Source organism: Cupriavidus sp. UME77, assembly GCF_014170355.1.
In the GTDB taxonomy this organism is placed as follows: domain Bacteria; phylum Pseudomonadota; class Gammaproteobacteria; order Burkholderiales; family Burkholderiaceae; genus Cupriavidus; species Cupriavidus basilensis.
Genome location: NZ_LZZU01000097.1, coordinates 1 through 51,423, shown reverse-complemented (window position 1 = coordinate 51,423; position 51,423 = coordinate 1). Strand labels below are relative to the sequence as shown.

Annotated in this window: 39 protein-coding genes, 2 tRNA genes and 1 rRNA gene; 26 read left to right on the top strand and 16 right to left on the bottom strand. The window is 66.0% G+C overall.

Annotation, left to right across the window (positions count from 1 at the left end; genetic code table 11):
• A partial coding sequence (locus A9975_RS37320; RefSeq protein WP_183037096.1) for a hypothetical protein occupies positions 1–504 on the bottom strand: 504 nt, incomplete at its 3' end.
• Positions 505–660: 156 nt separating this feature from the next.
• Here A9975_RS37320 and A9975_RS37315 point away from each other — a divergent pair.
• Together A9975_RS37315 and A9975_RS37310 are read left to right on the top strand one after the other, a co-directional pair.
• On the top strand, positions 661–1,335 hold the full coding sequence (locus A9975_RS37315) for a heavy metal response regulator transcription factor (RefSeq protein WP_183037095.1): 675 nt from the start codon (positions 661–663) through the stop codon (positions 1,333–1,335).
• Between the two features lie 25 nt (positions 1,336–1,360).
• Positions 1,361–2,806 carry a heavy metal sensor histidine kinase gene (locus A9975_RS37310; protein ID WP_220811019.1) on the top strand — a complete coding sequence of 482 codons (1,446 nt, stop codon included), beginning with the start codon at positions 1,361–1,363 and terminating at the stop codon, positions 2,804–2,806.
• A gap of 98 nt (positions 2,807–2,904) precedes the next feature.
• Here A9975_RS37310 and A9975_RS37305 read toward each other — a convergent pair whose 3' ends face one another.
• The 4 genes from A9975_RS37305 to czcI form a co-directional block, all read right to left on the bottom strand.
• Complete coding sequence (locus A9975_RS37305) at positions 2,905–6,111, bottom strand: CusA/CzcA family heavy metal efflux RND transporter (RefSeq protein WP_255504291.1); 3,207 nt, start codon at positions 6,109–6,111, stop codon at positions 2,905–2,907.
• A 14-nt stretch (positions 6,112–6,125) separates the two neighbouring features.
• Positions 6,126–7,412 carry an efflux RND transporter periplasmic adaptor subunit gene (locus tag A9975_RS37300; RefSeq protein WP_183037094.1) on the bottom strand — a complete coding sequence of 429 codons (1,287 nt, stop codon included), beginning with the start codon at positions 7,410–7,412 and terminating at the stop codon, positions 6,126–6,128.
• Positions 7,413–7,430: 18 nt separating this feature from the next.
• Complete coding sequence (locus A9975_RS37295) at positions 7,431–8,699, bottom strand: TolC family protein (protein WP_183037093.1); 1,269 nt, start codon at positions 8,697–8,699, stop codon at positions 7,431–7,433.
• Between the two features lie 74 nt (positions 8,700–8,773).
• Complete coding sequence (gene czcI, locus A9975_RS37290) at positions 8,774–9,205, bottom strand: cation efflux protein, CzcI family (protein ID WP_183037092.1); 432 nt, start codon at positions 9,203–9,205, stop codon at positions 8,774–8,776.
• A 144-nt stretch (positions 9,206–9,349) separates the two neighbouring features.
• On the opposite strand from czcI, the gene A9975_RS37285 reads away from it, so the two are divergent.
• Positions 9,350–11,764, top strand: a complete 2,415-nt coding sequence (locus A9975_RS37285; RefSeq protein WP_255504290.1) for a heavy metal translocating P-type ATPase — start codon at positions 9,350–9,352, stop codon at positions 11,762–11,764.
• 200 nt (positions 11,765–11,964) lie between these two features.
• On the opposite strand, the gene A9975_RS37280 is transcribed toward A9975_RS37285, so the two are convergent.
• The 8 genes from A9975_RS37280 to A9975_RS37245 all read right to left on the bottom strand — a co-directional run bounded on the left by A9975_RS37280 (position 11,965) and on the right by A9975_RS37245 (position 20,243).
• Positions 11,965–12,855 carry a polysaccharide deacetylase family protein gene (locus A9975_RS37280; RefSeq protein WP_183037091.1) on the bottom strand — a complete coding sequence of 297 codons (891 nt, stop codon included), beginning with the start codon at positions 12,853–12,855 and terminating at the stop codon, positions 11,965–11,967.
• 13 nt (positions 12,856–12,868) lie between these two features.
• Entirely contained in the window at positions 12,869–13,921 is a 1,053-nt protein-coding gene (locus A9975_RS37275) for a bifunctional UDP-4-keto-pentose/UDP-xylose synthase (protein WP_052495092.1), read from the bottom strand.
• Positions 13,918–14,877, bottom strand: a complete 960-nt coding sequence (locus A9975_RS37270; RefSeq protein WP_183037090.1) for a formyltransferase — start codon at positions 14,875–14,877, stop codon at positions 13,918–13,920. Before A9975_RS37270 ends, A9975_RS37275 begins: the two co-directional genes overlap by 4 nt.
• Positions 14,865–15,857, bottom strand: coding sequence for a glycosyltransferase (locus A9975_RS37265; RefSeq protein WP_043355630.1), 993 nt, complete (start codon positions 15,855–15,857; stop codon positions 14,865–14,867). The genes A9975_RS37270 and A9975_RS37265 overlap by 13 nt, the downstream gene beginning before the upstream one ends.
• Complete coding sequence (locus A9975_RS37260; protein WP_183037089.1) at positions 15,836–16,999, bottom strand: DegT/DnrJ/EryC1/StrS aminotransferase family protein; 1,164 nt, start codon at positions 16,997–16,999, stop codon at positions 15,836–15,838. Before A9975_RS37260 ends, A9975_RS37265 begins: the two co-directional genes overlap by 22 nt.
• Positions 17,000–17,040: 41 nt before the next feature.
• Entirely contained in the window at positions 17,041–17,412 is a 372-nt protein-coding gene (locus A9975_RS37255; protein WP_043355625.1) for a multidrug efflux SMR transporter, read from the bottom strand.
• Positions 17,409–19,181 carry a glycosyltransferase family 39 protein gene (locus A9975_RS37250; RefSeq protein ID WP_255504289.1) on the bottom strand — a complete coding sequence of 591 codons (1,773 nt, stop codon included), beginning with the start codon at positions 19,179–19,181 and terminating at the stop codon, positions 17,409–17,411. The genes A9975_RS37255 and A9975_RS37250 overlap by 4 nt, the downstream gene beginning before the upstream one ends.
• Before the next feature lie 498 nt (positions 19,182–19,679).
• Positions 19,680–20,243, bottom strand: coding sequence for an HdeD family acid-resistance protein (locus tag A9975_RS37245; protein ID WP_183037106.1), 564 nt, complete (start codon positions 20,241–20,243; stop codon positions 19,680–19,682).
• Between the two features lie 185 nt (positions 20,244–20,428).
• On the opposite strand from A9975_RS37245, the gene A9975_RS37240 reads away from it, so the two are divergent.
• Positions 20,429–21,298 (top strand): hypothetical protein, encoded by an 870-nt coding sequence (locus A9975_RS37240; protein ID WP_370565988.1) that lies wholly within the window; start codon positions 20,429–20,431, stop codon positions 21,296–21,298.
• Between the two features lie 118 nt (positions 21,299–21,416).
• Here A9975_RS37240 and A9975_RS37235 read toward each other — a convergent pair whose 3' ends face one another.
• A complete protein-coding gene (locus A9975_RS37235) occupies positions 21,417–21,725 on the bottom strand; it encodes a hypothetical protein (protein WP_043355619.1) in 309 nt (102 codons plus the stop codon).
• Between the two features lie 346 nt (positions 21,726–22,071).
• Positions 22,072–23,010 (bottom strand): amino acid ABC transporter substrate-binding protein, encoded by a 939-nt coding sequence (locus A9975_RS37230; protein ID WP_183037088.1) that lies wholly within the window; start codon positions 23,008–23,010, stop codon positions 22,072–22,074.
• 272 nt (positions 23,011–23,282) lie between these two features.
• Between A9975_RS37230 and A9975_RS37225 the strand changes: the two genes are divergently transcribed.
• The 19 genes from A9975_RS37225 to A9975_RS37135 all read left to right on the top strand — a co-directional run bounded on the left by A9975_RS37225 (position 23,283) and on the right by A9975_RS37135 (position 47,714).
• Positions 23,283–25,118: a DUF2138 domain-containing protein gene (locus A9975_RS37225; protein WP_183037087.1), complete on the top strand. Its 1,836-nt coding sequence runs from the start codon at positions 23,283–23,285 to the stop codon at positions 25,116–25,118.
• 26 nt (positions 25,119–25,144) lie between these two features.
• Positions 25,145–25,813, top strand: coding sequence for a DUF1175 domain-containing protein (locus tag A9975_RS37220; protein WP_183037103.1), 669 nt, complete (start codon positions 25,145–25,147; stop codon positions 25,811–25,813).
• 59 nt (positions 25,814–25,872) lie between these two features.
• Positions 25,873–30,570, top strand: coding sequence for an alpha-2-macroglobulin (locus A9975_RS37215; protein ID WP_255504293.1), 4,698 nt, complete (start codon positions 25,873–25,875; stop codon positions 30,568–30,570).
• A 7-nt stretch (positions 30,571–30,577) separates the two neighbouring features.
• Positions 30,578–32,317: a DUF2300 domain-containing protein gene (locus A9975_RS37210; RefSeq protein ID WP_370565987.1), complete on the top strand. Its 1,740-nt coding sequence runs from the start codon at positions 30,578–30,580 to the stop codon at positions 32,315–32,317.
• A complete protein-coding gene (locus A9975_RS37205; protein WP_255504288.1) occupies positions 32,314–33,138 on the top strand; it encodes a YfaP family protein in 825 nt (274 codons plus the stop codon). Before A9975_RS37210 ends, A9975_RS37205 begins: the two co-directional genes overlap by 4 nt.
• Before the next feature lie 86 nt (positions 33,139–33,224).
• A complete protein-coding gene (locus A9975_RS37200; protein ID WP_183037100.1) occupies positions 33,225–34,070 on the top strand; it encodes a YfaP family protein in 846 nt (281 codons plus the stop codon).
• Between the two features lie 97 nt (positions 34,071–34,167).
• Positions 34,168–35,349, top strand: a complete 1,182-nt coding sequence (locus A9975_RS37195; protein ID WP_183037086.1) for a glycosyltransferase — start codon at positions 34,168–34,170, stop codon at positions 35,347–35,349.
• A 67-nt stretch (positions 35,350–35,416) separates the two neighbouring features.
• The gene (locus tag A9975_RS37190; RefSeq protein WP_183037099.1) at positions 35,417–35,893 is read left to right on the top strand and encodes a hypothetical protein; all 477 of its coding nucleotides are present in this window, start codon (positions 35,417–35,419) and stop codon (positions 35,891–35,893) included.
• Positions 35,894–36,060: 167 nt separating this feature from the next.
• Positions 36,061–37,179 (top strand): acyltransferase, encoded by a 1,119-nt coding sequence (locus A9975_RS37185; RefSeq protein ID WP_183037085.1) that lies wholly within the window; start codon positions 36,061–36,063, stop codon positions 37,177–37,179.
• A 267-nt stretch (positions 37,180–37,446) separates the two neighbouring features.
• Positions 37,447–38,685 (top strand): GTP cyclohydrolase II, encoded by a 1,239-nt coding sequence (locus tag A9975_RS37180; RefSeq protein WP_043355607.1) that lies wholly within the window; start codon positions 37,447–37,449, stop codon positions 38,683–38,685.
• Positions 38,682–40,004, top strand: coding sequence for a URC4/urg3 family protein (locus A9975_RS37175; RefSeq protein WP_183037084.1), 1,323 nt, complete (start codon positions 38,682–38,684; stop codon positions 40,002–40,004). The genes A9975_RS37180 and A9975_RS37175 overlap by 4 nt, the downstream gene beginning before the upstream one ends.
• Positions 40,005–40,098: 94 nt before the next feature.
• Positions 40,099–40,758 carry a uracil phosphoribosyltransferase gene (gene upp / locus A9975_RS37170; RefSeq protein ID WP_183037098.1) on the top strand — a complete coding sequence of 220 codons (660 nt, stop codon included), beginning with the start codon at positions 40,099–40,101 and terminating at the stop codon, positions 40,756–40,758.
• The gene (locus A9975_RS37165) at positions 40,758–41,474 is read left to right on the top strand and encodes a TetR/AcrR family transcriptional regulator (RefSeq protein WP_183037083.1); all 717 of its coding nucleotides are present in this window, start codon (positions 40,758–40,760) and stop codon (positions 41,472–41,474) included. The genes upp and A9975_RS37165 overlap by 1 nt, the downstream gene beginning before the upstream one ends.
• A complete protein-coding gene (locus A9975_RS37160) occupies positions 41,464–42,477 on the top strand; it encodes a BMP family protein (protein ID WP_183037082.1) in 1,014 nt (337 codons plus the stop codon). The genes A9975_RS37165 and A9975_RS37160 overlap by 11 nt, the downstream gene beginning before the upstream one ends.
• A gap of 106 nt (positions 42,478–42,583) precedes the next feature.
• A complete protein-coding gene (locus A9975_RS37155; protein WP_183037081.1) occupies positions 42,584–44,176 on the top strand; it encodes an ABC transporter ATP-binding protein in 1,593 nt (530 codons plus the stop codon).
• Positions 44,166–45,257 carry an ABC transporter permease gene (locus A9975_RS37150; protein ID WP_183037080.1) on the top strand — a complete coding sequence of 364 codons (1,092 nt, stop codon included), beginning with the start codon at positions 44,166–44,168 and terminating at the stop codon, positions 45,255–45,257. Before A9975_RS37155 ends, A9975_RS37150 begins: the two co-directional genes overlap by 11 nt.
• A complete protein-coding gene (locus A9975_RS37145; RefSeq protein ID WP_370565990.1) occupies positions 45,254–46,219 on the top strand; it encodes an ABC transporter permease in 966 nt (321 codons plus the stop codon). The genes A9975_RS37150 and A9975_RS37145 overlap by 4 nt, the downstream gene beginning before the upstream one ends.
• A 36-nt stretch (positions 46,220–46,255) precedes the next feature.
• Positions 46,256–47,527 carry an amidohydrolase family protein gene (locus tag A9975_RS37140; protein WP_183037078.1) on the top strand — a complete coding sequence of 424 codons (1,272 nt, stop codon included), beginning with the start codon at positions 46,256–46,258 and terminating at the stop codon, positions 47,525–47,527.
• A gap of 100 nt (positions 47,528–47,627) precedes the next feature.
• Positions 47,628–47,714: transfer RNA gene (locus A9975_RS37135), tRNA-Leu, on the top strand.
• 271 nt (positions 47,715–47,985) lie between these two features.
• Here the strand turns inward: A9975_RS37135 and A9975_RS37130 are convergent.
• Positions 47,986–49,185, bottom strand: coding sequence for a sterol desaturase family protein (locus tag A9975_RS37130; protein ID WP_183037077.1), 1,200 nt, complete (start codon positions 49,183–49,185; stop codon positions 47,986–47,988).
• Between the two features lie 461 nt (positions 49,186–49,646).
• On the opposite strand from A9975_RS37130, the gene A9975_RS37125 reads away from it, so the two are divergent.
• From A9975_RS37125 to A9975_RS37115, 3 genes are all read left to right on the top strand, one after another.
• On the top strand, positions 49,647–50,420 hold the full coding sequence (locus tag A9975_RS37125; RefSeq protein ID WP_370565989.1) for a hypothetical protein: 774 nt from the start codon (positions 49,647–49,649) through the stop codon (positions 50,418–50,420).
• 66 nt (positions 50,421–50,486) lie between these two features.
• Positions 50,487–50,563: transfer RNA gene (locus tag A9975_RS37120), tRNA-Arg, on the top strand.
• A 695-nt stretch (positions 50,564–51,258) separates the two neighbouring features.
• Positions 51,259–51,423: ribosomal RNA gene (locus A9975_RS37115) — 16S ribosomal RNA — on the top strand; the annotation flags it as partial.

The window sequence follows — 51,423 nt, the reverse complement described above, 5'->3', positions numbered from 1 at the left end:
GTCGGAGGGGGCGGGGAGGAAGCCGGCGTAGGCGGCCAGGGCGGCTACCGGTGCGGCATGGCCGTGGCTGGCCAGGGCGAGTTCAGGCAGGATCGTGGGCATGATGGCCCCGAGCGCGCAGGCCGAGCAGGCGCTGCAGGTGCCACCGGCGCCATGGCTGGCGTGGTGATCCTGACGGTCTTGATGCTCTTGATGGGCTGGCTGGTGAGTCATGCCAGATAGGCTGGCCGTCCCGTCCGTCTGCCGGGCCGGGTCCGCCGCGTCATGGCAATGCGCGCCGGCATGGCTGCCAAGCGCGGCCTCCGCCTGCGACTTCATGGCCGCATGGCGTAACATCATCGATTCCACAGCCGGCGAATCGGCCGGCAGCACGACGGATGGCACCTGCCCCGAATGCACGGATTGCGCCGCGCTGCAGACCATCATGACCGCCGCCGCGACACCCTGTGCGGGCAGCGCGATCATGGCAAGGCACAACAGGAAGTAGCTAAGGACGCGTTTCATCGGTGCAGGGGAATCAGGAGCCGATATTGTACCTGCATCGAAAGGTGCGGTAGCGTGACGCCAACATGACAATGCTGACATCTTCCGCCGCGGCGGGGCTTGCTCGTATAGCGTGTCGGTCTTGCAGGGCCGGTGGATGGCCCGGAGTGAATAATTATGCGCATACTGATTGTCGAAGACGAACCCAAGGCAGGTGACTACCTGCGCAAGGGCCTGAGCGAATCCGGTTTCGTGGTGGACCTGGCGCGTGACGGCGTGGACGGCCTGGCCCACGCACGCGGGCAGGAGTACGACCTCATCGTGCTGGATGTCATGCTGCCGGGCATGGATGGCTGGCAGCTGCTCCAGGAACTGCGGCGCGAGCGCGATACGCCGGTCCTGTTCCTCACCGCGCGCGATGAACTGTCCGACCGGCTCAAGGGCCTGGAGCTGGGCGCCGATGACTACATGGTCAAGCCCTTCGCCTTCGCCGAGCTGGTCATGCGCATCCGCACCATCCTGCGGCGTGGCCCGCTGCGTGAAAGCGAGCTGATCGAAGTGGCGGACCTGCAGATCGATACCGTCAAGCGCCGCGTCACGCGCAACGGCCAGAAGCTGGAACTGACCTCCAAGGAGTTCGCGCTGCTGCAACTGCTGGCGCGCCGCAGCGGCGAAGTGCTGTCGCGTTCGCTGATTGCCTCCCACGTCTGGGACATGAATTTCGACAGCAACACCAATGTGGTTGATGTCTCCATCCGCCGGCTGCGTGCCAAGGTCGATGACCCCTTTCCCGCCAAGCTGATCCACACGCGCCGCGGCATGGGCTACGTGCTGGAAGAGCAAGCCCGGTGAGCCGGTCCATGTCAGGGGCCGCCGCTTGATCCGCGCCGTACTCCGCCTGCCGGCATCGCTCACGGCACGGCTGGCGCTGGCCTACGGCGCCGCCACCGTGGCCATCCTGGTGGCCGTTGGCACCTACCTGGCAAGCGCGCTTGCCGCCCAGTTGCAGGATCGCGACGAGAGCGAACTGGTCAGCGAAGTGCTGCTGGTGCGCCATCTGCTGCGCGAGGTGGGCTCGGAGGCCGAGATCCGTGCCGACACGCATCGCTTCGCCGATCTCGCATTGGGCCATGAAGGATTGATCCTGCTGGTGCGCGGCACCGGCGGCGAGCCGCTGGTCACCCTGAACCCGCGCCATGAGCCGGTGCCGGCATTGCCAGTCCTGCCCGCGGCCACACCGCCCGACAAGTCCCAGCTGCATACCTGGTATCCCCGCAATGGCGTCGCCTCGCGCGGCATCTCCGCGCTGGGGCAGTTGGGGGATTCCGAGCGCGCGGTCGAGATCGTGGTGCTGCGTGATGCCGGGTACCGCGTGGCGCTGATGAAGGCCTACCAGACGCAGATGCTGTGGGCAACGCTATGCGGCGCGGCAGTCGCGGCGGGGCTGGGATACCTGCTGGCCAGGCGTGGCCTGCGCCCGCTCAGGCGCATGGCGCAGGATGCTTCCGCCGTCACCATGAGCCGGCTCGCCACGCGGCTCGATGCCGGCCAGGCGCCCACCGAGCTGCGCGCGCTTGTCGCCGCGCTGAACGACATGCTGGCACGGTTGGAAGACGGCTTCCATCGGCTCTCCGAATTCTCTGCCGACCTGGCGCACGATTTTCGTACGCCCATCAGCAACCTGATCGGCCAGACCCAGGTCACGCTGGGCCATAGCCGCCCGGTGCAGGAGTACGAGAACCTGCTGGAATCCAACCTGGAAGAATACGAGCGGCTGGCCCGCATGATCGAGAACATGCTGTTCCTTGCGCGCGCGGACCATGCCCAGGTGGCCATGAAGATGCGAGAACTGGACGCGCGCGCGGAGCTGGACAAGGTTGCCGAGTACTACGAAGCCGTGGCGGCGGACCGCGACATCAAGGTGCAACTTGCCGGCCAGGGCGCCGTGCGCGCTGACCAGACGCTGCTGCGGCGCGCGGTGACCAACCTCGTCGACAATGCCTTGCGGCATGCGCCCGCGGGCAGCGCCGTGGACATCCGGGTAGTGGCGGACACCGCCGCTACCCGGATCCAGGTGAGCAACGGTGGCGCTGGCATTGCCGCCGAGGCGCTGCCGCATGTGTTCGGGCGTTTTTACCGAGGCGACCCCGCGCGCAGCAATTCGGCGGGTTCGACCGGGCTTGGGCTGGCCATCGTGGATACGATCATGCGGCTGCATGGGGGCAGCGTGAGCATGCGCAGCCGGCCCGGCGAGACGGTGGCGGAGCTGAAGTTTCCCACGCAACATGCCCGGTCCGCGGTAGATCCGCCGGGTAGACGTTAAGACCTCCTGTTGCTGCCACGCATGTGAACGCGTCGCCATGCCATGGCGCAGCGGTGCTTGACAGCAGGAGCGGCGCACCGCTCCTGCCGCCGCCAGCGTTAGCCGTTGGGCAATGCCGGTGGCACCGTCGAGCCGCCAACCAAGCATTCGCTGCCTGCGTCATCTTCAACGCCAGCCTCCTCCTTGTCGCGCCGATGCGCCAGCCGGTACAGCACCGGCAGCACCAGCAAGGTCAGCGCGGTGGAAGACAGGATGCCGCCTATCACCACCGTGGCCAGCGGACGCTGTACCTCGGCCCCGGTCCCGGTGGCAATCGCCATTGGGATAAAGCCCAGCGATGCCACCAGCGCGGTCATCAGCACCGGGCGCAGCCGGGTCAGCGCACCGGTGTGGATGGCTTCATCGAGCGGCTTGCCTTCTTCGCGCAGGCTGCGGATGAAGGACAGCATCACCAGCCCGTTGAGCACCGCCACGCCGGACAAAGCGATAAAGCCCACCGCCGCCGAGATCGACAGCGGAATGCCCCGCAGCCACAGCGCCAGGATGCCGCCAGTGAGCGCAAAGGGGATGCCGGTAAAGACCAGCAGGCCATCGCGCACATTGCCGAACATGGCAAACAGCAGCACAAACACCATCAGCAGCGCCACAGGCACCACGATCTGCAGCCGCGTGGCGGCCGATTGCAACTGCTCGAAGGTGCCACCCCAGGTGACCCAATAGCCCGCCGGGACCTTGACCTGACGATCCAGCGACGCCATTGCCTCGGGCACGAAGGTACCCACGTCGCGCCCGCGCACATTGGCGCTGACCACGATGCGGCGCTTGCCGTTCTCGCGCGAGACCTGATTGGGCCCCGGGGCCAGCGTGAGCGTTGCTACTTCGCCCAGCGGGATATAGCTGGCGGCTGCCGTACTTCCCTTGGGCAAGGGGATCGGCAGCCGGCGCAGCGCCTCCACATCGCCACGGATGCCTTCCGGCAGGCGTACGCCGATATTGAAGCGGCGGTCGCCCTGGAAGAAGATGCCAGCGTCCCTGCCGCCCACGGCAATGGCCACGGTGTCCTGCACATCGATCATGTTGAGGCCATAGCGGGCCGCGCGGGCGCGGTCCACGTCCACCGTCAGCATTGGCAGGCCGCTGGTCTGCTCGACCTTGACCTCGGTTGCGCCGGGGACGGCCCGCAGCACGGTGGCGACCTTTTGCGCAGTGTCCTCCAGCACGGCGTTGTCGTCACCGAAGATCTTCACGGCCACGTCGCTGCGCACCCCGGAGATCAGCTCGTTGAAGCGCAGCTGGATCGGCTGCGAGAACTCGTACTTGTTGCCGGGGATGGTTGCCAGTTCGGCCTCCATCTCCGCCAGCAGTTGTTCGCGCGTCTTGGACGGATCGGGCCACTTTGCCCGCGGGCTGAGCATGATGTAGCCATCCGAGGCGTTGGGCGGCATCGGGTCCGAGGCGATCTCGGCAGTGCCGGTGCGGGCGAAGACGCGCTCGATTTCGGGGAATTTCTCCTTGAGGCGCGTCTCGATCTGCTGCTGCATGGCGAGCGACTGGGTGAGGCTGGTGCCGGGAATGCGCAGCGCCTGCACGGCGAAATCCCCTTCGTTCAGGTTGGGGATGAACTCGCTGCCCAGCCGCGTCGCCACCAGGCCGCTCAACAGCACCGCCACTGCGGCAAGGGTCAGCACCACCGGTGTGTTGGCGATGGTCTTGCCGAGCATCGGCGCGTAGGCGCGCTTGGCCCACAGCATCAGGCGGTTTTCCTTCTCGGCTACCTTGTCGCCGATATACAGCGCCACGGCCGCCGGCACGAAGGTCACCGACAGGATCATCGCGCCGATCAGCGCCAGCACCACCGTCATCGCCATGGGGTGGAACATCTTGCCCTCGACGCCGGTCAGCGCAAAGATGGGGATGTACACGATCATGATGATGAGCTGGCCGAAGATCAGCGGGCGGCGTGCTTCCCGCGAGGCCGCAAAGACCTCGTGGAAGCGTTCGCCGCGGGTGAGCGGGCGGCCGTGCTGTTGCTGGGCATGGGCGAGGCGCCGCACGCAGTTCTCCACGATCACTACCGCGCCGTCGATGATGATGCCGAAGTCCAGCGCGCCCAGGCTCATCAGGTTGGCGCTGATCTTGTAGGTCACCATGCCGGTGAAGGTAAACAGCATGGATAGCGGGATGACCAGCGCGGTGATGATGGCGGCGCGCAGGTTGCCGAGGAACAGGAAGAGGATCACGATCACCAGGATCGCGCCCTCGACCAGGTTCTTCTTGACGGTAGCGATGGCGCGGTCCACCAGCACGGTGCGGTCGTACACGGTGACGGCCTTGACGCCAGCCGGCAGCGAGCGGTTGATGGCGGCCATGCGCTGGTCCACCGCTTGCGACACGGCACGGCTGTTCTCGCCGATCAGCATGAAGACGGTGCCCAGCACCACTTCGCGCCCGTTGTCGGTGGCCGCGCCGGTGCGCAGTTCGCGGCCGATGCCCACGTCCGCCAGGTCGCGGATGCGGATGGGCTGGCCCTGCGCGCTGCCCACGATGATCTCGCGGATATCGTCGACGGACCTGACCTGCCCTGGCGCGCGCACCAGGTATTGCTCACCGCGCCGCTCGATATAGCCGGCACCCACGTTGGCGTTGTTCTTCTCCAGCGCCACCACCACGTCCTGCAGGCTCAGGCCGTAGGAGGCCATCCGTTCCGGGCTGGGCGCCACCAGGTACTCCTTGGCGAAGCCGCCGATGGAGTTGATCTCGGTGACGCCGGGCACCGTGCGCAGCTGCGGCTTGATGACCCAGTCCTGGATCTCGCGCAGGTCGGTGGGCGTGTAGGGCGTGCCATCGGCCTTCTTGGCGCCGTCCTCGGCTTCCACCGTCCACAGGTAGATCTCGCCGAGTCCGGTGGAGATCGGGCCCATCTGTGGCGCAACGCCCGCGGGCAGGTTCTGCGCGGCTTCCTGGATGCGCTGGTTGACCAGCTGGCGCGCGAAGTAGATATCGGTTCCGTCCTTGAAGATCACCGTCACCTGCGACAAGCCATAGCGCGATAGCGAGCGGGTTTGCTCCAGGCCCGGCAGGCCGGACATCGCGGTCTCGATCGGGTAGGTGACGCGCTGCTCGGTTTCCAGCGGCGAATAGCCCGGTGCGGAGGTGTTGACCTGCACCTGCACGTTGGTGATGTCGGGCACGGCGTCGATGGGCAGCCGGCTGTAGTTGTAGATGCCGAGCGCCGCCATGGCGACCACCGCCAGCAGCACCAGCCACCGCTGCTCGATGGCAAAGCGGATCAGTCTTTCAAACATGTGGGATTCTCCGCTTAGTGGCTATGTTCGGCGCCGGCCTTGCCGAGCTCGGCCTTGATCACGAAGCTGTTGCCCGCCACGTATTGCGTGCCGGCTTTCAGGCCTTCGGTGATCTCCACCAGCTTGCCGTCGCTGCGGCCGGTCTTGACCGGCTGCGCCTGGAAGCCGCCTGGAACGACAGCGAACACCACCTGCTGATCGCCGTTGCTCTGCAGGGCTTCGGCCTCGATCGCCACTGGCACCTCGGCGCTGGAGTCGGTCACGCCCACGGTGACGAACAGGCCGGGACGCCAGGCCGCCTTGGGGTTGGGCAGCGTGACGCGGGCGGTGGCGGTGCGCGTTTGCTGGCCCAGCAGCGAGCCGACATACGAGACCGTGCCTTCGGCCTTGCCGTCAAAGGCGGTGGAGGCGATCTTCACCTTCTCGCCAACCCGCACGCGATCCAGGTCCTTGGGCGCAATCACGAACTCGGCCCATACCGTGCTGAGGTCGGAGATGACGAACACGTTGGCGTCAGCAGCCACGGCTTCGCCCAATGCCAGGTGCTTTTCGACCACGGTGCCGTCAAAGGGCGCGCGCAACTCGAAGCGGTTGAGCGACCTGGCGCTGCCTGCGTTGCCGCTGGCGCCGATGGCGGTCAGCTTCTGCGTGGCGTTTTGCGTGGCGATGCGGGCTTCCTGCAGCGCGGTGCGCGCGGCCAGGTAGTCCTGCTCGGCGGAGATCTTGTCCTCCCACAGCTTCTTCTCGCGCTGGAAGGTGGATTCGGCCAGCTCCAGGCGCTTTTGCGCGGCCAGCAGTTCGCTGCGCTGGTCGGACAGCGCGGTGCTGGCCAGCACCGCCAGCAAATCGCCTTTCTTCACCTGTTGCCCCAGGTTGGCGGACACGCCTTCCACCACGCCGGCTACGCGCGGCACCACGTGGGCCGTGCGGTCCTCGTTGAAGCGGATCTCGCCGGGGAAGGATGCCGTGCCCTCGATGTGCGCTGGTCCTGCCGTGCGCAGCGTGAGCCCGGCTGCCTGGATCTGTGCCGGGGTCATCTCGATGTGGCCTTCGTTCTCTTGCGTTTCGTGGTGCTCCCCGTCGGTGTGCCGGGCGGCGTCACCGTGCGCCGCGCTGGCCGGGCTGCCGTGATGTTCGCCGTCGCCGTGGGCCGCGTCTTCGCTATGCGCGCCTGCTGCGTGGCCGGCCTCGGTCGTGGCGTCGGCGCTGCCGCGCCCGGCGAAGATCAGTCCCGCGGCTGCGATGGCGCCGCCTGCCAGGATGATGGCGATGCTCGTTTTCTGCTTGTTGCTGATTGCCATGATGGAATTCCTTTAGTGCTAGCGGCCAAGAATGCGGTCGATGGTGGTGGCTGCCTGATAGGCATTGGCGACCACGCCGAGATAGCGGATGCGCGCCTGGAACCAGGTGCGCTGCGCATCGAGCACGTCGAGGAAGTTGAATTTGCCGGCTTCGAAGCCGCGCGTAGCGGCCTCATAGGCCTGCTGGGCGGCGGGTATCACGGTGCCCTTGAGCGAGTCGGCCGAGGTCCGCGATACGCTCAGTTGCCGCGTGGCTTGCTGCAGTTCATTGGCGAGCCGCACCTGCGTGGCGCGATACTCGTCGGCCGCTTTGTCGGCCTGGCGCAGTGCCGTGTAGAGATTGCCCTGGTTGCGGTCGAACAGTGGCAGCGGCAGCGACACGCCCAGCACGGGCATGGTGCCGCGGTCCGAGCCGTTGTCGCGCTTGCTGCCCAGGCTGACGGTCAGGTCGGGGTACTGGCGGCTGCGCTCCACGCCGATGATGGCCTGCCTGCGTTCCAGTTCCAGCCGCTGGCTTGCCAGTTCCGGCGCGCTGTCCAGCGCTTGGGCGAGGCTGGCGCCGTCGGGCCGCGCGGGCAGGGTGTCCAGGTTGCCGGCGGCTACCTGGAAGCGGGCTTCGCTGCTGCCCCAAAGGCCGGCCAGCGACTGGCGTGCCATCGCGAGTGCCGCCTCGGCGTCGGCGACCTCGAGTTCCGCATTGGCCTGCTCCACGCGCGCCTTGCTCTCCTCAAGCGGCGCGATCTTGCCGGCGGCTACGCGGCGGATTGCCGCCTGCGCGCCCTTGGCGGCGATCTCGGCCGAGCCTCGCGCCAGCTTGACGCGCTCCTGCGCGATGACCACCGCGAAGAAGCCGCCAACCACGGCCGCGCGCAGGTCAGTGCGCGTTGCGCCCAGTTGCGATTGGGCCAGCTCGCGCGCCTTCTGCGCGGCGCCGATGCGCGCCGCGCGCTTGCCGCCGAGCTCGATCGGCAGGTTGACCTGGGCCGTGGTGGTGCGGGTGTCGCGGCGGTTGTCCTCGAAGAGCACCGCGACTTCCGGGTTGGGGATGGTGCGGGCCTGCATGATGCCGCCCTCGGCGGCATCGAGCTCATGGCCGGCGGCCGAGAGCGTGAAGTTGCGCCCGGCCGCGAGGGCGAGCGCATCGTCCAGCGTGAGCGTGCCGGCGGGCTCGGGGATCTGTTGCGCCGCTTGCGCGGCGGGCAATGGGGTCGTCGCCGCGTTCTGGGCGAACGCGGCAGGGCTGAGCAAAGCTGCCGCCAGCCCGAGCGGCATCACAAGTGTTCTCATCGAATTTCACCGGGAAAAAGCCAGGGAAGTTCGGCGAGACGAGAGTCTGGAGGTAAAGGGAGTCGTCTCGCCGTTTAGGCGGCGAGCGGCCACTGCGGGCGGTCGGGGGTGGCGCCGGGCGCCGACAGGTAGGACGCGGCTAGCGCCCGGTAGCTGATGGCCACGCCGTGGTGCGAGGCGCTCGTGGCCATGTCCGGCAAGACCAGCTGGGCGCTGGCAAAGTGGCACACGGCGCAGTCCAGGTCGGGCAGCTTGATGTTGTCCTTGCTGCTCTTGCTGTCGTTGCTGTCGTTGCTGCCGTGCTGGCTGAGCTTGCCCTGATGGGCGTGGCTATGGTGGCCGAAATGCCAGCTGGTGCTGGCTGTGGCGCTGCCGTTGCCCTGCTGCGTGCTTTCGTGATTGCAATACGCCGCAGCCCCGGCCCAGGCGAACTGGACGGGCAGCATGATGGCGAAAAGCAGGATCAGGAAACGGCGCATGCGGCGGATTATATAGGCAGCAAGCATGACCCTTGTGCGACTGTGGCTTAAACCGTGGCGCAAAGGTGACCTCGTGCGCTCGCATCGACCGATGTGCAGACAGCACTTGACCCTGTAGTCGCTTCAGGGTCTTAAATGGGCGGTAAGCAAAAACAAGCAGGGAAAACCGCCATGCCTAGCGCAACGCCAGACCAAGCTTCGCTCCGTGCCCCATCTCGCTGCGGTCATGGGCATTCTGATGCACACGAACACGCGCATAAGCACGATCAAGCACACCAGCACGACCATGGCCACGCTCACGATCATGGCCACCAGCACGACCACGGCCACGATCATGGCCATCAGCACGCTCAGGCGGCCGCCGCCTGCTGCGGCAGCGCCAGCGCGGCGCCGCCGATTGCCATAGCCGTTCCTGCCGGTGCCGCCGCGGCCAGCTATCGCATCGACGCGATGGACTGCCCCACGGAAGAGACCCTGATCCGCAACAAGCTGGGCAGCATGGCCGGAGTGGCCGCGCTGCAGTTCAACCTGATGCAGCGGGTGCTGACGGTGCACCATACGCTGGACTCCCTGGAGCCCGTGGTGCGGGCTATCGAGAGCCTCGGCATGAGGGCCGAGCCGCTGTCGGAGCAGGCCGCGGCGCTGCCGCCGCAAGCCGCCAAGCCGTGGTGGCCGCTGGCGCTAGCCGGCGTGGCCGCACTCGGCGCGGAGGCTGTGCAGTGGCTGCAAGTGCCCGGCCAGGAATGGCTTGCGCCCCTGCTGGCGTTGGCGGCTGTGGCAATAGCCGGGCTGGGCGTCTACAAGAAGGGCTGGATTGCACTGTCCAATGGCAACCTGAATATCAACGCATTGATGAGCATCGCTGTCACCGGCGCCATGCTGATCCGGCAGTGGCCGGAAGCGGCCATGGTGATGGTGCTGTTCGCGCTGGCCGAGCGCATCGAGGCGGCGTCGCTGGACCGTGCCCGCAACGCCGTGCGCGGCTTGATGGCAATGGCGCCGGAGCAGGCCACGGTGCGGCAGGCGGACGGCAGCTGGCTGCCCGTGGAGGCAAGCGCGGTGGCCATCGGTGCCTTGGTGCGCCTGCGCCCTGGCGAACGCGTAGCGCTCGACGGGCGGGTGTTGCGTGGCCAGTCCACGCTGGACCAGGCACCGATCACCGGCGAAAGTGTCCCGGTCGACAAGACCGTCGGCGATGCGCTTTTCGCCGGCACCATCAACCAGGCTGGCGAGCTGGAGTACGAAGTCACCGCGCCGGCCAGCGGCTCCACGCTGGCGCGCATCATCCACGCGGTAGAGGCGGCACAGGGCAGCCGCGCGCCGACGCAGCGCTTTGTCGACCGCTTTGCCCGCATCTACACGCCGCTGGTCTTCCTTGGCGCGGTGCTGGTGGCCGTGGTGCCGCCGCTGGCGATGGACGGCGACTGGAGCGCATGGATCTACAAGGCGCTGGTGCTGCTGGTGATTGCCTGCCCGTGCGCGCTGGTGATCTCCACACCGGTAACGATCGTGAGCGGCCTTGCGGCCGCGGCGCGGCGCGGCATCCTGATCAAGGGGGGCGTCTACCTGGAGCAGGGCAAGGATCTGAAATGGCTGGCGCTGGACAAGACCGGCACCATCACCCACGGCAAGCCGGCGCAGACCGATTTCCAGCCCCTGGGCGCAACCGCCGCGGCAGGTGCGGCGGCGAGCGATGCGGCGCGCCTGATCGCGGCCAGCCTGGCTGCCCGGTCCGACCATCCGGTGTCGATGGCCGTGGCCAACGCCGCGCGTGCGCATGGCATCGTGCCGCTGGAAGTGCAGGACTTTGCGGCGCTGCCCGGGTACGGTGTCAGCGGCAGCGTGAACGGGCGTAGCTATTATCTGGGGAACCATCGCCTGATCCACGATCGCGGGCTGTGCTCGCCGGAACTGGAGGCCACGCTGGAAGCGCTGGAGCGGCAGGGAAAGACGGTTGTGCTGCTGGGCGCGGATCATGGCGTCGAGGCGCTGTTCGGTGTGGCCGACACAGTCAAGGACAGCAGCCGCGAGGCGGTGGCTGAGCTGCATGCGCTGGGCGTCAAGACGCTGATGCTGTCGGGCGACAACCCACATACCGCGCAAGCCATCGCAGCGCAGGTGCAGATCGACGAGGCACGCGGCAATCAATTGCCGCAGGACAAGGCAGACGCCATCGCCGCGCTGAGCGTGAAGGGGGCAGAAGGGGCGCCGGGTGATGGTAGCAATGGTAGCAAGCGCGTCGTGGTGGGCATGGTGGGTGACGGCGTCAATGATGCGCCGGCGCTGGCCCGTGCCGATATCGGCTTCGCCATGGGCGCGGCCGGGACCGATACGGCGATCGAGACCGCCGACGTGGCGCTGATGGATGACGACTTGCGCAAGATCCCTGCCTTTATCCGGCTGTCGCGGCGGACTTCGACGATCCTGAAGCAGAACATTGCCCTGGCGCTTGGCATCAAGGCGATTTTCCTGGCACTCACGGTCATGGGCCTGGGCACCATGTGGATGGCGGTGTTCGCCGATATGGGGGCGAGCTTGCTGGTGGTCTTCAACGGCCTGAGGCTGGCGGGGAGGGACCGTAGCTGAGCGTTGTCGAGGGTCCGCCGGGGCCTTCGACAACGGGCCGAAGCGAGGCCGTGAGGCGCGCGGGCACGCAAGCGGTGCGCGCATGAACGCATCGTCAATGGCCGGTTGCCGGCCATTGACGATCCATTGACGATCCTTGATGGTACTGACTGTGTTTTGATGCGGGCGGGCGCGGGCGACAATCCATCCCCGCCAGATGCCTACGGCTGCAGGATCAGCTCGCCGCTTCTTCCCTCGATCGCGCCCCATGTCACCGGCAGTTGCGGCAGGGCACGACGATCGATATGCCGGTAGAGCGTGGCCATCGACACCAGTTCATGCCCCTGCGCGCGCCAGCCATCCAGCAGGCGGTTGAACACCGGCGCAAGCTTGCCGCCCTCGAGTTCGGTGTGCAGGGTGAACACGTGGTCGCGCCCGTCTTCGCTCAGGCGCAGCACGGCCTGGTGGACGTTGTCTTCCGTCAGGTCGCCCACGCCGATCAGTTCGTCCAGCGTCGGCAGCGTGGTTGGCATCTGCACGTGGCGGCATGCCACACCATCGACTGTGGGGATATACGGACCGGTGCCGCGGCCATCGGACGCGTACACCATGCCCCAGTCGTCGATCTGGCGGAAGGCCTCATCGTTCATTTGCCAACCGGCCGCGCCATGGGTGGGCGGTGCTTCGCCGAATATCTCGACGTAGCGGTCGAACGCACTCTGCATCTGGCGACGGGTCCAGGCCGCATCGCGCTCGCGCACGTTGTCCTGCCAGTAGACGTGGTCCCAGGTGTGGATGCCGCACTCATGCCCCGCCGCACGCGCCGCGCGCATCTCGGCCGCGCCCTTGCGGCCGATATCGGGACCAGGCAGCAGCACGCCGTACATCAACGTGCGCAAGCCATAGTTCGACACCACCGAGGTACGCGACACCTTCTTCAGGAAGCCGGGACGGAACACGCGCCGCAGCGCCCAGCCGGTATGGTCGGGGCCAAGGCTGAACAGAAAGGTGGCTTCGGCCCGCACGCGGGCCAGCATGGCGAGCAGCGCCGGCACGCCTTCGCGGGTGCCGCGCAGCGTGTCGACGTCGACCTTCAGGGCGATACGGGCCATCGGGTGCGTGCGCTCAGTTGGCCGAATCGACCAGGGTGCGCGCCTCGATCACCTTGCTGCGGTAAGCCTCGAAGATGGCGCGTAGCGCGTCTTCCATGCTGACCTCGGGCTTCCAGCCGAGCTCTTCCACGGTGTTGTCGATCTTCGGCACGCGGTTCTGCACGTCCTGGTAGCCCTTGCCGTAGAAGTCGCCCGAGGAGGTTTCCACGATCTGGGTCTTCTTGGCTTCTTCCGCGTACTCGGCGTAGTCGCCGGCCATCTTCAGCATCATCTCGGCCAGCTCGCGCACGGAGTGGATGTTGCGCGGGTTGCCGATGTTGTAGATCTTGCCGGTGGCGATGCCGTTCGGGTTTTCGATGATGCGCATCAGTGCGCTGATGCCGTCGGTGACGTCGGCAAAGGCACGCTTTTGCGCGCCCCCATCCACCAGCTTGATCGGCTCGCCGCGCACGATGTGGCCGAGGAACTGGGTGACCACGCGCGAGGAGCCTTCCTTCGATTCGAAGATCGAGTCCAGGCCAGCGCCGATCCAGTTGAACGGGCGGAACAGCGTGTAGTTCAGGCCTTGCTCCATGCCGTAGGCGTGGATCACGCGATCCATCAGCTGCTTGGAGCAGGCATAGATCCAGCGCGGCTTGTTGATCGGGCCGCAGATCAGCTCGGACGTTTCGGGATCGAACTCGTCGTCATGGCACATGCCGTACACCTCGGAGGTGGACGGGAACACCAGGTGCTTGCCGTACTTCACGGCGGCGCGCACGATCGGCAGGTTGGCTTCGAAGTCGAGTTCGAACACGCGCAGCGGCTGGCGCACGTAGGTAGCGGGCGTGGCGATGGCCACCAGCGGCAGCACCACGTCGCACTTGCGGATGTTGTACTCGATCCACTCCTTGTTGATGGTGATGTCACCTTCGAAGAAGTGCATGCGCGGATGGTCGATCAGGTCGCCAAGGCGATCGCTGGACATGTCCATGCCGTAGACTTCCCACGACGTGGTTTCGAGAATGCGGCGCGTCAGGTGGTGGCCGATGAAGCCGTTGACGCCAAGAATCAGGACCTTTTTCATCGGTTTTCCTCTTTGGACAATGCGGTAAGAAATGTGGAAAGCGCGGCAGGCGAGACGGGCGCGGGTTGGGCTCCATCGTCCAGCAGTTCGCGTACAAGGATCAGGCCGCCATCGCCGCACACGCCGACGATCTGCCCGTCGATGACGTGCAAGCCCGGGCGGGCGGCGCTGGTGGACTGCAATTGGGTTGCTGCGGCTGCGCTGCCGGCATGCGGCAGGCGCGCCTGCGCCACCACGAAGCGGCGCGAGCCGACTTCGGTGAAGGCGCCGGGATAGGGCGGTGCGACTGCGCGGATCAGGTTGTAGACCTGCGCGGCTGGCTGCTGCCAGTCGATGCGGCCGTCCTCCGGCTTGCGCCCGGAGAAGTAGCTGCCGTCGGCAAGGCGGTTGGGCAGCGGCGTGATGTTGCCGGCCATCATGGCGGGCAGGGCGCGCCAGAGCGTTTGCTCGGCGGCCACGGTCACTTTCTCGAAGACCTCGCCGGCAGTGTCGTCGGGCAGGATCGGCACTGACGTCTGGTCGACGATGAAGCCGGCATCCGGCTTGGCTTCCATCGCATGCAGCGTGGCGCCGGTCTCGCTCTCGCCATGCAGCACTGCCCAGTTCACCGGCACGCGGCCGCGATACTTGGGCAGCAGCGAGCCGTGCATATTGAACGCGCCTTGCGGCGCCAGCGCCAGCACTGCCGCGGGAATCATCGCGCGGTAGTAGAAAGAGAAGATCACGTCGGGGCGCGCCGCGGCCACCGCGGCGGCCAGCGCCGGATCGGCCGGGTCTTCGCCGTAGGTGACGGGCAAGCCGAGTTCGGCGGCGGTATCGGCAACGCGGCGGAACCAGATGTTCTCATCCGGGCGGTCGCGGTGGGTGACAACCAGCGCCACTTCCACGCCACGCGCGTGCAGCACGCGCAGGCAGCGGTCACCGACGTTGTGATAAGCGAAGACTACTGCGCGCACGAGACCTCCGTCGCCTTTTGCTGTTCTGGCGTGCCTTCCAGCACCGCCTGGATGCGATAGCGCGGACGGTTGCGCACTTCCTGGTAGATGCGGCCGATGTACTCGCCCAGCAGGCCGATGCCGAACAGCATGATGCCAACCAGGAAGAAGTTGAAGGCGAGCAGGGTGAACACACCCTGCACTTCCGCGCCAAGCACGAAGCGCCGAACCAGCAGCACCGCCACCAGGCCCGCCGACGCCAGCGACAGCAAGGTGCCGATGGCGGAGAACCACTGCAGCGGCACGATGGAGAAGCCGGTTACCAGGTCGAAGTTCAGCCGGATGAGCTGGAACAGCGAATACTTGGATTCGCCGGCGTGGCGCTCCTCGTGCTCGACCACGATTTCCACCGGATTGGAGGAGAAGGTATAGGCCAGCGCCGGGATAAAGGTATTGACCTCACGGCAGGCATTGATGGTGTCGACCACATTGCGGTCGTAGGCACGCAGCATGCAGCCCTGGTCGGTCATCTTGATGCGCGTGATGCGCTCGCGCAGGCGGTTCATGGCGCGGGACGCAATGCGGCGGAACGCCGTGTCGTTGCGCTCGCGGCGGATGGTGCCAACGTAGTCATGGCCTTCGCGCATGGTTGCCACCAGCCGCGGGATTTCCTCCGGCGGGTTTTGCAGGTCGGCGTCCAGCGTGATCACGATCTGGCCGCGGGTGTGCTCGAAGCCGGCCAGGATGGCCATATGCTGGCCAAAGTTGCCGTTGAACAGCACGACGCGCGTCGTGTCCGGGCGCTTGTGAAACTGGCTGGCCAGGATCTGTGCCGAACGGTCGCGACTGCCGTCGTTGACGAAGATGATCTCGTAGTTGCAGCCGAGCCCGTCCATCGCCGGGTAGAGCCGGTCGAACAGGGCTTGCAGGCCATCTTCCTCGTTATAGACGGGAATGACGACGGAGACTTCGACAGGGCTCATTTGAAGAGGCGTTTGCATGTTTCACTAAGAGTTGCGCATACCCGCTCCACGTCGGCGGCTTGCATGGCGGGGAACATCGGCAGCGTGACGATCCCCCTTCCGATGCGCTCGGCGTGCGGCAGCATGCCTTCGCGCCAGCCCAAGGAGCGGTAATAAGAAAACAGGTGCACGGCGGGATAGTGCACGCCGGTGCCGACGCCTTGCTCGCGCATGGCCTCCATCACCGCGGTGCGTCCGCCTTCGATGCGTTCGGCCGGCAGCACCACCTGGAACATATGCCAGTTGGTGGTGGCCAGCTCGCCGTCACGCGGCAGCGGCAGCTCGATGCCGAGTTCGGCCAGGCCGCTGTCGGCGGCGCAGCGGTAGTACGCCTCGGCCAATTCGGCGCGGCGTGCCGTGATGGCGTCAAGTTGCGCCAGTTGCGACAGGCCGATGGCGGCGTTGACATCGGTCAGGTTGAATTTGCCGCCGGGCTCTTCCACATCCATCCCGTCCATGCCGGTACGGATCACGCCTTGCAGGCGCAGGCGTTCGGCACGTTCGGCTTCTTCGGGCGAGTTCATCACCAGGCAGCCGCCTTCGACGCTGGTGATGTTCTTGTTGGCCTGGAAGCTGAAGCTGACCAGGTCGCCGAAGGCACCGATGCGCTGGCCGCGCCAGCGCGAGTCGATGGCCTGCGCGGCATCCTCGATCACACGCAGGTTGTGCTTCTTCGCGATGGCGTAGAGGCGGTCCATATCCACCGGCAGGCCCGACAGGTAGACCGGCATGATGGCGCGGGTACGGGGCGTGATGGCGGCTTCCACGGCATCGAGATCGATATTGCGCGTGCGCGGGTCGATGTCGACGAAGACGGGCTTGGCGCCCACCGTGATCACGACGTTGGCCGTGGCAACCCAGGTGATCGGGGTGGTGATGACTTCGTCGCCGGGGCCGATATTGGCCACGCGCAGCGCGATTTCCATCGTCGCCGAGCCATTGGCGAAGGTGCGCACCGGGCGGCCCCCGAACAGCTCGGACAGGGCGGCCTCGAAGGCGTGCATCTTGGGGCCGGAGGTGATCCAGCCCGAGGCCAGCACCTTGCCCACCTCGGCGATGGCAGCGGCGTCAATATTCGGCTTGACGAAGGGCAGGAAGGCTTGCGCAGCGGAAGCGGTCATGGCAATCAGGTTCTTGTTGCGATGGTGCGAAGGTGCGGTGATCAGGAACGAGCGATGAGAAACACGCCGGCGAGGATCAGCAGGATGCCTGCTACGCGCAGGGGGCCGATCATTTCACCGAACAGCCACCAGGCTGCCAGGGCGTTCACCACATAACCGAGCGACAGCATCGGGTAAGCGATCGATACATCGACCCGCGACAGCCCGACGATCCACACGCCGACGCTGACTACATACAGTGTCAGGCCAGCCAGTACCGGCCACTGCGTCAGCACGCGAAACGCCGTGGCAAACAGCGTCGCGCGCTCGATGGTGATGGCGCCCACGGCGTTGGTGCCGGCTTTGAGCAGCAGCTGCGCGCACGCATTGAGCAGCACGCCGGTGAAGATGAAAGCGAAGGTAGAGAGCGTCATGGCGCGCGGTTCGGTTCTTGCTGCGGGGCCGCCGGCGCCTGGCCGGGAGGCGGGAAGTTGGTGACCGCGACGCGGCGCTTGTCTTGCCCGATCTTGTACATCGGCACCTTGCTCTCTTGCAGCATCTTGTAGGTGGCAGCCGACATGATGCCCACGGCGTGCTGGCCATCCTGCCATTTTGCAATAAAGGCATCCAGCGTGGGGAGCCATTTCTGCGGCTCCTGCTTGGTGCCGAACTCCAGTTCGTCCGGCCATTCCACCATGATGGTGGTGCGGCGCAGATAGTACGGCAGCGTGTGGTCCAGCATGCGCACGCCGTAAATCGGCATGTCATCCGTGAGCACGGCGTTGATGGCGGGCACCATGTCCACGCCCGAAGTCTGCCGCCCCATGACCTCGTGGCCGAGCAGCGCCACTGTGAAGCTGGTGAACAAGCCGAGCGAGTAAACGGTGATGCTGACCATCAGGCCCTTGCTCGCCAGCAGCTTGCGCGCGAGGAACACGGCGCAGAGCATCAGCACAAAGGCGGCGCCGACCCAGACTGCGAACAAACGGTACAGCTCGTTGGGCGTGTTGTCGGAATTCAGCGTCGCCACCACCGGGCTGGCCAGCAAGCCGATTGCCGCAATGACCAGCATGCCGTTGAGCTGCCGCTTCCAGCTGCGCTCATCAATGTGCTGCAGCGCCACGGCTGCCAGCATGCCAAGCGCCGGGAAGATCGGCACGATGTAGCCGGGCAGCTTCGAGCCGGACAGGCTGAAGAAGACAAAGATGGCAATGGCCCACACGGCCAGCAACAGCGCCGGCTGGAATGGCCGTGCCAGCGCCACGCGTGCCGCCGCGCTTTCGCCACGGACCACTTGCCACATGCGCGGCGCCAGGCCCAGCCAGGGAATGAAGCCCGCCACCAGCAACGGCACGAAGTACCACAGCGGGCCCTTGCGCGAGTGTACCGTCGACGTATAGCGCTGCCAGTGCTCGTGGATAAAGAAGAAATTCAGGAATTCGGGGTTGCGCTCAGAAACCAGCCAGAACCAGGGCACCGTGACGATCAGCATCAGCACGATGCCAGTGATCAGGTGCAGGCGGCGCCACAGGCCGAAATCCCGCGAGATCAGGGTGTAGATGACCAGCACGAGGCCGGGCAGGGCAATGCCTACCAGCCCTTTGGTCAGGATCGCCACGCCCATCGCTATCCAGCAGGCCCACATCCAGTAGCGCCGGGCGGCCGGCGTAGCAGCCGGGTGCTGCGCGAGCAACATGAAGGCCAGCACGCAGGCCATGGCACCGGACAGCGTCATGTCCAGCGAGTTGAAGTGCGAGGCCACGCTCCACATCGGCGCGGCGGCCAGCACCAGCCCGGTCAGGAAGGCGGCCCGCAAGCCATACCAGCGGTGGGCGGCGAGCATCGAGACCACAAGGCCGACCATGCCGGACAGTGCCACACACAGCCGGGCTTGCCAGTCGCCTACACCGAACACGGTGTAGGACAGCGCCGTCACCCACATATGGAAGGGCGGCTTCTCGAAGTACTTGAGTGCGTTGTAGCGGATGGTTACCCAGTCGCCGGTGGAGAACATCTCACGGGCGATCTCGGCATAGCGGCCTTCATCGGAGCGCAGCAGGTGGCGAGCGTCGAGCGTGCCGAACCAGACCAGGAGAATAAACAGGCAGACCAGGACGATGGTGGTCGTGGGCAAGCCGGCAGATTGCGAAACACCTTGTGCGGTGCTTCGCGAGGTGTCTCGCGAGGTCACGGAACTACGCATACGTCTCCTGGAAAGGGATCGGGTGACCGCCCTGGCTTGCGCACATGACGGCCGGTTCTCGGGCTTGCGGGGTGTGGCGATCCGCGCGCTGGCGCACCGGATGGCTTGTCCCGCCTGCTGCCACACAATCATTGCATTGGCTCGCGATGGCGCGGCCACTTGCATGAATATTAAAACTTGGCAATACCGCCTTGGCCCCGCAAAAAAAGCGGCGTCAGGCTGTTGCCGCAGCGCGCTGCCAGGTTGTTTGACGGTTTCGGGCTTCCCGGGCACCGGGCGAAAACATCACAACGCAACAGCGACGGCTTTGGTAGACAAAAAAAGCAAGCGATTGTGCCCGCTTCCACGCGTCTTCTGCTTCGTCAGTCTTTATAGCCGTTACCCCATGGCCAACCGTGGTTGCCAAGTGGCGCGGCGCGCAATGTTAGCACGACCGCCGCAACCCACCGTCGCGCGCGGGATCGGCCCACGCGGGACAGCCGGGGCAGCGCGCGCGGCTTAGCTTAAAAGTGGTGTAATAGTCATATTTCTGGCGCGGCGCAAGCGCAGCGAGACGCCGATCAGCAGAATGCCGCAAACCACCGCCCAGGCTCCGATCATCCACAGCACCGCCAGCGCGCCGGCAAGGGGTTGCCACAGCAGCAGGAAAGCGAACACGATGCTCACCAGCCCGGCCAGGATCAGCCACCATTCATTGGGAATGTCCTTGCGCAGGCGGATTGCCGCGACAATTTGCAGCACCCCTGTGGCAAGCGTCCAGGCGGCGATATATAACAGCAGGGAAAACGCCGTGACCACGGGGCTGAACCAGGTCAGCAGGCCAACGCCCAGGCCAAGCAGGCCCTGCAGTGCAAGGATGCCGCGGTCGCTAGCCTCGCGCTGGCTGCCCGAGATGGCCATCAGCAGCGCGCTGACGCCGTCGGCGGCGGCAAAGGCGCCAAACAAGAGCACGAGTGCAGCCAGTGTGGCAATAGGTGCGAAAAACGCACAAATTCCGAAAAGAACGGCGAGAATGCCGCGCAAGGCCACGACCCACCAAAGCTTGGCGTAATACTGAAGCATAGGAACTCCCTGGCAAGCTGCCCGCATGGGCTGGCAGCGACGGTGACCGACCAAGATTGCCGACACGCGCGGGCAAAAAAGCGCTAGTTTCTAGCCAGTGTGAGCTACAACGTCTGGCTGGCATTGCGTGTGGGACTCCTGGTCGGAACGAGCGGGGGCGCGAAATCATTCTAGACAGGATTCATGTGAGGACAAAGGCGCAACGGTTCAGGGCTGCTTCCATTGCCAGCGCAGTGCTGCTGGCCATGGGCAGCCTTGCGCAGGCTCAGACAGTGGCGGTGGCCGCTGCCGCGTCCGAGGAGGTGCCGGCGCGGGCTCTTGCTCCGCTGTGCGACGCGCCATGGTTCCGCTCCGGCTCGCGGGTGCAGATGGAAGGCGACGGCGCCATGCCCATGTCGATCACCATGACCTTGCGCCGGGCGACCAAGAACCAGACCGGATGCCGGGCGCAGCTCGAGGTGCGCTCCAAGTCGGCGCTGTCTGCCCTGATGGGGCCGCCGGTCATCATGGACCAGGTCCACATGGTCAATATCGACCGCAGCCCCGACTCTGCCAAGAGCAGTATCGAGAGCGAGCATGCCGTCATCAATGCACAAGGGCGCTATGCCCGCATGTACGGCGAAGCCGCCTTCAGGGGCCAGGGCGTGTTCAGCTACGCAGGCATGGATATCCACGAGGGCGGCACCCTGGAGGGCGAGGCGTTCGAGTCCAGCGTCTCGCTGCAGATCTATCCGGTGGGCGCGGACGAGGTCGTGGGCAGCATGCGGGCCCTATATGCCTCGATCAGCGTCGGATCCCGCCACGTCGGCAAGCGCCAGATGATCGATACCGTGCTGGGCCGCAAGGAGTGCATGCCGATCACCTACGAGAAGCGGACTTCGCTGGGGCCGCTGATGGTGGGGGAGGAGGTGGTGCAGGTGGAGCCCACGCTGATGCACGTTACCGACTGGTATTGCCCCGCCGAAGCATTCGTGCTGCGCACCGAGATTCGTCAGCAGGACAAGGTACAACGGATCGACGTCACGGGCATGGATCTGGATACGACTTCGCCCTGAGGCCTTCCCCGCCTGCCAAAGCGGATTCTCCGGCAGCAGACAGCAGAAAGCCCGCCAGTCTGATTGGCGGGCTTTCTGCTGTCAGGGCGCCCGGTACCAGCGCGGCGCCCCTTGCCGATCAGTTCGCGGCTGCGGCTGATGCGGCGGGCTTCTTGCTCTTGCTCTTCTTGCTCTTCTTGGTCGACTTCTTGGCCGGCGGCGCGGAGGCGTCGGTCAGGTCCGTGCGGGTGCTCTTGTTCGCGCCCTGGGAATACGGGTCGAACTTGTCACCGGACTTGGCACCCTGGCTATACGGGTCGAACTTATCGCCCGACTTGGCGCCCTGGCTATACGGGTCGAATTGCTTCTTCCCGGTCGATTGCGCCTGGGCAGCCACGGAGACGGCGCCAATGCACAGCGCGATGGCTGTCGCGACGAACTTGTTCATGTTTTCTCCTGGTAAATGCCGCCTTCCGGCGGTTCGAATACACGGAAACTAACGGCTAAGGCCGCCAAGCCGATTGCGTGGGATACCGTTGCCGCGTTGTCCGCTGGTCCTCAGTGTCGCCAACATTTCGCCTGGCTGTCAACATGCGCTGTATTGTGAAATGCACGCTTTGTATCGTCCTATGGAAAGCCGCTATTGCCTTTATTGCCAAGACTTGCTTGATGCCTGATGATTAATGTGAATAAATGCGCACTTTGTGTTTGCGTTATGTGCAAAAAAAAGCCCCCGCAGGCCTGATGGCGTGCGGGGGCTTTGATCTTGATGGATCGCCGGGCTTCGGATGCCGTTATTCGGTAGCGACATCCGAAGGATGCTTCCACGCATCCCGGACTTCCGTGCTTGGTGCCAGCGCAAGGTTGATGTTGCGGGCGCCGATTGGCTGCTGGAACCATTGCTTTTGCAAGGCGATCACCTGTGGGCCGGCAAATACCGATGCCAGGGTCTGGTCCACCAGTTGCTTCCACTCCGGATCGGCCTTGGACATCATCAGCGCATTTTGCTCGATCGACAGAGCGGGACCCACGATCACGAACTGCGAAGGGTCCTTGGCGCGGGCGCGCAGTCCCGACAACAGTACATCGTCCATCACGAATGCCTGCGCACGGCCGGATTCGAGCAGCAGGAAGGATTCGCCATGGTCCTTCGCGTAGATGTCATGGAAACCATACTGGCCCTTCAGGCGGCGCACATGGCGATCGCCCGTGGAACCGGCGCTGGTCACCACGTTCTTGCCGCGCAGGTCTTCGAAGGACTTGATGCCCGAATCTGCGCGCACCAGCATGCGGACCGTGGAAATGTAATGCGAGACGCTGAAGGCAACCTGCTTCTGGCGTTCCAGCGAGTTCGTGTTAGGCGCGCAGTCGAGATCGACCAGGCCATTGACCACGGCGGGGATCCGGTTCTGCGGGGTGAGCGGCATCCAGCGCACCTTGATCGTCTTCAGCCCGAGCTTCACGCGCGCGGCCTCCGCGGCGCGCAGGCACAGGTCCACCGCGTAGCCTGCGGGCTCCCCCTTGTCGTTGGCGAAGGAAAAGGGCAGCGCCGATTCACGGTAACCCAGCACGATGGTGCCGGTGTTACGGATCTTGTCCAGCACCGGGCTTTGGGCCTGGGCGGCGTGTGGGGCGGAAATCGAGAGGGCAGCGGCAGCGACGAACGCTAGCTTTGCCAGCAGGCGGGAGGCACGGAGCGTGCCCGCACTGGCGAATGTGGCAAACGAGAACATATGTCGAATATTTCAAAAGTGGCGAGGCTACGCCTGTGGCCCGCTCCGGCAAAGTACATCTTCGTCATAAGCAAATATCAGCCCGGAGAGCCGCCTGGGCAAAGGTGCCCGGTCGGAAAGCGCGCTACGCCGGCGGGTGGCGCCGAGCGCGCGGCTGCGCAGGCAGTCACAAAAATTCACGGTTGCTGGGTTGCGGTTTGATTGATGTGCGCGGTACGCTACCGGGTTCGCTGCATCTGTGACGTGCAGTGATCACGATCGTCAAGGGAATCATGAAGATTTCGCGCAAGAAAATCGCGCTTGGCACCGCCGCGCTGGCGATTGCCGCTGGTGTGGCCGTGCAAATGGTCTGGCACCCGTTCGGACGCGCCTGGAAGGGGCAGCCCCGCCAGCTTGAGCTCGATTTCAGCCGCCCCGATGCGCTGGTCGACAGCGAAAGCCTGTCCAGCCTGCCGCGCGACATGCTCCGCGTGCCGCTGCTGCGCGATGTGCTCACCGAAGATTTCGTCAATTATTACGAAGACAACGAAGGTCGCCTGTCTGCCTCGGGCGCCTTGCGTCGCATTGCCTTCGAGCACGACCTGGACTGGGGCGATGCGTTGCTCAAGCGCGTGTTCGACGAACCGGGCCGGCTCATGGCCTGGCGCGGCGCCGATGGCACCTTGCGCTACTGGGCGCTGTCGATGGAGCGCAACGGGCTGGCCAAGGTGCTGCAGACACTGGGCACGATCGCCCCGGCTGACACGCAGCTGAGCCGCGCCGGTGAAGTCGACGGCACGCCGCTGTATGCGTTGCGGATCGGCCCGGCGCGCAGCCTGCTGCTGGCGGGCAAGGGCGATCGCCTGGTAGTCCTGTCGGAAGCCGGCATGCTGCTGGACGCCGAAGGCAAGCCCATCGGCGCCCGCGCCAAGGCGGTGGCCGCCTGGCTGTCCGACGATGCCGGCGCGCGCGAGACCCCGCTGCAATCGTTCGCGCTCGACGCCGCCAAGGGCCCGCCCAAGGGCCATCGCGTGCTGGTGGGCGCGAATTACCTCTCGTTTGGCTACCAGGCATTCTTCCCAGGCATCGAAGCGCTGCGTTTCGATTTTGCCGGCGCCGATTCCAAGTCCGACTCCAAGTCCGACTCCAAGTCCGACTCCAAGGCCGGCGCCGATGATGCCGCCTGGCACAGCGCTGTGCTGGTCGACGGCGCGCGCCTGCCGGGCGAGTGGAACACGGCCGAACTCTGGAAGGCCCTGCCGGCCGACCCCGCGGCGTGCGCCACGCTGCCGGTGGACTGGCAGGCCGCAGGCAAGATGCTGCAAAAGGTCAGCGGCGGCAAGGACGAACTGGCTACGCAGGTGGCCCAGGCCTTCGAAGGGCCGGCTGCGGTGTGCTGGTACAGCAAGTCGGCGCTGGTGGCGCCGTTGTTCATGGCCCGGGTCAAGTCGGCCGATGCCGCCACCGCGTTGCGTCCGGTGCTGGCGAGCCTGTTCGAGCAAGTGATTGGCGCCTATGAACCCAATGCCGGCACGGAAAAGGGCACCTATGCGCGCCTGCCGGTGCAGAACCGCCAGGGCGCGGGCGGCGTGGTGCTGTGGTCGCGCGCGGTCAGCTCGCCCTACGGCACGCGTGAGGGCAAGGGGGCGCCGTTCGCGGCCCAGCTTTCGGCGGGTGCCTATTTCCCCGTGACGCTGGCACTGGCTGGGAACACCGTGCTGTTCTCGCCTGACGGCGCGTTGGTGGACGACGCGCTGGCGGTGCAGGGCAAGCGCTTTCCCGCGGTGGCCGACACCATGCAGCGCGGCCAGCAGGCCCGTACCGTGCTCAGCTTCACCCCGTCGACACTGGCGCCGCTGGTGCGCCGCGAAGCCACCAAGGCGTTGCCCGCGGACCAGGAAGCCCTGTTCCTGAACGCGGCGCGCGCTCACCTGTTCCCTAAGCTGAAGACCCTTGCTGCCTACCCGGCGGTCTCGCTGGTGCTGCCTGATAGCCTGCCTTCCGGGCGTGGGTGGGTGCCGGTGACCTGGCAGCAGGCAGGCATGCCGCCACGCGGTGTGCTGGCCGCGGTCCCACCAGTAACGCCAATGGCGCCGATCGCACCGGCGCCGCAAGAGGCCGCGCAGTGATAGCTGTGAGCCGAGGCCGCCGCTCGATGCTGGCGGCGCTGGCGCTTGCCTTGCCCCTGGCCGGCGGCGGCCGGGCCTGGGGCTTGTCGGGCCTGGCGTCGGACGCGCCGGACGCGGATGCGCTCGATGCCTCGCAATCGGCGGCGTTTCGTGCGTGGTTCGTGCGCATCGTCGGGGAGCAGCTGCGCCAGGGCCCGACCCCACGCTGGTACCAGCGCGATTGTGCGGGCCTGGTGCGCTTTGCCGTGGGCGAGGCGCTCAAGGTGCATGACGCGCGCTGGCTGCGCGCCAACGGCATGCAAGGCAGCGCCTCGGCCCGCCAGCTGCCGCCGGAGCTTAGCCTGAGCCCGAGCCAGCGCACGCTTGGCCAGCGCTGGACCCGCGCCGACGGCAGCACCGGGGCTTATGCCTCCGCCCTGGCCCTGGTGCAGGGCAATAGCCGCTTTGTCGCCAGGAACGTCAACCTGGCACAGCCCGGCGACCTGCTTTTCTACGACCAGGGCGATGAACAGCACCTGATGATCTGGATGGGCCAGTACCTGGCCTATCACACCGGCACCGTGACCCGTGCCGATAACGGCCTGCGTGCCGTCACCCTTTCCCGCTTGATGCAATGGAACGATTCGCGCTGGCAGCCGCAGGACGGCAATCCCAATTTCATCGGCGTATTCCGTTTCGCCTTTTTGTCGAGGTAAAGACGATGCTTGTCGTCATGACGCGCGCAAGCGCGCTTCTGCGTTCCTCCATCCCCCGCATGCTGCTGGCGTTTGCCTTGCTGGCAGGCACCCATGCGGCGGGCGCCGCCGAGCGGCCGAGCGCCACGCTCGACACGGTGCCGTCAAGCGGCTATAGCGCCTTCCAAGGGCAGCCGTTCTTCCTGCTGTCGGACGCCAGCTACGGCAGCGACCAGACGGCGCAGGTGCGCCTGGAAGCTCCGGGCCGCGAATACAAGAGCGAGCTGCAACGCTACGGCGGTGCCGACATCCTCGTCTACCGGGTCGCAGATCCGATCGCCTTCCTGAAGGCGCAAAAGAACCTGCACCGGATCGACGTCAAGGCGAACTACCGCGGCGAAGGGCTGGCCAATACCTTGTCCTACCTGTGGGATAGCTGGTACAAGCAGGCGCGCCGCGCATGGCAACGCGTGCTGTCGTTCGCGACCCGCAGCAAGGCGGTGGAGGACGCGCCGCAGTTCAGCATGGGCGACCAGATTGCCCAGCCGACCCGTTTCGAGAACAACCCGCAGTACGAGCCGCTCAAGGGCTATGACGTGGTCGAGCGCTTCCGCTACCCGATCTGGGACGCCAAGGAGATCGCGCCGCCCAAGGATGTCAAGCTGGAAGGCAGCAGCAGCGAATTCCTGCCGCGAGATGCGGGCAACGTGATGGTGCCGCTGGGCAAGCTCAAGCCGGGCCTGTACATCGTCGAAGGCATCATCGGCACCTACCGCGCCCATACCTTGCTGTTTGTGTCCGATACCGTGGCCATCACCAAGAGCACCGGCAACGGCATGCTGGTCTGGGCCGCGCAGCGCAAGAGCGGCCGCCCGGTTGCCGGCGCCAGCCTCGCCTGGACCGACGGCCTCGGCGTGCTCCAAAGCGCCACCACTGGCGCTGACGGTGCGGCAGATCTGGCCCACGCCAGCCCGGAGCGCAGCTACCTGCTGGGCGTGGATCCGGCCGGCGGCGCGTTTATCTCGGAAAACTTCTACTACGACAGCGAGATCTACAACACCAAGCTGTACGCTTTCACCGACCGGCCTCTGTACCGCCCCGGCGACGAAGTCCGGGTCAAGTTCATCGGCCGCAATTTCCGCAATGCCACCGAATCCGGCCCCGCCGCGCCCGGTGACATCAAGTTGGAGGTGCTGGACCCCAACGGCGCGCCGCTGGCCTCGGTCGCTACCGCGCTGGCCGCTGACAACGGCGCCGACGCGCGTTTCACGCTGCCCGCCAATGCCCTGGCCGGCGGCTATACGCTGCGCTTCGACTACGGTGGCAACACCTACGGCGGCGCTTTCCGCGTGGCCGAGTACATCAAGCCGCATTTCGACGTGAATCTTGCGTTGGACAAGGCCGACTATGCCACCGGCGAGGCGGTCAAGGGCAAGATCCAGCTACGCTATCCCGACGGCAAGCCGGTCAAGGACGCCAAGCTGTCCGTCAGCCTGCGCGCGCAGCAGGTGACGATGGTGGAGGGCGAACTGCAATATGCCGGCCTGTTCCCGGTCAAGCTGGAGCAGCAGGAACTGACCACCGACGGCAGCGGCAATGCCGCGCTGGTGCTGCCTGCCGCGAAGGACCCGAGCCGCTATGTGGTGACGGTGTTCGCCAACGACGGCGCGGCCTATCGGGTCAAGGTCACGCGCGAACTGCTGATCGCGCGTGGCGCCACGCCATACAAGCTGACGGCGCCGGCCAACTTCACCAACCCGGGCCAGAGCGTGACCTTCCAGTTGCAGGCGCTGGCCGCCGCCGGGCAGGCATCGGCGCAGGCGCCGGCCAAGTGGGAACTGGTGCGGCTGGAGTCCCGCACCCGCAGCGAGGGCACACTGAGCCCCGCCGCCAATGGCACTGTGTCGTTCCCGGTCAAATTCGACCAGCCGGGCTCGTACACGCTCTCCGTCAAGGACGGCGCGGGCAATCTGCTGGCCGCCGCCAGCCACTGGGTGGCGGGCGAGGGCCTGCAGACCGTGCCGGGCAATATCGAGATCGTGTTCGACCGGGACCGCTACCGCATCGGCGACACGGCCGAAGCGCTGGTGACGTTCCCGCTCGCCGTCGAGGATGCCTTGCTGACGCTGGAGCGTGACCGGGTGGAGCGGCGCGGCCTGCTGTCCAAGGGCGGCGACTGGCTGTCGCTGGAGAAGGTCACCGACAAGCAATGGCGGGCGCGGATCAAGGTGGGCAACGATTTCAGCCCCAATATGACGTTCTCCGTGCTGTATGTGAAAGACGGCGACTACGTGTTCCAGAACGCCGGCATTGCCGTGGTGCAGCCCACGATCGAGCTGGCGGTCAAGAGCGACAAGCCTGTCTATGCCCCCGGCGAGACCGTCACGCTGGACCTCACCAGCGCCTTCAATGGCAAGCCGGTGCCGGCGAATCTCACCGTCAGCGTGGTGGATGAGATGGTCTACGTGCTGCAGCCTGAAATCGCCCCGAGCATCGTCGACTTCTTCTACCATCCGCGCCGCAACAGCGTGCGCACCACTTCCAGCCTGAATTTCATCGGCTACGATCTCGCCGTGTCGGGCCAGCCCGGCGCCGGTGGCCCTGAGCGCGGCCGCTATAACGAGCGTGGCGTGAAGGTGCTGGAGCGCCCACGCCGGGACGAGAAAGACACTGCCGCGTGGGAGGCCAACCTGCGTACCAGCGCAGACGGCCGCGCGCGCATGAGCTTCACCATGCCCGACTCCCTGACTCGCTGGCGCATCACGGTGCGAGCGATGTCGGGCGACGGCATGGTCGGGCAGCGCACCGCCAGCATCCGGTCCGACAAGGGCCTGTATCTCAAATGGACCGGGCCGCAACGCTACCGCGCCGAGGACGCGCCGCGCATCGACATGGTGGCCTTCAACCAGGGTGAGCAGGAGGTGGCCGCGGACCTCGTGGTGATCGGCGCCGGCCTGAACGTCAACCAGAGCGTGACGCTCAAGCGTGGTGCCAACTACGTGCGCCTGCCGGTTGCGCAGGGCGCTCTGCAGGGTGGCGTGGTCAATGCGGAGATCAAGCTGCAGGGTAAGGTGCTGGACCGCCTGCAGACCACGCTCACGGTCGAGCCCACCGGCTGGCTCTCGCAGCGCGAGCTGACGCTGCCGCTGGCCGGGGCCAATGCGGCGTTCAAGCTGCCGGCGGATGCGCAGGACATCCGCCTGCGCTTCGTCGATGGCGCCGCCAGCCAGTTCGCCCGCGTGGCGGACGACCTGCTGGCCTATCCCTATGGCTGCACCGAGCAGACCGCCAGCCGGCTGATTCCGCTGGCGTTGGCCCAGCGCAGCCTGGCCGCCACCGGCGCGGACACGGGCGGCGGCACCCAAGGCATCGACGCGCTGCTGCGCACCCAGCGCCAGCGCCTGGCGCTGCTGGCCGGGGTCAATGGCCAGTTTGGATGGTGGGGCGATACGGTGGGCAACAGCGCGCTGCTGACGGCGTATGCCTATTACGCCGACTGGCTGGCAACGCGCGCCGTCGGCATCAGCCTGCCGCCCGATCACTGGAAGCGCACGCTGGAAGCTTACAAGCAGGCCATGAAGGAGCCGCTGCTGCACCGTGCGCTCGCGCTGTGGTTCATCAACGAGATGGGCCTGCCGGTGGCCACGCAGCTCGGTGGCGTGGCCGGCGAGCTCGCTCGCCCCGGCGCCGACGCGCCTGGCGCGGCCGTGGGCGAAAGCCTGGTGTTTGCCGCGCCGGATTCGCCGCAAGGCCGCCGCGTGGCGACCGTGCTGGCCGCGCAGCTCTACAAGCAGATCGGCCAACCGATGCCGGAAGGCCTGGCCAGCGCCGCCGAGGCCGCGCGCCAGACGCTGGCGAGCGATCCTTCGCCGCTGGTGCAGAGCCTTCTGCTGATGGCGGGCAAGGGCGCGGCCACCTCCGACGTGCAGACGCTGCTGGCCCGCGCCGGCGCTGCCTCACCGACGATTGACCGGGCCGTGACGCTGGTGTGGCTCAACAAGGCCCTTGGCGGCGGGCTGGGCCGCGGGCTGGCCGGCGAGGGCGATCCCGCGCTGCGCGTGCCGCAGGGCAACTGGAAGGCTGCGCGCAGCCCGCTCGGCCTGCCGGAATGGCGCTGGAGCGGGGCGCAACTGCCCGAGACGCTCGCGCTTACCGTGCCGCAGAACATGGATGCGGCCTCACAGTCGTTCAACACCAATGCCGTGGTGTCCTACCGCAGCCGTGCCCAGGAAGCCTCGCGCCTGCCGATCGGCATCGAGCGCAAGCTCTATCGCCTGGTGCCCACGAGCGATGGCGCAGCGAAAGACGGCAAGCCAGCGGAGGCCGCCGCCGCGGGTACGGCCGGCCTGACCTTCTCGGCCAAGCCGGTCAAGCCGGGCGACAAGCTCGACAGCAACACGCTCTACGTCGATGAGATCGTGCTGAGCCCACGCCAGGGCACCTACCGCTACGGGCTGGTCGAAGCACCGCTGCCGCCCGGCGGCGAGGTCGAAGGCACGACGTGGGGCCTGCGGATCGACGGCTTGCCCGATCCGGACAACAAGGCCACCGGCCTGCAGCCGTTCCAGCGCGCCGTGACGTACGAGATGGGCATGCTGTCCTATCACCAGCCGGTAGTCTCGCTGGAGCGCCCGGTGGTGCTGCGCCAGTTGGTGCGCTTCTCGTTGCCAGGCAAGTTCAACCTGCCCCCGGTGCGCTACTTCCGCATGTACCAGCCAGATGCCAAAGCCCTGCAAGGCGACGGCAAGACGGCGGGCTTCCCCTTGACGGTGGAGTGAGGCGGGCATGAACGGGGCAGCGCGCATGGCGGCCGGCCGTGCCTGGTGGCGACGGCTTGCGGTGCTGGCGGCCATGGGCGCTGCGTGCGCCGGGCCCGCGCTGGCTGCCGCGCCCGCGCCCGCCGAGCCCCTGCGCTTCGCGCGGCTCGCGGGAGCGGACGCGCAATTGTTCGGCCTCGACGGCAACGCCGCCGCGCCCGCTGCCACGCCGTTGCCTGCCAGCTTGCAGACGCCATTGGGCAGCGTGTGGAAGCTGTTCGTCTATGGTTACCTGGTCGGCCGCGACAAGCCATCCGATGACTACACCTGCCGTGGTGGTGACCCGGAAGAGGTTTACTGCTGCACGCCCGGCCAGAGCATCGACCGCGAGCGTGCGCTGATTCAATCCTGCGGACGCTATTTCGAGCCGCGGCGGCTGGGTTTGTCCGCTGCCGACTGGCGCCGTTTCTGGAAGGAGGCAGGCGCACCCGCGTGGCTACAGGACATGCAGGCGATGCAGCCCGCTCGCAACGTGGCCGTCGCCGATCTGCTTGCCGGGCTGCATGCCGTGCCCCCCGCCGCGCAACAGGCAGCCGCCGCGACGCTGGTCTCGGTGCTGACGGTGGGGCGCGGCGAAGGCACGCTGGCCAACTATGGCAGTCTGCTGCGCGCCAAGACCTGGACCATGCCGGACCCGGCGCGGCCGGGCGCATCCATTGGCGGCGCGGCCGGCTGGCTTGCCGATGGCAGCCCGGTCTGGCTGGGCGGCCCCGGCGCCAGTGCCAATGTGCTGCGCCGTGCGGCGCCCCGCTTGCAGCCGTTGCTGGCCACCGTGCCGGTGCCCGATGATGGCGCCTGCGTGCTGGTCGACATGTTCGAGCGCTATGCGCTGCGCGATCTGCAAGCCACCGGCACCGGCGCAAGTCGCCAGGCCGTGCCGGATGGCCCGCTCAGCGGCACCTACCGCGCGGAGTTTGCCAATGGCAATACCCTGCGCGTGGAAAGCCGTGGCGAACTGACGCTGCTGCGCAAGCCCGGCGCCGCGCCGCGCGTAGTGGGCCGTTTCGGCCTCAATGATTACGTGGCGCGGGTCGTCGAGCGCGAGGGCGACACCACCGAGCCCGAGGCCGCCCGCGCCTTGGCGGTGGCTGCGCGCAGTTACCTGATCCAGCAAGCCACGCGCGAGCAAGGCTGCTTTCATATTGCCGATAGCAGCCGCACCCAGCGTGTGCTGCCGCGTGCACCCACGGCCGCGGCGCGGCGTGCCGCCGATGTGACCGATGCGCTGGTGCTGTCCGGCGTGGCCGTGCGTTATCACCACGACGTGGGCGGCCAGGGGCGCATGGCCTGGCTGGAGGCCCGGCACGCGGCCGGGCAGGGGCAGTCGTTCGATGCCATCCTGGCTCGCTGGTGGCCTCAGGCCACGCTCACCTCGTTCCAGAGCCCAGTGGCCGGCGATTGCCTGGCGGTGGCCAATGCGCGGCAGTGGCTGGCGCAGCGCGCGCCGCATTGGGAGCGCCGGCTGGCGGCGGAGCCGGGCTATGAAACGCCGCCGCTGCCCGCCGTGTGCGAAGTGCGCGAAGGCCGCCCTTATGCCGACGCGCGCCGCAACCGGCTCTATATCCACCGGCTGGCCAGCGAGGACGACCGCATTGCGCTGGCCCACGAATATCTCCATCTTGCATTTGCCCGCCACCCGCGCGGGCAGGACGAAGGCTTTGTCGAAGCCATGGCGCGCAAGCTGGTACGTACGCAAAACCCATCATGAATCTCACCCGTAATTTGTCCCGCAACTGGCGCCACGGCGTGCTGGCCCTGGCCTGCGTCGCGGTGCCGCTGGTGGCCACGGCCGAGCCGGTTGCCGATCTGGACGGCCCGGTGGGCGGCTGGCGTCACGGCGGCTTGTCCAACGAGCTCGAGCGCTATACCGCCGCTTATCCAAAGCCGCCGGTGGACCGGGGCACGCAGAAGTACCGCACGCTGATCGAGGGGCGCCTGCGCAAGGTCGGCAAGGAAGGTCGCAAGCCGCCCACGCTGGTGGTCAACGGCACGGCCATGCCGCTGTATGCCGACGAGCAGGGGCGCTTTGCGCGGCCGTGGGCGTTTGGCCGTGGCTCCAACAGTGTGGAGATCGTGTCCGCTGATGGCGCCTCGCGCCAGCGCTTGCAGTTCTACGAGGCCGACACGACCAAGATCCAGGCCAAGCTACGCGCGGTGTTGACCTGGGACGATCCCAAGGCCGAGGTCGACCTGCATGTGATTTCACCTGACGGTGGCCATGCCTTCTTTGCCAGCCCCTTGCTGCCGGAAGGAGGCGGTCTGGACGTGGATAGCGTGGATGGTGCGGGGCCGGAGATTTTTTCGAGCGCGGCGCCGCGTCCCGGGGTGTGGTTGTTCTATGTGAACTACTGGGGCAATTTCAACGCCGGCGGCTACAACTTCGAGAAAGGCAAGAACGATCGTGACCTGATTACCGCCAAGCTCACGCTGATCTACAACGAGAACACGCTCAATGAAAAGCGTGAGACGCTCGTGGTACCGCTGCGCAAGCTGGGCGAACTGGCGCTGATGAAATCGGTGCGTTTCTGATCCGACACATCGATCAGGCGCACTGATAGCCAGACTGACGCCTAGCCAGAAGCCAGTCGCAAAGAACGCAGGAAGGAACCGTGGATATGCAGCACTCGCCGAAACTAGCCTTGATCAGCCTGACCCTGCCGGCACTGTTGCTGGCCGGCGCCGCGCGAGCCGACGATGCCATCGAGTTCACCACGCCGCGCAACGGCTGGCGCAACTCGGCCGGTGATGCTTCGGCCTATACGCAGGAAGTGCATTACCCGGCGGTGGCGGTTTCCACGCGAGCCGGGCAAGCCGCCAGCGCCATGATTGCCGGGCGCATCCGCGCGGCGCCCAAGTCCGAGGCGGATGCCGCGAGCGCCGCATCGAGCCCCGCACCCGGCGGGCGCGGGCGGCGCGGTGGCGGCTCGGTTGCCACCCTGGTGGTCAACGGCGTGGCGATGCCGCAGCGGGTCGAGGAGGATGGCCGCTTCTCGCGGCCCTACGCCTTCTCGGGCGGCAGCAACAGCGTGGAGATCCGCAGTGCGCAGGGCGCCAGCAAGCGCGTGCAGTTCTACGACGGCTACCAGGGCAAGACCCGTCCGCGCCTGCGCGTGGTGTTGTCCTGGGATAGCGATCAGACCGACCTGGACCTGCATGTGGTGGCGCCCGACGGCCAGCACACCTTCTACGCGAATCGCGTGGCCAGCAATGGCGGCGCGCTCGATGTTGACGTCACCACCGGCTACGGCCCGGAGATCTATTCGATTGCCGCGCCGCCACCCGGCACCTACCTGGTCTATGTAAACTACTACGGCAGCGGCGCCGGCCCGGAAGCCATTACCGTGGCGCAAGTGGCGCTGATCACCGATGAAAACACGCCCAACGAAAAGCAGCAGGTGTTCCGCGTGCCGATGCGCAAGCCCGGCGAACTGACGCTGATCAAGTCCTTCGTCATGAAGTGAGCACCGCCCCGAAACGCTCCAACGCCTCAGCACCCCAGCACCCCAGCGTCCCGGAACCTCCGGGATCACCCCGGAAGCACAATTTCCCCCAATCCCCATGCAGCAGCAGAAGATCCTGTTCCTCAGTGTTTCCGCCGGCGCCGGCCACATGCGCGCCGCTGAAGCACTGCGCCTTACCGCCGAAGCCGAATTCCCCGGCGTGCAGACGCTTCACCTGGACGTGATGGAATACGTCCCGGCCACGTTTCGCAAGCTCTACACCGACTTCTACATCAAGCTGGTGAACAGCTATCCGGCCCTCTGGGGCATGCTTTACCAGCACACTTCCGAGGCCGACCCGGCAGCACCGATGCAAAAGCTGCGGCGCGCCGCCGAGCGCCTGAGCACGCGCGCGCTGCGCCGTGCGATCGACGAGTTCGCCCCGGATGCCATCGTCTGCACGCACTTCCTGCCCGCCGAGATCCTGATGCATGAGGTGCGCCGGCAGCGGCTGGCGGTGCCCGTGTGGGTGCAGGTGACAGACTTTGATCTGCACGGCATGTGGGTGATTCCCCATATGACGGGTTACTTTGCCGCCAGCGAGGAAATCGCGTTTCGCATGCGGGCCAGCCGGATCGAGGCTGGCCGCATCCACACCACAGGGATTCCGGTGGTGCCGGCGTTTTCCCACCCGCAGGATCGCCAGGCCTGCGCACAGCATTTCGGGCTCGATCCGGCACGGCGCACCATCATGCTGATGGGCGGCGGGGCAGGGCTCGGCGGCCTTGACGAGGTGGCCGGCGCACTGATGCGGCTGGACCACGATTTCCAGCTGATCGTGCTTGCCGGGCGCAACGAGAACGCCCTGGCGCGGCTCAAGACCCTTGCCGCCGCACACCCCGGACGCCTGTTTCCCTTCGGCTTTACCAACGAGGTGGAACGCCTGATGGCATGCTCCGACCTTGTCATTACCAAGCCGGGCGGCCTGACCACGTCCGAATGCCTGGCGATGGGCGTGCCGATGGTGGTCAATGCGCCGATTCCCGGGCAGGAAGAGCGCAATGCCGATTACCTGCTGGAGCAAGGCGCTGCGCTCAAGGCGGTCGACCTGATATCGCTCGAATACCGGGTGCGCCTCTTGCTGGCGGAGCCGGCACGGCTCGACCAGATGCGTGCGCGTGCTAGCGCGCTAGGACAACCGGCGGCGGCGCGCCGCGTACTGGAAACCGTGCTCGGGCAATTGGCGCGGTGCGGCCAGCTAGCCGGCCACGGCGGCGCGGCTGCGACGGCGGGGCGTTGAGATGCGCGCGCTGAACCTGTCTTCTTCAACCCGGCACGCGGGCCAGTCCTATCCGTCGCACCATCCCATGGTGCTGGTGCTGACCGTGGCGTGGACCCTGCTGCTGGCCTATTTCTTCGCTAACGTGGAGATCCAGATCGAGGGTGCCGCGGGCTGGGCGGCCAACCTGCCCACCTGGCGCATCGAGCATCATTGGCTGCTGGATATTTTTTGGGGTGGGCGCCCGATGACGGGGTATCACGCGTGGGTATTCCCCTGCGTAGCGCTGTTCTTCCATTTTTCACTGGTGTTCGGCGGGCGCTGGAACTGGCGCGCCGAGGCGCGCGTGATCGCCTGCATCATGGTGTTCTGGATCAGCGAGGATTTTCTCTGGTTCGTGCTGAACCCGGCATTCGGGCTGGCGCGCTTTGCGCCGAGTTTCGTGCCCTGGCACATCCACTGGTGGGCCGGCGCGCCTACCGATTATTGGGTTTCGCTGGGCGTGGCGGCCGCGTTGCTCTGGCTGTCATGCAGGGGACCGGTGGGGAATCGTTACAGTTTTTAGGTAAACGCCGTCAATGTGACGTTTAGTGCATATATTGCGGCGCAATGTGTGACCAATACAACGCTTCTCGCCATTTTGCGGCGGTGTATCGTGGCCCATTTTGGCGCCATCCTGTTTCCTGGGAGTAGAATCCGGCCCTTGTGCACTTTGTAGCATTCTTATAACAAATGAGCCCCCGTCCTTCGCGCATGGCGTGCATTGACGCTCTCAAGGCGATCAGTTCACAGCTGATCGTGCTGCACCATCTTGCCTTCTATGGCCCCATGTCCGATGCGGCCCACGTGCTGGCGCCCGGCCTGCTCGACTGGTTCTCGCAGTACGCGCGCATTGCCGTGCAGGTGTTCCTTGTCATCAGCGGCTTCCTGGCGGCGCGCAGCCTGGCGCCCGGCGGGCATTTGATGGTGCCCCGCCCCTTGCAGGCAATCTGGGGCCGCTACCAGAAGCTGGTGGTGCCCTATACGGCGGCTATCTTGATTGCCATTGCCGGTGCGGCCATTGCGCGTACCTGGATGCATCACGACTCCATTCCCGGCGCCCCCGGCCTGCACCAGTTCCTGGCGCATGTGCTGCTGCTGCACAACGTGCTGGATTTCGATGCCTTGTCCGCCGGCGTCTGGTATGTGGCCATCGACCTGCAATTGTTCGCCTTGCTGATGGTGGCGTTGTGGGCAGCCCGCCGCTGCGAGCGATGGTTCGACGTGGGCGGCAGCCCGATGGGCCCGCTGGTGGTGGCCGGGCTGGTGCTGGCATCACTGTTCTGGTTCAACCGTGATGCCACGTGGGATATCTGGGCGATTTACTTCTTCGGCGCCTACGGCTTGGGCACGCTGGCCTTCTGGGCATCCGAGCCTGAGCGTTCGCCGGTGGCACTGCTGGTGTTGTGTGCCGTGGTGCTGGCAGCGCTGGTCGTGGATTTCCGGCTGCGTATCGCGGTGGCGCTGGCAATCGCGCTCCTGCTCGGCACGGCGCGCCGTGGCGGTTGGCTTGAGCACTGGCCGCAGGCGCGGTTCCTGGCATTTTTCGGGCGCATTTCCTACTCGGTGTTCCTGGTGCATTTCCCGATTTGCCTGGTCGTGAATGCCTTGGTCTTCCATCTGGCTCCGCACCAGCCCGTCCTCAATGCGCTCGGCATTGTGCTGGCCTGGCTGCTGAGCAACGCCGCGGGGGCCTTGTTCCATCGCTACGTGGAGAGCGGTGCGCCGCTGCGCGCATTGCGCCTGGCGCTGTGGCCTGCTGCCCCCGAGCCGGTCCAGCGGCAGCAGGCGGGGCAGCAACGGTCAACCTGACCGACCGATAGTCCCGATAGCGCTTGCGGTTTATCCGAAGGCACATCCAGCGGCACCCGGCCCCAGCGGCCCGGTGCCGCTTTTACATGGTGCCTATGCACCAGGACCAGCGCTGGCCGCGGCGCTTGCGCACAGGCACGGTGCGCAAGCGCCATCGTGCGATGTGCAACACAAGGTAAAAACGAGCATTGGGATATGGCACGAAGGTTGCCTACTATGGAATCGTAAACCTGACCGTTTGGTCAGGATTCTTGTTCCGAGGCTGCCATGTCCGATCATATCGTCCTGACCTCGCACGCGCGCCGCGACAAGCCGGCCGAGCCAATCCACTGGGGGGCTGCCACGGCAGCGGAGCGCGGCCCCGTGATCGCAAGCCTGACCAATCCGGCTCAGCGCAATGTGATCGGCACCCATTCCGGCGCATACGCGGTTTACCGCGCGCTGGCGGTGGCCTCCGGCAAGCTGCAGCGAGACCACCGCGCCGATCTCACCGATACCTCGCCGGCCGAGGTCATCGGGCCTCACCCGCAATGGAGCGACCCGGACAAGATCGTCTCGATGGATCCCTGGGGCCACCTGGTTTCCAGCGCCTTTGGCGACCGGATCGCCGCGGGCATCGACATCCGTCCCTCGATCGCCATTACGCGCGCCCACATCAATATGCCGGAGCTGATGGGCGCCATTGCGGCCGGCCGGCTCACACCCGACGGGCAGATCCTTCATGCCAATGGCGATGTGCGGGTCACCAAAGCCGCGATCGATCCGGTCTGGTACCTGCCGGGGCTGGCGCGCCGCTTCGAGATCAAGGAGAGCATGCTGCGCCGCAGCCTGTTCGAGCAGACCAGCGGCATGTTCCCGGAACTGGTCACGCGCCCCGACCTGAAAGTGTTCCTCCCGCCGATCGGCGGCATGACCCTGTACTTCTTTGGCGATGTCAGCCAGCTTGGCAAGCCCGAGACCAAGGTGGCCTGCCGCGTGCATGACGAGTGCAACGGCTCGGACGTGTTCGGCTCCGATATATGCACCTGCCGGCCGTACCTGGCCCACGGCATCGAGGTCTGCATCGAGATGGCGCAGCAGGGCGGCGTGGGGCTGGTGGTCTATAACCGGAAGGAAGGCCGGGCGCTGGGTGAGGTGACCAAGTTCCTGGTCTACAACGCCCGCAAGCGCCAGGTTGGCGGCGATCGGGCCGAGACTTATTTTGCACGTACGGAATGTATCGCCGGCGTGCAGGACATGCGCTTCCAGGAGCTCATGCCCGACGTGTTCCACTGGCTCGGCATCAAGCGTATCGACCGCTGGGCTTCGATGAGCAATATGAAGCACGGGGCGCTGACCGCTCAGGGTATCGAGGTGGTCGAGCAGGTTGCGATTCCCGATGCACTGATCCCGGCCGATGCCCGCGTGGAAATCGACGCCAAGGTGGCGGCTGGCTACTTCACTAGCTATACCCCGCCCGACGCGGAAGAACTCGCGCTGGCCAAGGGTAGAGGACTGCACGAATGAACGAGATACCCGAAGCGGGTGGCGTGCGCGGCGCCGCGAATCCCTTCATCAACGGCGAGGATGATGCCGGTGGCTGGGCCAGTCCCGTGCCGCCGGGCCATCCAGCCGCCGCGTTGCTCACCGGCCATGCGGTACGCACCCGCTGCGCTGCCGTGACGGATCATGTGGCAGCCGGCGCGTCCGAGCTGTTTACCTGGCATCCGGAGCGGATCCCGGCAGTGGCCGATTACGTGGCGGCCACCATCCGCCAGCGCTATCCCGATCTCAACGTGCCGTACCACAGCCGCTGGCGTCATTTCGAGAGCGGCGGCCCTGGCGAGAAGCTGGACCGCTGGCAGATCCTGTGCGAACGCGGCGGGCTCTCCGGCGAGGCCGACCGTGAGGAGCGCGCCCGCATCGGCATCGACCTGGTGATCCCCAGCGTATTGCTGGATGCCGGCGCAGGCCCGGACTGGCGCTATCGCGATCCCGCCAGCGACTTGTTGCTGACGCGCTCCGAAGGGCTTGGCGTGGCCAGCTTCGACCTGTTCGCGCGCGGCGGCTTTTCCGCCCAGCCGGGGCAGCCGCTGCGCTCCGATGCCGAGCGCCTGATGCGTATCGATGCATCCTCCATTGCAACCGCATTCCAGGTGGCCCAGCACAACCCGCTGGTGGGCCTGGATGGACGCGCCGGGCTGTTGCGCCGTCTTGGCGAGGTTGCGCAAGCCACGCCAGCGGTCTTTGGTTCGCCGGCGCGGCTGGGCAACCTGTTCGACTACCTCAAGGCGCACGCCAGCTCTGGGCAGATCGAGGCCGGCTTCGTGCTGACCACGCTGCTGGTGGCACTGGGGCCGGTATGGCCCGGGCGTGTGAGCCTGGAAGGCGTGTCGCTGGGCGACTGCTGGCACCACCCGGCCTGTACGGATGGCCTGGTGCCGTTTCACAAGCTGACCCAGTGGCTGACCTACTCGCTGCTGGAACCGCTGGAAGATGCCGGCCTGACCGTGACCGGGCTGGAGGTCTTGACGGGCTTGCCTGAATACCGCAACGGCGGGCTGCTGTTCGATTTCGAGCTGATGGTGCCGCGCGACCCTGGCTTTACTGCCGTGGCGCACACGGTGGATGAGCCGGTTATCGTGGAATGGCGCGCGCTCACGGTGACGGGACTCGACCTCGTGGCCGCGTCGGTGCGCGAGGCGCTCGGGCTGTCGGCAGAGTCGTTCCCGCTGGCCCGCGTGCTGGAGGGCGGCACCTGGGCCGCGGGGCGGCGCATTGCCGCCAAGCGCAGGCCGGGTGGCCCGCCGCCTTTCGCCATCAACAGCGACGGCACGGTGTTCTAGCGGGTCTGCCAGACCCGCGCCGCAGCAACCAGCATGAGCAACCAGCATGAGCAACCAGCAAGTGCTATCCGCTACCGTCCTCCAGGAGCGCATCATGACCGACCTCTCCGCCGTACCGCCCGCCACCGCGTCCGTGATGGTAGTGGATCATCCGCTCGTGCAGCACAAGGTCACGCTGGTCCGCAGCGAAGACACCACCACCGACAATTTCCGCCGGCTGGTGCGCGAGATCAGCCAGCTGCTGACCTACGAGGCAACCCGCGACCTGGCAATGGAAACCATCGCCATCAAGACTCCGATCGCGCCCATGCAGTCGCCGGTGCTCTCGGGCAAGAAGCTGTGCCTGGTGTCGATCCTGCGGGCCGGCAATGGTTTCCTGGATGGCATGCTGGACTTGCTGCCGGCCGCGCGGGTCGGGCATATCGGCCTGTACCGCGACCCGGAAACGCTGGAGCCGATCGAGTACTACTTCAAGATGCCGGAAGACATCCATGAGCGGCTGGTGATCGTGGTCGACCCGATGCTGGCTACCGGCAACTCCGCCATCGCCGCGCTCAACCGCTTGAAGGAAGCCGGCGTGAGCACGCTCAAGTACGTGTGCCTGATCGCTTCGCGGCAGGGCTTGACGGCCTTGCGAGCGGCGCACCCCGACGTAGCCATCGTCACCGCGGCCATTGACGAGGAACTCAACGAGCACGGCTACATCGTGCCAGGCCTGGGCGACGCCGGCGACCGCCTCTACGGCACCAAGTAATGGGAGCGCCGGCTACGGCGCCGCCGCCATGCTTTCCGCCGCCGCGGGAGGTGGCGGGGGGGCGCATCCGCCAGGAGAACGAGGCGCTGATCCTGCGCGCGGCCGAATACGTGTTCGCCCGGGCCGGGTTTGCCGGCGCGACCATGAACGAGATCGCCACGCGCGCCGGCGTGCCGAAGTCCAACCTGCATTACTACTTCCGCACCAAGCAGGCGCTATATCGGGCCGTGCTGGCGCATACGCTCGCGCTGTGGCTGTCCGAGACCGACATCATCGGCGCGGAGCAGCGGCCCCAGGTGGCACTGGAGCAGTACATCCGCGCCAAGATGCGGCTGTCTGCCAGCCATCCGGATGCCTCGCGCGTGTTTGCCAACGAGCTGCTGCACGGAGCGCCGGAGATCCGCGACGTGCTCAGCGGTGCGCTGCGCGCGCTGGTGGCGCGCAAGGCCGGCGTGATCCGGGAATGGATCGCGCGCGGCGAGATGGCCAGCGTCGATCCACAGCACCTGTTTTTCACGATCTGGGCCGCCACCCAGACCTATGCTGATTTTGAGTCGCAAGTTTGCGCCGTGCTTGGGGTGAGCCACCTGGGGCAGCGCGATTATGAACAGGCCACCGACCACCTGGTGCGGCTGTTGCTGCGAGGTTGCGGGCTGGAACCGGCTGGCCTGGCCGTGGAGTTATCGTCAACAAGGGGAGAGAACCATGAGTTTTGAGGGTAAGCGCAGGTCCTGGTTGAAATTCGCGGCGGCAGCCGCCAGCGTGGCCGCACTCGGTGGCGTCGTGCCGGCGCAGGCGCAGGCGCAGGCCAAGCTGAAGGTGGCGGCGGTATACACCGTGCCTGTCGAGCAGCAATGGGTGTCGCGCATTCACAAGGCGCTCAACGAGGCCAAGGCGCGCGGCGAGATCGACTATGTGTTCTCGGAAAGCGTGTCCAATGCCGACTATGAGCGCGTGCTGCGCCAGTACGCGGAGCAGGGCTCTTCGCTGATCCTGGGCGAATCGTTCGCCGTCGAGGCGGCCGCGCGCAAGGTGGCCAAGGACTATCCCAAGACCGCGTTCCTGATGGGTTCTTCCGGCAAGCCGCAGGCGCCTAACTTCTCGGTGTTCGACAACTACATCCAGGAGCCGTCCTACCTCACTGGCATGATCGCCGGCGGCATGACCAAGACCAACCATATCGGCATGGTGGGTGGCTATGCCATCCCCGAGGTCAACCGGCTGATGCACGCCTTCATGGAAGGCGCGCGCGAGGTCAATCCCAAGGTGAAGTTCACGGTCAGCTTCATCGGCTCGTGGTTCGATCCGCCCAAGGCCAAGGAAGCGGCCTTCGCCATGATCGACAAGGGTGCCGACGTGCTCTACGCCGAACGCTTTGGCGTATCCGACGCCGCAAAGGAAAAGGGCAAGCTGGCGATCGGCAATGTCATCAACACGCAGCCGCAATATCCCGCTACCGTGGTGGCCTCGGCGTTGTGGAACATGGAGCCCACCGTGGGCGCCGCGCTTGGCAAGGTCAAGGCCGGCCAGTTCAAGAGCGAGGACTACGGCCCTTATTCGCTGATGAAGTTCAAGGGCGCGGAGCTGGCGCCGCTGGGCACGTTCGACGGCAAGGTGCCAGGCGACGTGATGACCAAGGTCAAGGCGAAAGAGAAAGCGATCCTCGATGGCAAGTTCGCGGTCAAGGTGGTGGAAACGGAGCCGAAGTCGTCGCAGTAAGGTGGCCAGAGCCACTTGAAGTGCCCGGCTGCGTTTGCTCCCCTCGCCCGCGTCTGGGCTAGGGGAGCAAACCGTCGACGCTTTTAAACGCCATCATCAGCCATCCATGCCCACCCCTATCCTGCGCCTTGCCGGCATTACCAAGCGATTCGGCCCGCTTGTGGCCAACGACGACATCTCGCTGGCGTTGCAGCGCGGGGAGGTGCTGGCCTTGCTGGGCGAGAACGGCGCCGGCAAGAGCACGCTGGTCAGCATCCTGTTCGGGCACTACGTGGCCGACGCCGGTACGGTGGAGGTGGACGGCCAGCCGTTGCCGCCCGGCCAGCCGCGCGCGGCGCTGGCAGCCGGCATCGGCATGGTGCACCAGCATTTCACGCTAGCCGACAATCTCTCGGTGCTGGACAACATCATGCTCGGCACCCAGCCGCTGTGGCAATGGCGCCTGGAGCGGCGCGCCGCGCGCGACAAGGTGCTGGCCCTGGCTGAGCGCTTCGGCCTGGCGGTGCGCCCCCAGGCAAGGGTTGGCGAGCTGTCGGTGGGAGAGCGCCAGCGCGTGGAGATCGTGAAGGCGTTGTATCGCGGCGCCCGCGTGCTGATTCTCGATGAGCCGACCGCCGTCTTGACGCCGCACGAGGCCGAGACGCTGTTCTCCACGCTGGCGCAACTGATCGCCGAAGGATTGTCAGTGATTTTTATCAGCCACAAGCTTGACGAGGTGCTGCGTGTTTCCGACCGCATCGCGGTACTGCGTGGCGGCAAGCTGGTCGCGCAGTGCACCGCGGCGCAGACCACCAAGGCCGAACTGGCAGAGTTGATGGTCGGCCGCGTGGTAGCGATGCCGGAACGCGCGGCACGGCCGAGCGTCGCGGATGGCGCCAATGGCAACGCGGCGCCACCCGTGTTTGCGCTGGAGCACGTAGGCGCGCGCGCCGCCAACGGGCGTACGCTGCTGCGCGAGGTCAGCCTGCAGGTGCGTGCCGGCGAGATCGTCGGCATTGCCGGTGTCTCAGGCAACGGACAGGCCGCGCTGGCGGAGCTGGCCAGCGGCACGCTGGAGGCCAGTGAGGGGCGTGTCACCTTGGCAGGCAAGCCGATGCCCGCAAAGCCCCGCGCATGGATTGAGGCTGGCGTGGCACGCGTGCCGGAGGATCGCCATGCGATCGGCGTGGTGGGCGATCTTGCCGTATGGGAGAACGCCGTTAGTGAACAACTCAGCGAGCCGCGCTTTTCGCGCTGGGGCATCATCCGGCGCGCCGCCGCGCAGCGGTTTGCGCGGGACCTGGTCGCGCGTTTCGATGTGCGCACCGCCGGCATCGAGGTGCCGGCGCGAACCATGTCGGGCGGCAATATGCAAAAGCTGATCCTGGGCCGGGCGCTCTCGGTGCGCGGCGAAGGCAGCGCGCCAAGGCTGGTGGTGGCCAGCCAGCCAACCTGGGGCCTCGATATCGGCGCGGTGGCCTATGTGCGCACCCGCCTGCTCGATGCGGCACGCGAAGGCGCTGCCGTACTGCTGATCTCGGAGGACCTGGATGAACTGCACGCGCTGGCCGACCGCATCGCCGTGATGCATGCCGGGCGCCTGACCGAAGCCCGGCCTACGGCGGCGTGGACGCTGGGCGAGCTCGGCCTGGCCATGGCCGGCTCGGGCGGCGGCCAGCAAGCGCAAGCGGGCAAGGGGGAGGTGCTCCATGCGGCTTGAGGCCCGAACCGGCGTTTCGCGCGTGGCCATGCTGGCCGCGCCCATCGTCGCCATCCTTGCCACGCTGCTGATCTGCGCCTTGCTGGTGCGCTGGGCCGGCGCACCGGTCGGGCGGGCCTATGCGCTGCTGCTGGAAGGCGGCTTTGGCTCGCGCTTTGCGTGGTCGGAAACGCTCACGCGCGCCACGCCGCTGATCCTGACCGGTTTGTCGGTGGCGGTGGCCTTTCGCGCGCGGCTGTTCAATATCGGTGCGGAAGGGCAACTCTATCTCGGTGCGCTGGCCGCCGTGGCGGTTGGCGGCCAGGTCGATGGCGCGGTTGCGCCCTGGGCGCAGCAACTGCCCATGGGTTTGCTCTTTGTCCTGATGGTGATGGCCGGCATGCTGGCCGGGGCCATGTTGTTGCTTGGGGCCGCGTGGCTCAAGACCCGGCTCGGTGTGGATGAGGTGGTCACGACCCTGCTGGCCAATTTCATCGTGCTGCTGTTTGTCTCGATGATGCTCGATGGCCCGATGAAAGACGCCACCGCGATGGGCTGGCCGCAATCGGTGGCGCTGGTGCCGGAGCTGGAGCTGGCCAAGCTGGTGGAACGCTCGCGCGTGCACAGCGGCTTGTTGGTGGCTTGCGCGCTGGCCGTGATTCTGTGGGCGGTCAACCGCTTCACGGTGTTTGGCCTGCAGATGCGCGCGGTAGGCGCCAACGCACGGGCCGCCGCCTTCGCCGGCATGCCGGTGCGCAGGGTGACGATGTGGGCCGCGTTGTTGTCCGGCGGGCTTGCGGGGCTGGCGGGCGTGGTGGAAGTGGCGGGGCGCACCAGCTACCTCACGCTCGATATTTCTCCCGGCTATGGCTATGCAGGCGTGGTCATCGCCATGCTGGCGGGGCTGCATCCGCTTGGCGTGGTGGCGGCATCGGTGTTCGTGGCCGGCGTGCTGGTGGGGGCGGATGGCATGAGCCGCGCGGTGGGCGTGCCCAACAGCATTGCCGACGTGATCGTGGCGGTGGCGCTGCTCGCCATGCTGGTGGCGACCATGCTGACACGCTACCGTATCCGCTTGGATGCTCCAGGTAAGGTGGCCTGATGGAACTGCTCGATATCGTGGCCTCGGCGCCATTCTGGATCGCGGTGCTGCGCGTGGCCACGCCGCTGATCTTCGGCACGCTGGGCGTGCTGCTGTGCGAGCGTGCCGGCGTACTCAACCTTGGCATTGAGGGCATCATGGTAGCTGGCGCTTTCTGTGGCTGGCTGGCGGTCTATCACGGTGCGCCGCTATGGGGCGGGGTGGCGGTGGCAGCCGGTGTCGGGCTGGCCTTCGGGCTGCTGCATGGCTGGCTGACCGTGAGCCTGGCGCTGTCCCAGCATGTGGCTGGGCTGGGCGTGACCATGCTGGCCACCAGCCTGTCCTACTATGCCTACCGGCTCGGCTTTGCCTCCGTCTCCACGCCGCCCACCATCACGCCCTTTGCCCCGATGCACTGGATCAGCGGCATTCCGCTGATCGGTGGTATGTTGAGCCCGGTGTTTGGTGAGGAGACCGCATTGACGCTGCTGGCGCTGGTGCTGGTGCCCGTGGTGGCCTGGCTGCTCTACCGGACGCCGCTCGGGCTGGCCGTGCGCATGGTTGGCGAGAATCCCGCCGCGGCGCAGGGGCAGGGGATTCGCGTAGGCGCGATGCGTATCGGTGCGATCATGGCGGGCTCTGCCCTGATGGCGGTGGGCGGCGCGTTCCTCACGCTATCCGCGTTCAACGCATTCTTCTTTAACATGATCAACGGCCGGGGCTGGATCTGCGTGGCACTGGTGGTGTTTGCTTCGTGGCGGCCGGGCCGCGCGCTGGCCGGCGCCTTGCTGTTCGCCGCCTTCGACGCACTGCAACTGCGCCTGCAGCAAAGCGGCGCGAGCCTGCCCGGCTTGCCGCCACTGCCTTACCAGCTTTACCTGATGTTGCCGTATGTGCTGTCGATCCTCGCGCTGGTGCTGGTGGCGCGCCGCGCCGCCTACCCGCAGGCGCTGATGAAGCCCTATCGCAAGGGCGAACGTTGATTCCAGGCAAGCAATCATCATGACAAGGCCCGCACCATGCTCGACCTGATCCTACGCAACTGCACGCTCCCCGATGGCCGTACCGGCATCGACATCGGCATCCTGGGTGACCGCATCAAGGCGGTGGAACCGGCGCTCAAGGCGCCTGCCGCTGCCGAGGTCGATGCCGCAGGGCAACTGGTGACGCCGCCATTTGTCGATGCGCATTTCCACATGGACTCGACGCTGTCCTACGGCCTGCCGCGCATCAACCAGTCCGGCACTTTACTCGAAGGCATCGCGCTATGGGGCGAGCTCAAGCCGCTGCTGACGCAGGACGCCATCGTCGAACGCGCGCTGGCCTATTGCGACTGGGCGGTCGCCAAGGGCCTGCTGGCGATCCGTTCGCACGTGGATGTGTGCGACCCGCGCCTGCTTGCCACCGAGGCGCTGCTGCACGTGCGCGAGAAGGTCCGGCCTTACCTCGACCTGCAACTGGTGGCCTTTCCGCAAGACGGCGTACTGCGCGCGCCGGGCGCGCTCGACAATCTCAAGCGGGCGCTCGGCATGGGCGTGGACGTGGTGGGCGGCATCCCGCATTTCGAGCGAACCATGACCGATGGCGCCGAGTCCGTGCGCATCCTGTGCGAACTGGCTTGTGAAAGAGGCTTGCGGGTCGACATGCATTGCGATGAGAGCGACGACCCGATGTCGCGCCATATCGAGACGTTGGCCAGCCAGACCGTGCGCCTTGGCTTGCAGGGCAGGGTGACGGGCTCGCACCTGACCTCGATGCACTCGATGGACAACTACTACGTCTCCAAGCTGATTCCGCTGATTCGGGAGTCTGGCGTGGCGGCCATCGCCAACCCGCTGATCAACATCACGCTGCAGGGCCGGCACGATAGCTATCCGAAGCGGCGCGGCATGACCCGTGTGCCGGAGTTGCTGGCCGCCGGCGTGCCGGTGGCGTTCGGCCATGACTGCGTGATGGACCCGTGGTACAGCCTGGGCTCGGGTGACATGCTGGAGGTGGCGCATATGGGGCTGCACGTGGCGCAGATGACCGGGCAGGACGCCATGCGCGCGTGCTTTGCTGCCGTCACCGAAACGCCGGCGCGCATCCTTGGGCTGGAAGGCTACGGCATCGCACCGGGCTGCCGGGCCGACCTGGTGCTGCTGCAGGCACGCGACGCGGTCGAGGCGATCCGGCTGCGCGCCACCCGTCTGCTGGTGTTGCGCGCCGGCAAGGTGGTGGCGAGCACGCGTCCCGCCACAGCCACCTTGCACCTGGATGGCAGGCCTGGGCACGTCTGTTTTCAGCCTTGATCGCGGCCGCCAAAGAAATTTCAGCGCGGGAGTTGACGGCTGACTCCGCGTTCTGCATAATGTCGTTCTTCGCAGCGCTGCAGCAAAGCGGCAAAACGAAGCCCAGATGGCGAAATTGGTAGACGCACTAGGTTCAGGTCCTAGCGGTGGCAACACTGTGGAGGTTCGAGTCCTCTTCTGGGCACCAAGACTCGATGAAAAAGGCCGTTGCTTATGCAGCGGCCTTTTTCTTTTGCGCCGCGCTTTCATGCGGTTCCTACCCGCACGGCATAGGGTCCCTTTGGGTGGCACATTCCAGGGTACCGCCTCCCATGGCGGCCTATTTCCCGCACTCCACGCACGCTACTTGGTTTCGCCCCCATCCGCGATGGGGGACGGCGGCCGGCAGCAGAATATCGCCGGCCTGCGGGGCTTCGATCCCGAGCGGGCGTACGTCGATGCCAGCACGCCGGACCGTCTTATGCCTCGTCGTCCTTGCGTGCCGGCGGCATCGGCCGGAAGGGGAATAGCTGCTGGCGCACGAAGCCGTCCGGCATGTAGTCGCCGACTACGCCGTATTTTTCGGGGAAACGCTTGCCGGATTTCACCGCGGTGCCAAACAGGTAGTCGAGAAAGGCATAGTGCGCTGAGTAATTCTTGTCGATCGCCTCGTCGTCCGATGCATGGTGCCAGTGATGGAAATCCGGCGTGACCACGAGGTAGCGCAGCGGGCCCCACGGCAGGTGGACATTGGCGTGGTTGAACACCGCCTGGAAGCCAACGATGATGATGTACGCATCGATGACGCCCTTGTTGAAGCCCAGCACGTAGAGCGGCGCCAGCACCAGCACGCGCGTGAACACCAGTTCCAGCATGTGTTGGCGCGAGCCTGCGAGCCAGTCCATGGTCTTGGTGCTGTGGTGCACAGCGTGGAATTTCCACAGGAACGGTACCTCGTGATACGCGCGGTGGGTCCAGTACTGTGCCAGGTCGGCCGCCAGAATGCACAGCAGCAGCTGCAGCACGAAGGGAATGCCACCCACGAACGCGTGCACGCTGTCGCGCACCAGCCAGCCGAACAAGCGGAAGATCAGGAAATTGACCGTCAACAGGATCAGGCCAACGATGAAGTGGTTGACCGCGAAGTGCACCAGGTCGGTCTGCCATTCGCGCCGGAATACGGCCTGCCCGCGATAGAGCGGGAACATCTTTTCGATCACCACGAAGATCAGCGTCGAGCCGAGCAGGTCGAGGATGAACCAGTCCAGGCCGATGTACGGCGTGTGGTCCGGGAAGTCGCCCACGGCTACGCGTGATCCGCCCAACGCCACCGCAAGTGCTACCAGTGCGAATGCCGCGGCGTTCAGGCTGCGCTTGCGGCCCAGCACCAGGTTAGTTAGCGACATGCCGCCGGACACCAGCAGCGCGGCAAACAGCACGTGACGCAACACGTCGACCGAATACTTGTGGCGTAGCTCGGGCGTGGTCAGGTATTGCGGGAAATGGAAGGCAATTACGCCCAGCAGGCTCAGCCCGCCCAGGGCCAGCGCAAGGATGGCGGTGATCATGCCGCGCCCGGCTTCGAGCTCGCCGCTGCTGCCCAGCAGCTCGCGGGTATCGCGCAGGACGTTGTGCACCGGGGCGATCGGCAACTTGCCGACGGCGCCATTCTGTTTCATTTTTGAAGCATCGGGCTCGCCAGGATTGCCAGGCCTGTCAATGGGGTCGTTGGTCATCAGGATCTTCCGCTGTTCCGTTGTTTCGCTTCTTCTTGTACTGCTACGGCTGGCTCGCCGGGATTTCGTCCTGCGTCCCGGCGGCCAGCCGCGATCCTAGCGGAGCGCCTCTGGTTTGCATAGCAATGTGGCAGCGGCCGGCACGCTCCGGCCGCTCGCCAGGCCGCCTTGTACGGCGCCCCACGCAAGGCGCGCCTAGCCCCTAACGCTTGTGCTTTGTTTGATCTATGCTCAAGCAGAGTCGACATGGTTCATTTCAGCCAGGGGTTGCAGTCATGGCCAGGAGTGTGTCATCTGCGTGCGCGACGCAGGGTGGTGCAGGCACCGCTGGGACCGGGCTTTGCACATACGCCGCCCATCCCCATCCTTGCCGGCTTTGTTGCTGCTCGATCCTTGCTCTGTTGGTGGCCTCACTGGCGCAGGCCGAAGAGCGTCCCTCCGCCAGCAACACCGGCCTCGGCTGGGACCAGCTCGAACCCGATTCAGTTGCACAGCTTGCAAGTGAATCCCCGTCGCCGGCGGCGCCAGCTGGCGGTGGCGCAGTGCAGGCACCGCTGGTCGCGTCGATTGGCAAGTGGTCCTCCTGGGGCAGCAGTACTTCAACTGCATCGGCTCCACCCAGTGCGGATGACGATGCCCCCGGGCTTTCGGCGGCTTTGCGTGATCCGGTTTATGCCGAACCCGCCGGCCGACCGCGACACGCCGAGTTCTTCCTGCGGCTTGACGATGCCACTTCGGCCACCGGGGTCGTTGGCGGCCGGATGCAAAGCATGGCGCTCGCGCTGGATACCGTATTGCCGCGTAGCGGCGGCCTGACGATACAGCCGCGCCTGCAACTCGCCTATCAGCCTGGCCTCGATAAGAACGCAACCGGTTTTCTCTCCGGGCAGCCTGCGGACGCAAGCGCCGCGGAGGTGGTGGTGCGGGTCTATCGGACGCAGCCAACCCGGCTGACCGGCGTCGGCGGCGTGTACCCCTTTGTCGAGGCGGATCTTTGGCAGGACCGCAAGCAGGTGATTAATATCAATGGCACCCGCATCGATCCCGACATGCTGCGTGGGCTACTCTCCGTCAACCTTGGCGCGCACGGCAGCACGAACGGGGGCGTCAAGCTATGGGTCAAGCTGAAAGCCGGGCGCAATCCCGGAGGCACGCTGGGCGCGCGCTATCGCTGGTAGCCAAGATGGGCAGGCAAAAATGGGCTTGCATTTTTCTCTGACTGCGCTAGAATGCCGTCTTCGCGTGCGGCTGTAGCTCAGTTGGATAGAGTACTTGGCTACGAACCAAGGGGTCGTGGGTTCGAATCCTGCCAGCCGCACCACTTATTCTAAGCAGTAAAAGAAGCACAAAAAATGGCCTGAAGCGTTAAGCGCTCCAGGCCATTTTTTCGTTCGTGCCGTTGGGGTGGGTGCCGGGCTGCCGTATAGCAGGCTGGCGGCGCGATGTGGTCGGCCCTGGTTGCCAGGCTTGCGCGCCAGGCATCGAGTATTGCTTCCATTTCCGGGTTACGCCGAAAGTGCGCTACAAAAGGTGATCGAAGAGGCGCTCACAATATTTGCCGAAAAGGCCTTGTCAGGCTGGCCCGGACCCTTTAGTATTCGCCCCCTCGCAACACGGCAACGCTGCTGCAAAGCAGGCGGGGCAAGGGTTGTGGGGTTAGCGGCAAGGGTAGGCAGAGCAGAAATAGCAAAGCTTCCCGAAGCAGCAAAAGATTAAAAGTGTTTGACGAAACGTAGAAAGTTCTTTATAGTCTCGTTTCTGTGCTGCAGCAAACGCAGCGACGCGGTAAGCAAAGCGAACCGCGGTGAGTTCTTTAACAAACAAACAACCGATAAGTGTGGGCGCTTGATAGCGGATGCGGAAGACTTCGGTCTTTTAGCTTACAAGTTATAAAGTGCTCGCACAGTAAAACATGTTGGTTATGTCCGGGGTACAAATCGCGGACGTAACCAGTCAGTTTTCTGAGAGTGAGCGACCGCTCGAAAGAGCGAGATCCGCAAGGATCACACAGGTATTAAACTGAAGAGTTTGATCCTGGCTCAGATTGAACGCTGGCGGCATGCCTTACACATGCAAGTCGAACGGCAGCACGGGAGCAATCCTGGTGGCGAGTGGCGAACGGGTGAGTAATACATCGGAACGTGCCCTGTCGTGGGGGATAACTAGTCGAAAGATTAGCTA

Bases quoted from the DNA above. Each gene is read 5' to 3' on its own strand.
- A9975_RS37225 (WP_183037087.1), top strand. From the start codon at position 23,283: ATGAAGATTTCGCGCAAGAAAATCGCGCTTGGCACCGCCGCGCTGGCG.
- A9975_RS37280 (WP_183037091.1), bottom strand. From the start codon at position 12,855: ATGGCCCGTATCGCCCTGAAGGTCGACGTCGACACGCTGCGCGGCACC.
- A9975_RS37285 (WP_255504290.1), top strand. From the start codon at position 9,350: ATGCCTAGCGCAACGCCAGACCAAGCTTCGCTCCGTGCCCCATCTCGC.
- A9975_RS37155 (WP_183037081.1), top strand. From the start codon at position 42,584: ATGCCCACCCCTATCCTGCGCCTTGCCGGCATTACCAAGCGATTCGGC.
- A9975_RS37195 (WP_183037086.1), top strand. From the start codon at position 34,168: ATGCAGCAGCAGAAGATCCTGTTCCTCAGTGTTTCCGCCGGCGCCGGC.
- A9975_RS37185 (WP_183037085.1), top strand. From the start codon at position 36,061: ATGAGCCCCCGTCCTTCGCGCATGGCGTGCATTGACGCTCTCAAGGCG.
- A9975_RS37295 (WP_183037093.1), bottom strand. From the start codon at position 8,699: ATGAGAACACTTGTGATGCCGCTCGGGCTGGCGGCAGCTTTGCTCAGC.
- A9975_RS37305 (WP_255504291.1), bottom strand. From the start codon at position 6,111: ATGTTTGAAAGACTGATCCGCTTTGCCATCGAGCAGCGGTGGCTGGTG.
- A9975_RS37215 (WP_255504293.1), top strand. From the start codon at position 25,873: ATGCTGCTGGCGTTTGCCTTGCTGGCAGGCACCCATGCGGCGGGCGCC.
- A9975_RS37130 (WP_183037077.1), bottom strand. From the start codon at position 49,185: ATGAAACAGAATGGCGCCGTCGGCAAGTTGCCGATCGCCCCGGTGCAC.
- A9975_RS37230 (WP_183037088.1), bottom strand. From the start codon at position 23,010: ATGTTCTCGTTTGCCACATTCGCCAGTGCGGGCACGCTCCGTGCCTCC.
- A9975_RS37140 (WP_183037078.1), top strand. From the start codon at position 46,256: ATGCTCGACCTGATCCTACGCAACTGCACGCTCCCCGATGGCCGTACC.
- A9975_RS37250 (WP_255504289.1), bottom strand. From the start codon at position 19,181: ATGCGTAGTTCCGTGACCTCGCGAGACACCTCGCGAAGCACCGCACAA.
- A9975_RS37315 (WP_183037095.1), top strand. From the start codon at position 661: ATGCGCATACTGATTGTCGAAGACGAACCCAAGGCAGGTGACTACCTG.
- A9975_RS37260 (WP_183037089.1), bottom strand. From the start codon at position 16,999: ATGACCGCTTCCGCTGCGCAAGCCTTCCTGCCCTTCGTCAAGCCGAAT.
- A9975_RS37200 (WP_183037100.1), top strand. From the start codon at position 33,225: ATGCAGCACTCGCCGAAACTAGCCTTGATCAGCCTGACCCTGCCGGCA.
- A9975_RS37175 (WP_183037084.1), top strand. From the start codon at position 38,682: ATGAACGAGATACCCGAAGCGGGTGGCGTGCGCGGCGCCGCGAATCCC.
- A9975_RS37150 (WP_183037080.1), top strand. From the start codon at position 44,166: ATGCGGCTTGAGGCCCGAACCGGCGTTTCGCGCGTGGCCATGCTGGCC.
- A9975_RS37255 (WP_043355625.1), bottom strand. From the start codon at position 17,412: ATGACGCTCTCTACCTTCGCTTTCATCTTCACCGGCGTGCTGCTCAAT.
- A9975_RS37245 (WP_183037106.1), bottom strand. From the start codon at position 20,243: ATGCTTCAGTATTACGCCAAGCTTTGGTGGGTCGTGGCCTTGCGCGGC.
- czcI (WP_183037092.1), bottom strand. From the start codon at position 9,205: ATGCTTGCTGCCTATATAATCCGCCGCATGCGCCGTTTCCTGATCCTG.
- A9975_RS37160 (WP_183037082.1), top strand. From the start codon at position 41,464: ATGAGTTTTGAGGGTAAGCGCAGGTCCTGGTTGAAATTCGCGGCGGCA.
- A9975_RS37190 (WP_183037099.1), top strand. From the start codon at position 35,417: ATGGTGCTGGTGCTGACCGTGGCGTGGACCCTGCTGCTGGCCTATTTC.
- A9975_RS37275 (WP_052495092.1), bottom strand. From the start codon at position 13,921: ATGAAAAAGGTCCTGATTCTTGGCGTCAACGGCTTCATCGGCCACCAC.
- A9975_RS37205 (WP_255504288.1), top strand. From the start codon at position 32,314: ATGAATCTCACCCGTAATTTGTCCCGCAACTGGCGCCACGGCGTGCTG.
- A9975_RS37180 (WP_043355607.1), top strand. From the start codon at position 37,447: ATGTCCGATCATATCGTCCTGACCTCGCACGCGCGCCGCGACAAGCCG.
- A9975_RS37165 (WP_183037083.1), top strand. From the start codon at position 40,758: ATGGGAGCGCCGGCTACGGCGCCGCCGCCATGCTTTCCGCCGCCGCGG.
- upp (WP_183037098.1), top strand. From the start codon at position 40,099: ATGACCGACCTCTCCGCCGTACCGCCCGCCACCGCGTCCGTGATGGTA.
- A9975_RS37210 (WP_370565987.1), top strand. From the start codon at position 30,578: ATGAACGGGGCAGCGCGCATGGCGGCCGGCCGTGCCTGGTGGCGACGG.
- A9975_RS37235 (WP_043355619.1), bottom strand. From the start codon at position 21,725: ATGAACAAGTTCGTCGCGACAGCCATCGCGCTGTGCATTGGCGCCGTC.
- A9975_RS37300 (WP_183037094.1), bottom strand. From the start codon at position 7,412: ATGGCAATCAGCAACAAGCAGAAAACGAGCATCGCCATCATCCTGGCA.
- A9975_RS37220 (WP_183037103.1), top strand. From the start codon at position 25,145: ATGCTGGCGGCGCTGGCGCTTGCCTTGCCCCTGGCCGGCGGCGGCCGG.
- A9975_RS37265 (WP_043355630.1), bottom strand. From the start codon at position 15,857: ATGCAAACGCCTCTTCAAATGAGCCCTGTCGAAGTCTCCGTCGTCATT.